Source organism: Ochrobactrum vermis (genome assembly GCF_002975205.1).
Lineage (GTDB): Bacteria > Pseudomonadota > Alphaproteobacteria > Rhizobiales > Rhizobiaceae > Brucella > Brucella vermis.
The window spans coordinates 1,201,030-1,254,346 of record NZ_PCOC01000001.1; the positions used below are offsets into that span (position 1 = coordinate 1,201,030).

The window sequence follows — 53,317 nt, forward strand, 5'->3', positions numbered from 1 at the left end:
GGATACCAAGCGCGCCATCGCGCGATGCGATAATCTCGCGAACGCGATCAGCTGCTTTATCGGTTAGCGTCATGACTGCGAAACGGCCCATTTTTCTCTTCCGGTATCGTGCTGGCATATGGACGGAGAATCGTCCATTCTTGTCGCAACAGGCTGAGTTTCCTCTGCGATTGCCACGTTTTCACTATAGTTAGTGTTGTAACATCATTACTGCAATACACCAAATTGGGAGCGCTCATGACGCGCTCCGCAAAAAGTTTGCTAGGAAGAGGAGAAGCGAATGTCGAATGACCGGATGAAACCTCTCATGCTGGCTGCTGTGATCGGCCTTCTGAGCACGGGGCTGGCGGGCCTTTCGGCCGGAGGTGCCTCGGCGCAAAATCCACAGAAGGCTGCGCCCGAAGAGACTCCCAGAAACGTTCAGGAGAAGCATGACAATGCTTCCGAGCCGGTGGAAGAAACCAAGCCTTCCGAGCAGACACAGGATGCAGCCGGAGGGGTGACGGTCCCGGACTATCGCGATGATCGTTCCACGCCGCAGGCGCTGATTGAATCTTATTACAATGCGATCAATCGCAAGGAATATACCCGGGCCTACGGCTATTATTCCGAAGAGGGGCGGGAGCCTGATTTCAAGACCTTCGTAAAGGGCTACGAGACCACCAAGAGCGTGAAGGTCGCGCTGCGGAAAACCGATCCCGATCCAGGCGCAGGCCAGATCTACTGGAGTCAGCCGCTGGCTATCGAAGCGGAGACGGCGGATGGAAAGAAGGAAGTCTTTACAGGCTGCTACACGATTCATCTCACAAATCCGGGTATGCAGGAAGAACCGCCGTTCAAGCCGATGCAGATCATGACAGGCTCGTTGACCAAGTCGCCGCTGGAACTGGAAAAGAGCGTGCCGGAGACGTGTGAAGCGCCCTAGACGGCGATTGACAAAATAGCTCTTGACCTTACCACGATGGGAAGCTCCATCTTAGTGTCATATCCAAAAGGAGTGACCAACTTGATGAAGTTTTCCGTTCCCAAGATGAAATGCGGTGGTTGTGCCGATAACGTTACCGTCGCGCTGCGTAAACTCGATGCAACTGCGCCAATCGATATCGATCTCGACAAGAAAGAGGTGGAGTTCGGCGGCACTGTTTCACAGGATGCTGTGCTTTCCGCATTGGCTGCAGCCGGATATCCGGCAACGAGTGCGCAATAATGTGATTTGAGAGGCGCTTGTATCAAAGTGCTGCAAAAGCTAGAGCGCATCCCGAAAGTGTGAAACGGTTTCGGGATGCGTTTTTTTGAATACGCATCAGGATGCCGGGAAGCCAAAGGCTTTCCGGTTTTTCTGTATCCCGATTCCGATAATCAATGGCGGGGTATCCGTGAGCATGAATGCCGCAAATGCTGTGTTTCATTGACTGGACCCGCGATTTTTGCCACATCAACGGCAAATCTCGTTTATGGTGCCTTGGCAGCGAGAAACGGATTTGAACCGCTCATTAGGAAGAGCGGATCAATCTTGGCTGACAGGCGCTGATGGCATGAAACATCGCATTCCGCGACAAGGAAGGGTTTAGGGCTATGGCAGCCGATTTCCAGGATCTTCGCACAAAGATGGTCGACAATCAGATCCGTACGACGGACGTAACCGATCTGGCGGTTATCGATGCTTTCCTGACTGTCCCGCGCGAGGCTTTCGTTCCCGCCGCCCGTCAGGTGCTTGCCTATATCGATGAAGATCAGCTTCTCGAAAGCGAAGGCAAGCAGCCTCGCTACCTCATGGAGCCTTCGCCCTTTGCCAAGCTCGTGCAGCTTGCGCGCGTCAAGAAGACCGATGTGGTTCTCGATATCGGCTGCGGCACCGGATATTCTGCAGCTATTCTCTCCAACCTTGCAGGTTCGGTCATCGGCCTCGAAAGTGATTCCGCATTGTCGGCCGCTGCGACTGCCCGTCTGGCAGAATTGGGCCATGACAATGTTGTGATCGTTTCAGGTGAGCTGCAGGCAGGCTATCCGTCGGAAGCTCCATATGACGTGATCGTAATTGAGGGTGCAGTCGATTTCATTCCTGATACGCTTCTCAGCCAGTTGAAGGATGGTGGACGCCTCGTCGCTGTTGAAGGCCGCGGGAATGCGGGAGTTGCGCGGATTTATGTTAAAGAAAATGGTGTTGCATCGGGACGCGGTGTGTTCAACACTGCGGTTCGTCCGCTGCCTGGATTCGAGCGCGTTCCACAGTTCGAGTTTTAATTTTAGCGGATGATACAATTCTGCAACGCTGCGGAATTTGTTTGTGCAAGCTCTGGCGGGGGCAATGGAAATAACCGAATTTAGAGGTTATTAGGTTTTGCCCGAACCGATCGGTTCGATAGTTGGATTCGTTTGTTCTTAAAATGAGGTACCCGGTGTTCAAAACGTGCAAAGGACTGGTAGCGGCCGCAGCATTGTTGTCTGGCACCATCTTAACGGGGCAGGCGGCGTTCTCGGAGACGTTAACCGGCGCTCTCGTGAAAGCCTACAAGAACAATGCTAACCTGAACTATTCCCGCGCAGGGGTCCGTGTCACGGACGAAGGTGTCGCAATCGCCAAGTCCGGTTATCGCCCGCAGATTACCGGTTCTTATAACGTAGGGCGTGGCAAGACACCTTCAAGTCAGGGATATCGTACGACAGGCACGTTCGGCATCGAGCTGAACCAGATGCTGTTCGATGGGTTTCAAACCAAGAACAATGTCGCTGCCGCAGAAACCCAGGTCTTCGCCCAGCGCGAAAATCTCCGCAATGAAGAGCAGAACAGACTCTATGAAGCGGTGACCGCTTACATGGATGTTTATCAGTCTCGCCAGATTGCGGTACTGCGTGAACGTAACCTTGCAGCCTTGAACGAACAGGTTCGCGCCGCTCGCGCTCGCCTTGATGTTGGTGAAGGTACGCGCACAGACGTTGCACAGGCCGATGCAAGCCGTTCGACAGCTGTCGCTGCGCTGAATTCAGCCCGTGCGGATGTCAAATCGGCTGAAGCGACCTATGTGCAGGTTGTCGGCGTTCAGCCGGACAAGCTTGCGACGGCTGCTGCTGCCAGGAATCTGCCAAGTTCGCCAAATCAGGCCTTCAACATTGCGACGACCGGGCATCCTGGCATTCTCGCAACGCAGTATGCCGTTAACGCCGCCGGATATAACGTGAAGGCCAGAGAGGGCGCTTTGCTTCCTTCTGTCGGCCTTACCGCAAGTGCCAGCCGTCTCGATACCTATGCCGGTGAAGGCGGTTCGCAGACTGATGGTAATTCAGCATCGATCGGCGTTGGTGTCAGCATTCCGATCTATACCGGTGGCCGCACTTCGGCTCAGGTCCGCCAGTCCAAGGAACAGCTCGGTCAGGCGCGCATTGAAGTTGATGTCGTTCGCGATCAGGTCCGTCAGGCTATCGGTTCGGCGTGGTCGCAGCTTGAAGCGGCTCGTGCATCGGTCAAGGCGAATCGTGACGGCATTGCCGCCGCGCAGCTTGCTCTCGATGGTGTCATCGAAGAGCGCAAGGTTGGTCAGCGTACGACGCTCGACGTTTTGAATGCGCAGAACGACCTGATTACCGCACAGATCGCTCTGGTCGAATCCGAGCGCAATGTGATTGTCGCCAGCTATGCGCTTCTGAACGCGACAGGCCGTATGACTGCCAGCCAGATGGGCTTGCAGGTTGCCGAGTACAAGCCGGAAGAACATTACAAGGCCGTCAAGGACAAGTGGTTCGGCCTGCGCACGCCAGACGGTCGTTGATCGTTGGCGCGCTGAACTGGAAGTTGAAAGGCACCTTCGGGTGCCTTTTATTTTGCTCTCGATTCGGCATTTCGCGGCACCTTCAATTCTTAATAAATCCATAAAGCTGTGAGTTTGAACCATCGTGTCTTGGCTGGGGATTCTCAAACAGGGGATCGTCCGCTACCCTTAATCCATTGATTCTCTGTCTTTTGCAGACAATGTCGCAATACAGGAAAGCGGATAGTAGCCATGGCACAGACATCCAGCGCAGCACGTGAACCGTCGATGGAAGAGATTCTCGCTTCCATCCGCAGGATCATTGAAGATAGCGATGTCACCCGCCAGCCCGCGTCCGGGGCCGCAGCAACTTCTCCGGTTCGTGGGGAGGTTGCAGAATTCCGTCGTCCGGTTCCGGAACAACCGGTTGTGCAGCCGGAAAAACCCGCAATGATGCGCAATGTGTTCCAGGATGAGCCGACATTGCGCGGTTCGATTGTCGAACCTTCGCAGGCAGCGCCAGAACTTGAAGGCGAAGCCGACGACGAGGACGAAATTGTTCTCGATGCTCAAAACGATGATCATTCCAAAACTGCGGCTACGACGTCGTTTGATCAACCCGCCGACGCCGATATATCTCTGGAAGAAGCCGATCTGTCGGTTGAAGAGGGAGTGGCCGAGACGGTTGATGCCCTGCTCGAATCTGAACTCGATGCGGAAATAGAGCAGGAGCCTGCCATTGCCGAGCAGGAAACTCCGGTTCAGCCCGAGGCTGCAGCGCCTGTCGTAGAGCCGCTGGCCAAGACGCAGCCTATTGCCCATATGATGTCGCAGATCGCGGAACGTCAGGTGGCTGCGGCATTTCAGGACTTAAATCATGCCGTTCGGGCGGAACCGCGTCGTTCGTTTGACGACATCGCAACGGAACTCTTGCGGCCGATGCTGCAAGACTGGCTCGACAATAATCTGCCGACGCTTGTAGAGCGGCTTGTTCGGGAAGAAATCGAACGCGTTGTGCGTGGCGACCGATAACCGGCAACGGGTGATTTTTTTGAAATGTTACCCGTCTGTTCAGCAGGCGGGTTTTCACTTTTAGAACGACCGACAGTGGCGCCGTCACTTTTAAAGTGATTTGTCACCTGTTAGTTGCTATTGAGCCTTCAATCCATTCATCGCGCATAAAGACCGGATAATTCCATGCTTGAGAAGACCTATGACGCCGCGGCGATAGAGCCGAAAATTGCTGAACGCTGGGAAGAAGCGGGTGCATTCAAGGCGGGTGCAGGCGCTAAGCCGGGAGCCGATCCGTTCGCAGTGGTTATTCCGCCGCCGAATGTTACCGGATCGCTGCATATGGGCCACGCGCTCAACAATACGATTCAGGACATAATGGTCCGCTTCGAGCGCATGCGCGGCAAGAATGTGCTGTGGCAGCCTGGCATGGATCATGCGGGCATCGCAACGCAGATGGTCGTCGAACGCCAGTTGATGGAACGGCAGGAGCCGAACCGTCATGCCATGGGCCGCGAGAAGTTCATCGAACGGATCTGGCAGTGGAAGGCTGAATCCGGTGGCATGATTTCCAACCAGTTGCGCCGTCTGGGTGCATCATGCGACTGGTCGCGCGAGCGATTCACCATGGATGAGGGGCTGTCGCGCGCGGTTCTGGAAGTGTTTGTCTCGCTCTACAAGCAGGGACTCATTTATCGCGACAAGCGTCTGGTCAACTGGGATCCGAAGCTGCTGACGGCGATATCGGACATCGAGGTCGAATCGCGTGAAACGAAAGGCCATCTCTGGCATTTCCGTTATCCGCTTGAGAATGTTCCTTTCGATCCAGAAAACCCGCATACCTACATTGTGGTCGCGACGACGCGTCCGGAAACCATGCTGGGCGATACCGGCGTTGCGGTCAATCCTAAGGATGAGCGTTACCATGCTCTGGTTGGCAACGATGTCGTGTTGCCGCTTGTCGGTCGCCACATTCCAATCGTTGCCGACGATTATGCTGATCCGGAAGCCGGTTCCGGCGCTGTCAAGATCACGCCTGCGCACGACTTCAACGATTTCGAGGTCGGAAAGCGGAATGAACTACGCGCTATCAACATTCTAACGACGAATGCCTCGATAACGATCAAAGACAACGTTGATTTCCTCGAAGGGCTGCAACTGACGCCGGAATTGAAGGCGCTTATTCACGAACTCGAAGGGCAAGACCGCTTCGCAGCGCGCAAGCGCATTGTCGAACTGATGGACGAACGCGGCTATCTGGAAAAGATCGAGGACCACGCACACGCGGTTCCCCATGGCGACCGTGGCGGCGTTCCGATCGAGCCTTACCTGACCGACCAGTGGTATGTGAACGCTGGCGAACTGGCCAAACCGGCAATGGCGGCAGTACGCGAAGGCAAGACAAAAATCGTCCCGGCGAACTGGGAAAAGACCTATTTTGACTGGATGGAAAACATTCAGCCATGGGCGGTTTCCCGCCAGCTCTGGTGGGGACACCAGATACCGGCATGGTACGGCCCGGACGGCCAGTATTTTGTCGAAAAAAGCGAAGAGGAAGCGAAAGCTGCTGCACGTGCTCACTATGGTGAGGATGTCGTGCTGGAGCGTGATACTGACGTTCTCGACACATGGTTTTCGTCGGCACTGTGGCCATTCTCGACTCTCGGCTGGCCGGATAAGACGCCGGAACTCGCCACCTACTATCCAACCAGTGTACTGGTTACGGGCTTCGATATCCTGTTCTTCTGGGTTGCCCGCATGATGATGATGGGCCTCCATTTCATGGAAGAGATCCCGTTCCATACGGTTTATCTCCATGCTCTGGTTCGCGACAAGCATGGCGCGAAAATGTCGAAGTCGAAAGGCAACGTCATTGATCCGCTGGAGCTGATGGATGAATACGGCGCTGACGCGCTGCGGTTCACCCTTGCTATCATGGCTGCTCAGGGTCGTGACGTGAAGCTCGATCCGGCTCGTATTGCTGGCTATCGAAATTTTGGCACCAAACTCTGGAACGCCACGCGTTTTGCTCAGATGAATGGTGTGAAACTCGATGCCGGATTCCAGCCGGAAAATGCCAAACTTGCCGTCAATCGCTGGATTCTGACCGAGCTGACCAAAGCAACGCGCGCCGTGACGGACGGTATCGACACATATCGCTTTAATGAAGCAGCCGGTGCGGCCTATCGTTTTGTATGGAACCAGTTCTGCGATTGGTATCTGGAGTTGCTGAAGCCGATCTTCATGGGTGACGATGAAGCTGCCAAGGCGGAAGCTCAGGCCACCGCAGCCTATTGTCTCGACCAGATCTACAAGCTGCTGCATCCGTTCATGCCTTTCATGACGGAAGAACTCTGGACCTTGACCGCAGGCGAGGGGCAGAAGCGCGACACGGTGCTGGCACTTGCTGCGTGGCCGGAATTGTCCTTTGAGGACGAGGAAGCGGCAGCGGACATCAACTGGCTTGTCGATCTCGTTACCGGCATTCGTTCGGTACGTGCAGAAATGAACGTTCCGGCAGGCGCAATTGCCCCGGTCGTGGTTCTGGACGCCAATGCGACAAGCGTCGAGCGGTTTGCCCGACATGACGCAGCGATCAAGCGCCTTGCCCGCGTGGAAAGCGTCTCGTTCGAAGCGCAGGCTCCCAAAGGCTCGGCGCAGATGCTGCTCGGCGAGGCGACAATCTGCATTCCGCTTGGCAATCTGATCGACCTCAAGGCCGAAGCTGCACGTCTCGCCAAGGAAGCTGGCAAGATTGCTGCTGAAATGGATCGCATCGAGAAGAAGCTCTCCAACGAGAAATTCGTTGCAAATGCGCGCGAAGACGTCGTTGAAGCAGAGCGTGAACGACTGATCGAGCTCAAAGAAGCGGCGCAGCGTGTGGCAACTGCTGAGTCACGCATACGTGATGCAGGCTGATTTGACCTAACGTCAGAAAGCGTCCTGCTTCCGAATCAAACACCCGGCCGTGTGCATTTCACGGCCGGGTGTTTTTTATCCGCAATGATAGAACTTCCGAGCGTTTCAATGGCTGGAGAGCATGATCGAACTCCGATTTCGATTGTTTTTCTGCAATGTTGCGCTTTCGCAACAAGGCGAAAAATGGGCCGAAAATAGGCCAATTTAGGCATATTTCGCCATGTGCTTGGTTGAATTCTTCTAATGAAATGGTGAGGTACTTAATGTTTTAGCCATTTTCGACGGATGCGTCGAAAATCCGACGATGCTAATCCAAGTTAGTGGGTCTTGCGGCCCGAATCCTTCCTGATTTACGTTTTCGTCAACGTTAATACTGATGCTCTGTGGGAGGACATTTATGAGTGTACAGCGCGTGAAAATGGCGGGAATGGTCGCGGCTCTCCTTGGGAGCGCGGTTGCTGCCAACGCCGGTGGCTTCGAGCGTAGCTCGCAGGATTTCGATATTCTCTTCGAAAAAGGCAATGCAGTTGATGCGACGGGCACCTATGTCGCTCCGCAGCGTAAGCTGAAGAACATCCATGGCTCACGGGTCGGTGCGGCCACTGGTGGCATCAATCCGATCACGCGCCAGCCCTATGAAACCAGCGTTGACGAAGCAAAGAGCTATTGGGTTCCTAAAGCTTCTGCAAAGTTCGACTTGACTGACGATCTTGCTTGCGCGGCGCAATATCGTCAGCCTTGGGGTATCGAAACCGACGTTGGCACCAACACCGTTCGTATGTTCACTGCTATCGAGCAGAAGATTTCTTCGAACGATTACGGCGTGAATTGTTCGTATCGTTTTGCAGCCGGTGAAAAAAGCTACTTTCGTATCCTCGGCGGTGTGAGCTATCAGGAGCTCAAAGGTGAGCAGACCAAGATGGTCCCTCCCGGCTCGGCATTCGGCGGCTCATTTCGCGTAGCGTCGCTGGATGTTGAAGACGAGGCTGTAGGTTGGCGCCTTGGTGCGGCCTATGAAATTCCTGAATATGCGATGCGTGCCACGCTCGTCTATCAGTCAAAAGTCAAATACGATCTCGAAGGTACGATTGATAATCTCGCACTCAATCCGCTCACGGGTCGCGGCATACCAATTAATGTCGAAAGTGACGTCGCGACACCTCAGTCGGTGGAATTCAAGTTTCAGACCGGTATTGCTCCTGACTGGCTCGCATTTGGTTCGGTGAAGTGGACGGATTGGTCCAGCATTGAATCGGTGGACTTCGTGTCCGCTGATAGCAAAGTCGCTCCGCAGGGGACAAAAATCACCAGCTTGAGCCTATACTATCAAGATGGCTGGACAGTGAGCGGCGGTGTTGGGCACAAGTTCAATGACCAGTGGTCGACTGCTGCAACTGTTACCTGGGATCGTGGCACCAGCACGGGCCTGACTTCCCAGACCGATATCTGGCTCTTTGGTCTAGGCACGAATTATAAGCCGAACGATCAATTCGAAGTTCGTCTGGCTGGCGCTGCTGGCTGGCTTTCTTCAGGTGAACTCGATGACACCGTCGTCGATGGTAAACCGAGCCTGACCGGCTCCAAGGGCGAATTCGGCAACGATTTCGTTGGTGCGCTTTCGCTGACGGCCAAAGTGAAGTTCTAAGCTTAGGATACTAATAAAAAAGCCCGGCATCGTTACCGGGCTTTTTTCATTTGGATGGTATTGATCACTTTTCAAGCCGCGCGAGCAGTGAAGACGTATCCCAGCGGTTGCCACCGATCTTCTGCACTTCCTTATAGAATTGATCCACAAGCGCCGTGACGGGCAGCAGCGCGCCATTACGGTCGGCTTCTTCAAGGCAGATGCCAAGATCCTTGCGCATCCAGTCAACGGCAAAGCCGAAATCATATTTGCCCTGGTTCATGGTTCCGGACCGGTTTTCCATCTGCCATGAACCAGCGGCCCCCTTCGAGATCACCGAGATCAGCTTTTCGATATCGAGGCCGGCTTTCTTGCCGAAATGGATGCCTTCAGCCAGCCCTTGAACAAGACCGGCAATACAGATCTGATTGACCATCTTCGCAAGCTGGCCGGAACCAACTGGCCCCATAAGACCAACCATGCGCGCATAAGAATCGATAACCGGTTGGGCGCGCTCGAAAACGGATTCAGATGCACCGACCATGACGGTGAGCACGCCGTTCTCGGCTCCTGCCTGTCCGCCGGAGACTGGTGCATCGATGAAATGAAAACCGAGCTTTTGCGCTTCTGCGTCGAGTTCACGGGCCACCTCGGCGGATGCCGTCGTATTGTCGATGAAAATTGCGTCCTTCTTCATGGTTGAGAAGGCTCCGTCATGGCCGATGGTCACGAAGCGAAGATCATCATCATTGCCGACACAGGCGAAAACAAAATCCGCATCGTGCACAGCTTCGGCGGGTGTCGCTGCGAAGCTGCCACCGAATTCCTTGGCCCACTTCTCGGCTTTAGCGGTTGTTCGGTTGTAAACCGTAACGTCGTGACCGCCTTTGTTCTTGAGGTGACCTGCCATGGGGTAACCCATGACGCCTAAGCCCAGAAATGCGACCTTAGCGGGTGTCGTCATTCGTTTGTTCCTCCGAATAGAGCGCATCCCGAAAAGTGTGAAACGGTTTTCGGAAAAGATGCGCGTTAAAGCAAATATCTAGAGCGCCGATCTGATTCAATCAGATCGAAACGCGCGCTAGCTGTAGTGAATCAGGTGAGGGGCGTCATAACGGCCGCTTTATAGGCCGTGCGCTGCTTGAGGCGGTCATACCAGTCTTCAAGATGGGGAAGAGAAGGGCGCTCGATCGGAAATTCAAACCATGCATAAGCGTAACAGCCAACGGGAATGTCGCCGATACCGAAATTGTCACCCGAGAACCAGGGGGTGTCCTTGAGACCTTCGTTGGCGATCTGCATCGACTGCGCAAGGCCATTCAGACCTCGCTCCAAAACGGCTGAATCCCGTTCTGCTTCCGGCAGTCGGATCAAGTGCTTCATGACGTCGCTAAAATTGACGTAGAAGGACGCAGAGGCCCAATCCATCCACTTTTCGGCCTGAGCGCGTTTGGCCGGGTCTTCAATCCACAGCGTGCCTTTACCGTAAGCTGCAGCGAGATAGCGCGTGATGGTGTTGGATTCCCAAAGCGCCGTGTCACCATCCTCCAGTAATGGAATCAACCCGTTCGGATTGCGGGCTAGGTAAACCGGATCTTTCAATCCGCCGAACTGGCCACCGACGTTTATCTGTTCGTATTCGAGATTAAGTTCATGCGCTATCCAGAGCGCCTTCTTCACATTCGTGGAATTGATACGACCCCAGATTTTCAGCATGACTCAACCTGTTAGATTACTGTTGGAAGAGCATTCTAAACAGATCGCCCCCGGAAACCGCAAGGGTTCCGGGGGCGATATTTTCGGCTTATGCTGGTTTACAGCTCCCTAGCGAACGAGATGCCGGGTAAGGCGTCGTTCGAGGAAATCCCAGATGTGTCTCAAACATTCGACCATCAGCAGATAGATAACCGCTGCCCAGAGATAAGTCTGGAAATCGAATGTCCGCGAATAGGCACGGCGCGTTTCACCCATGAGGTCAAGCACGGTGATGATTGCGACGATAGCCGACCCCTTGATCATCAGGATGATTTCATTGCCGTAAGGACGCAGGGCCACGATAAGCGCCTGCGGAAGAATAACCTTCCAGAATGTCACGCGCTTCGAAATGCCAAGCGCCGCGGCCCCTTCCCACTGGCCCAGTGCCACGCTCTGAATAGCGCCGCGCAGAATTTCAGCCTGATAAGCTGCCGTGTTGAGCGAGAAGGCCAAAATGGCACAATTCCATGCATCACGGAAAAACACCCAGAGCCCGATGCTTTCAAGGAAAGGACGGAATGTACCGAAACCGTAATAAATAAGGAATGTCTGCGCAAGCAGCGGTGTGCCACGGAAGAAATAGACGTAACCGAAGGCAAGTCCGCGCAGCCACCGGTTGTTGGACATGCGCGCGGCGGTAATCGGCAATGAGAGCAGGGCGCCTATGACGATCGATACGGCAACCAGTTTCAGCGTTATCAGAAGTCCGGACCAGTAGCGTGGACCATAGGTTTCGAACAGATCGATACGCCATGCATTGTAAAGGTAGATCGCAAGACCCGCGAAAAGAAGAAACCAGAGCGCGACGATGATATGACCGGCAATGCGCATGCCCGTCCATTGCTTCACCACCGGCGGCGGAGCCATTACGTCGCCTACAGGATTGGAAATAGTCTGGCTCATATCATGCACCTCGCGAACGATTGGAGCCCGCATCGGCCCAGCGGGCAATGCGGTTGATAAAGTAGGAGGAGATGATTGCGAGAACCAGATACAGCAGGCAGGCTATGCCGAAGAACAGAAACGGTTCTTTGGTCACGCGTGCCGCAATGGAGGTCTGCCGCAGGATATCGGACAAGGTGATGACCGAAACCAGCGATGTATCCTTGAGCAGCACCAGCCAAAGATTGGCAAGGCCGGGCAGCGCGATGCGGATGAGCTGCGGCAGGATCACCTTACGCATGGTCTGCCAATGCGACAGACCAACTGCATAACCACCTTCATATTGCCCGCGCGGGATAGCACGGAACGCCGAAAGGAAGACTTCGCTCGAATAGGACGAGAAGACGAAGCCCAGCGCTACCATACCCGCGCCGAACGCATTGATTTCGACATTGGCCTCGATACCGAACATGCTCAAAAGCCGCTGCAGCCCAAGCGAGGCGCCGAAATAAACAAGGAAGAGCGTGAGAAGCTCAGGCAGGCCGCGAAAGATCGTGGTGTAGATGTTTGAAGCCAGCCGTATCGATGGTTCGCTGGATTGTTTGCCAATGGCTACCAGAAACCCCAAAGCAAGACCGACTGGAAGTGTCGCCAGAGCCAGCGAAACAGTTACCAGAAGCCCCCACGCTATACTTGCACCCCAACCATCGGGGCCGAAACTCAACAAAGTGGCGTAATGTTCCATGCGCCTATTCTTTTTTTTCCTAAAAGCATTCGCCCATGTTCTTATCACCTGCAAGGTCTTGCGCGGCGATATCTGTGCTGTATGCCCGTACAAAATGTTTTGCGCCGATTTGCGGAAAGCAAACCGGCGCATATGTGTTAGTTTTGATTAATTTTCGGCGCCGTAGGCATCGAAATCAAAGTACTTGTCGTTGACTTCCTTGTACTTGCCGTTCGCACGGATTGCCTTGATGGCTGCGTTGAACTTTTCTACCAGTTCCGGGCGTCCCTTCTTGAAGGCAACGCCAGCGCCTGGGCCATGAATCTCGATAACCGGCGGGAAAGTGCCGACCATCTTGCAGCAGGCGCCATCTGGCGACTTCAGCCATTCGGCGAGCGTCACGCTGTCATCGTTGACGGCGTCGAGGCGACCATTGGCGAGATCGAGACGATATTCTTCGGCTGTCGGATAAGCCTTGATCGTGCTGTCAGTGAAGGTCTTTTCGGAATAATTCGAGTGTGTCGTGGAAACCTGAACGCCTATGGTCTTGCCAGCGAGATCTTCCTTGGTCACGCCCTTGATGTCGGTGTCCTTCGGAGCGGCGATACCGGGAGGCGTGTTGTAATATTTGTTGGAGAAGTCGACCTGCTTCTTGCGCTCATCCGTGATGGACATGGAGGCGATGAATGCATCGAACTTGCCTGCCTGAAGTGCCGGAATCGCGCCATCCCACTCCTGGGTGACAAATTCGCACTGTGCCTTCATTTCATCGCAGAGCGCCTTGGCGATATCAACGTCAAAGCCCGAGAGGGTGCCGTCCGGCTTGATGAAGTTGAAGGGAGGATAGGCGCCTTCGGTGCCGATCTTGAGCTTGAGTGGCTCTTCCGCATTTGCAACGCCAGCAGTCATGCTGCCAATTGTGATCGCCAATGCTGCAACCGAAGCCGCAGCAGCTATACGCTTCAATACGCGCATTTTTAGTCCTCTCGTTTGTTCTGGCTGGTTCCCTGATTATTTCTTCTGGTTCAGCCGCTTAAGGGGTAGTCACGACCGTGAAACTCTAAATTGCACGTTTGGTAGTGGATTCCCCCGCCGCTACCAATAGATGGTTGAGCCGATCATGCGCAATATTTTTTCGCACTTACGTTTCCGCCACCCGTTCCGGTGACGATATTCCCACCATTTCGCGATGATTGGCAAGATGGTCAACGCAATTAAATTGTGTGTCTTTAGCGAGAAATTCTCGGCGTTTTCTGCAATATTCCGTTTCAATATGGTGAAGTATATCGTTGAATTGCAAAAATTTAGAGGATTCCCTAGATAGCCATCTGGCGTTCGATGAAATCAGCTATCTTATCAATATCATTGATGCCGAACACAGGCACTTTTTCGTCGGGCTGCGGCTGATCGCTGGCTATGGCGACGATAGTGGGGTCATCGACAGAGAGAGCCGGTCCTTCATGCCCTCCTTCGCGACGCAACTCGATTTTCTTGTGCGTCTCGCGTTTGTATCCTTCGACCAGAACCAGATCACAAGGCGCCAGTTTGGCCGCTATTTCCCAAAGGGAAGGCTCATCTTCGCCCAAGCCTTCATGCATGATCGCATAGCGTTGTGATGAGACGATAGCGACTTCCGCTGCGCCCGCTTTTCGATGACGCCAGGAATCGGTGCCTTCATGATCGATATCGAAGTTATGATGAGCATGCTTGATCGTGGCGATACGGTATCCGCGTGCTGTGAGGCATGTGATCAGACGTTCGGTCATTGTCGTCTTGCCGGAGTTTTTCCATCCGGTAATGCCGAAAAGCTTCTGGTTCATTCCATTGCCTCAGCCAGTTTTCGGGCGGCGACCAGATCGTCGGGCCGATTGATGTTGAAGAATGGATCATATGTTTCCGGGCTATCGCCAGCGAAGGCAAGTGGAAAATCGAGTGTCTCGAACCCGATATGTTCCGCGAATGCGAAGACACTGGCCCTGTTCGTGTTTGCGAGCCAGACGGAGAGTTCACCCTTCAGCCCGGTTTCCCATAGTCCGAAAATTGGATGGACCCGGCCAAGAGAGCTGGCGAGAATGACGCGCGCCCTGGTTTCGTTCCGACGCGCGAGAAGGCGGTCGGCGATGTCGCGAGGCAGGAATGGCGTATCGGCCGCTGTCGTCAGCAGCAGTGAAGCTTCTCGCGCATGCGTCAGCGCGGTCAGAATGCCGACCAACGGGCCGCCGTGCTTCGCTGGAAGATCGGCTATCACTGGTATGCCAAGATCAGTCAGCCGGGAAACATCGCCATTCGCATTGATCACAAGGCTTTCGACCTGCGGTTTGATCCGCCTGACGACATGGGAAATGATCGTGCCGGTTTTTCCAAGCGGCTGAAGGAATTTATCGCCGACAACGCCGCCTTCCTGCATACGGCTGGAAAGTCCGCCAGCGATTATTGCCGCAGCAATCATGACGGCTCCACGCCGGTCGGAATTGTTGCAAGCGTGCTTTTGTTGCGCTCCCGCTTCTTCAATACGTTCTCGCGATAGACCATGTAGACGCCGCTCCCGACCACCAGAACTGATCCGGCAATCGTATACATGTCGGGCGCTTCGCCGAAAATCAAAGTGCTGAGGCCTATTGCCCAGAGCAGGCTGGAATAGCGGAACGGCGAAACAAACGATACTTCACCTTCGCGCATCGCCAGAATGATGAAGTGATACCCCACGAGAAGCAGAATGGCGGCAATCGCAATGGCACCGATTGCAACAGTGCCGATGGGCTGCCATCCGCCCATAGGAACTGTCAGTGCGCCACCAGTCAGTGTTATCGCGCCTGCTGTCAGTGTGGATAAATAAAGGGTCGGCACGTGCGCGGGCACGCGGCGGGTGGCGATATCCCGCGTGGCGGCAAAACACACACTGGCAAGAAGCACGGCGATGGCCGCAAAGCTCGCAGCTCCGTCCGTTCCGGGCCGGATGATGATAAGGACTCCGATGAAACCGACCAATATGCATGACCAGCGGCGCCAGCCCACTCTCTCCTTGAGGAAGAGTGCAGCTCCCAGGGTCACGACAAGCGGCGTTGCCTGAAAGACAGCCGAGCAGAACGCCTGGGAAAGATGGCCAAGGGAATAAATGTAAGTGACGGTGGCCACGACTTCACCTGCAATACGCAGCATCGTCATTCTTTCAAACGACAGGTTGCGCAGTGCACCATGTCGCCAGGCCAGAAAACCGATGAGCACCGTCGCGAATATACCCCGGATCAGCATATACTGTCCGCTGTTCATCTCGGTCAGGAGGTATTTTGTGATCGTATCGCCAATGGTGAAGGTGCCCATGGCGAGAAGCATGAAAATACTTGCACGAAAGTTTGCTGACTGCGGCACGATACAGAATCCAGTTTAGGATTCCATACCGTTTTAAAGTCAATCTCGCGACAATTATTTCAGGTCGTTGGCTTTTTTAAGTATAAGCCGATCAGCCGCCGGTAAGGCTCATATGACGCGCCACCGCAGGGCGATTGTGATCGCGGTCGATAATGAAGTCATGGCCTTTGGGCTTGCGCGCAATGGCTTCGTCGATAGCCTGGCTGAGCAGCAGGTCGCTTTCGCTTTCCCGCAAGGCTTTGCGCAGATCGGCATCGTCATTCTGACCGAGGCACATATAGAGCATACCGGTGCAGGTGAGCCGAACGCGATTGCAGCTTTCGCAGAAATTATGCGTCATCGGTGTGATGAAACCGAGTCGCCCACCTGTTTCGGCAATCGTCACATAGCGGGCAGGGCCGCCTGTGCGGTAAGGGATATCGGAAAGCGTGAATTGCTGCGACAGATCCTCGCGTACCTGCGAGAGCGGCAGGTACTGGTCGGTACGGTCGAATTCGATCTCGCCCATCGGCATTGTCTCGATGAGCGTCATGTCCATGCCGCGACCATGGGCCCAGCGTATCAGCTCGGGAATCTCGCGGTCATTGAAATCTTTCAACGCAACAGCATTGATCTTGACGTGGATACCGGCGCGCTGGGCAGCTTCTATGCCCTCGAGAACGCGAGGGAGATCGCCCCAACGGGTAATCTGGTGAAATTTTTCGGGATCGAGCGTATCCAGCGAGACATTGATGCGCCGCACACCGCATTCTGCCAGTTCGTCGGCAAAGCGCGAAAGCTGCGATCCGTTCGTGGTCAACGTCAACTCATCCAGCGCACCCGACTTCAGATGGCGTGACAGCTGCCGGATTAGATGCATGATATTCTTGCGCACCAGTGGTTCGCCGCCGGTGAGGCGTAATTTCCTGACGCCCTTGTCGATAAAGGCGGTGCAGAGCCGATCCAGCTCCTCAAGCGTCAGCAAATCCTTCTTAGGCAGGAACGTCATATGTTCCGCCATGCAATAGGTGCAGCGAAAATCGCAGCGGTCCGTCACTGAAACGCGAAGATAGGTAATGGCGCGCCCGAAAGGATCGATCATAGGTCCGTTCGGGGAAACAAGTGGCCGGGCTTGGTTTGTGTGCATCATTAAGCCGTTGTTTCCACATGAGGCGGAGGAATATCCGCGTCGTCCACCTAGAAATAGGATCTGCGGGCCTCGTTGTCCAGTTTCGCGCGCGTGAAGCTCTTTCAATAATGGCTGTGACTATTGCGATATTTTAGCGCGGGGCCTATCAGAAGTTGGCAAGAACCAAGCTGGAGAATGGTGATGAGTGACGTCTGGCCGACTGAATTGCGTGTTTCGCACGACCGCAAACTGCTGACTGTGGCGTTCGACGACGGCCAGAAATTCGAACTGACCGCAGAATTGCTCCGGGTCTTGTCGCCCTCGGCAGAAGTGCAGGGGCATTCGCCGGAACAACGTGTGACAGTCGGCGGTAAGCGCAATGTCGAAATCATGAAGGTCGAGCCGGTCGGCAATTACGCCGTCCGCATAACTTTCGATGATATGCACGACACTGGCCTGTTCTCGTGGACCTATCTGCATAAGCTCGGCACGGAAAAGGACACACTGTGGCAAACCTATCTCGATGAGCTTGCCCAGAAGGGCCTGAAGCGGGATCGCTGATCCGGATTCCAGCCTATTCGTTTTCCAGCATTTCAGATATGCGCCGCATCACATCGCCCATCGAATTGCATTGCGCGGTTGTCGATTGCGCCATGACGCGATCAATCAGTTCTGTATAGACCGTCAGCGCATGCCCCAGAAGCTTCTCGCCCTTGGTGGTTAGCGTCAATCGCATTACGCGCTTGTCTGCCGGATCGCCCTCACGCACCAGCAAACCGCGCTTTTCGAGCTTCGGCAGCAGCATGGTGATGTTCGAACGTCCGACGAGAATGCGGCGCGCAAGATCGTGCTGGGATTCGCCCGGATGGCGATAAATATTCATCAGCACATCGAGATCGGCGATCTTGAGATCGAAAGCCGATAACCCCTGGGCGAGGGCGCGTTCCACTGCCTTGCCGGCCCGCGCGACAGCGATCCAGTTCTTGAAACGCGGGTTGTCCCACGGCAGCTTTGAAGTCTTGTCTTGCATTTTGTTCATTCTTGTACAATTATTTGTTCATGATTGAACATAATTGAGGCCCCGTCATGACATCGTTTTCTTTGCAGGTTACGCGATTCGGCCTGGGTGTGCTTGGGCGCATTGATGCCGATAAGGCAGGCCGCGCCGCGTTCAAGATTTTCTGCCGAACGCCAAGCCGCAGGCCGAAGACCAAGGCTTATGCGGCACGGCTTCATCGGGCGAGCAAAGATCTGAATCAAGCAAAGCGGCTTGATCTGATTATCGATCGCGGGCTTGTTGCAACTTATCTGTTCGAGCCTGACACTTATGTGGGAAGAACATCGCTTGTCGTCCACGGCTGGGGATCACGCACGGCAGATATGATGACAATCATTCACGAACTTGTCGCGCGTGGTGAACGGGTTGTTTCCATCGATTTGCCGGGACATGGCGCATCTGCCGGCCGCACTCTCAACATGATACAGGCAATCGCTGCCGTCGATGTGGCGTGGCGGCAGTATGGTCCGTTCGATGCAATGATCGGCCATTCCTTCGGCGGCGCGGTCATCGTCAACGCGGCCGCTGGCTCTCTTGGCTGTTATCGGTCGCACCGGCCGGCAAAACTGGTGACGATTGCTTCGCCTCACTCCATGGCGGGCGTTTTTGACGGCTTCGGAAAAGTGCTTGGGCTCGGTCGTGACGTGCGCAATGCAATGAAGGAACAGGTGCGTTACATCGCGGCTCGCCCGATCACTGACTTCGACACGGACGTGCATTTGCGCCGTATGACGATCCCGACGCTTGTGGTTCATGCTCATGACGATAAGGAAGTTCCCGCAATATGTGCGGAAATGGCTGGCAAGGCAGGCGCTCACGTCAGGGTTCATTGGGCTGACGGCCTCGGACATCGCCGCATTATCGCAAGTGCCGACGTCGGATCGCTGGTGGCGGATTATCTTGATGACAGCCCGAGATTAAGACTGGTTGCCTGATTTCCCTTGCGGGGAAACCAGTTTCTCCCAGCCTGCCATCGCCCCTAGCGCCGTTGCGGTAAGGTCTTCTCGCGTTCCGCCGTCGCGCGCGAGAATGGACATGCCGTTCTGAACCGTCGCGTAAAAGGTGGCGACCGCCTCACAATTAACGGATGCGGGAATGTCGCCGTCTCGAACACCGCGTTCGAGCCGCTTTTTCAGGATTTCGATATTGGACTGGCGGCGATTGCGCAGCACCGCGCAGACGTTTTCGCTTGAATGCGTTCGATGCAGTGCATCCAGCGCGATCATGCAGCCGCGCGGCACGGATTCCTGGCAGTAGGCGTCTATCGTCGCAAACAGGAACTTTTCGAAAGCTGTGCGGGTATTCGGCGTTTCATCCAGTGTCGACCAGATTTCAACGCCGACTTCACCCGCATAAAGCGTGAGGGCCTCCAGATAGAGCCCTTCTTTGCTTGCGAATGCTGCATAGAGACTGGGAGCATTAACGCCCATGGCGGTCGTCAGATCGGCTAACGACGATCCATCGAACCCTTTTTCCCAGAATATGAACATTGCAGCGCGGAGGGCATTTTCGCGGTCAAAGCTGCGGGGACGTCCTTTTTCTGCCACGTCTGAACCTTTCTGTATCGATCATTAAATAAATCGCTTGACGGTTCTATGCAAGCCTGTCAGCAATTATGTATCAATCGATACAGAAAGGAAATGGCATGCCATCTGAATCTCTGAACGGAAAGGTTGCCTTTGTTACCGGCGGAAGTCGCGGCATTGGCGCAGCAATTGCGCACCGGCTCGCAAAAGATGGCGCAGCAGTTGTCGTCACCTATGTCAACGGTAAGGAAAAAGCCGACGCCGTGGTTTCCGAAATCGTGGCAAATGGCGGCAAGGCGGTGGCACTGAAGGCCGACAACCGGGATGCCGATCAGATCGCCGCTGCGATCGAGAAAACGGTCAAGGATTTCGGTCGTCTGGATATATTGGTCAACAGCGCTGGCATCTGGCATGCGGCCCCGCTGGAAGAGGTCACACTTGCCGATTTCGATGACGTGATGGCCGTGAATTTTCGCGCTGTCTTTGCTGCTGTTTCCGCAGCAGCTCCGCATCTCGGCGCGGGCGGGCGTGTTATCACCATCGGCTCTAATCTGGCAGAAAGCGTGCCGTGGCCAGGCATCAGCCTTTATGCGGCGAGCAAGGCGGCTCTGATCGGCTTGACGAAAGGTCTGGCGCGCGATCTCGGCCCGAAAGGCGTGACGGTCAACGTCGTTCAGCCAGGGTCTACCGATACGGATATGAATCCGGCGGCAGGAGAGCATGCTGAACAGCAACGTGAACTTATCGCAACCGGCAGCTTCGGTTCGCCTGACGATATTGCAAGTCTGGTGGCTTGGCTTGCCAGCGCGGAAGGGCGCTTCGTATCGGGAGCTTCGCTCACCATCGACGGCGGTACAAATGCCTGAAAAAAGAAGGGCGGCTTGCGCCGCCCTTCATTCCGTTAGCCCAGATTGAGCTCCTTGAAGAAATCGTTGCCCTTGCCGTCGATGACGATGAAGGCCGGGAAATCTTCCACTTCGATACGCCAGATCGCTTCCATGCCGAGTTCCGGATATTCGACGACCTCGACCTTCTTGATGCAATCCTGCGCCAGACGTGCAGCCGGTCCGCCGATGGAACCCAGATAAAACCCGCCGTGCTGGCCGCAGGCCTCGCGCACCTGACGCGAACGGTTGCCCTTGGCGAGCATGACCATCGAACCACCGAAGGACTGGAACTGGTCCACATAGGAATCCATGCGGCCCGCCGTGGTCGGTCCGAAGGAGCCGGAGGCATAACCTGCTGGCGTCTTGGCCGGTCCGGCATAATAGATCGGGTGATTCTTGAAATAATCCGGCATGGCTTCGCCGTTTTCAAGCCGTTCGCGAATCTTGGCATGTGCCAGATCGCGCGCCACGATGATCGGTCCGCTCAGCGACAGGCGCGTCTTGACCGGATGCTTCGACAATTCCTTGAGAATGTCCTGCATCGGCTGGTTGAGGTCGATCTTGACCACATACGACGACAGCTTTTCCTCGTCGATATCCGGCATGTATTTGGCCGGATTGGTTTCCAGCTTTTCAAGAAAGATACCGTCTTTGGTGATCTTGCCCTTGGCCTGACGATCCGCAGAGCAGGAAACGCCAATGCCGATAGGCAGCGAAGCGCCGTGGCGGGGCAGGCGAATGACGCGAACGTCATGGCAGAAATATTTGCCACCGAACTGCGCGCCGACACCCAGAGATTGCGTCAGCTTGTGAATTTCAGCTTCCATTTCGAGATTGCGGAAAGCGTGACCGGTTTCGGAGCCCTGGGTCGGCAGGCTGTCCAGATAACGCGTCGAGGCGAGCTTGACCGTCTTCAGGTTCATTTCAGCCGAAGTGCCGCCGATGACGATTGCCAGATGATATGGCGGGCAGGCGGCTGTGCCGAGGCTCAGGATCTTGTCCTTGAGGAAGTCGATCATGCGGTCGTGCGTCAGGAGCGACGGTGTTCCCTGATAAAGAAACGTCTTGTTCGCCGAACCGCCGCCCTTGGCAACGAAAAGGAATTTGTAGGCGTCTTCGCCTTCTTCGTAGATATCGATCTGGGCGGGCAGATTGTTCTTGGTGTTCTTTTCCTCGAACATCGAAAGAGGCGCAAGCTGCGAATAACGCAGGTTCTTCTTGTTGTAGGCGTCGAGAACACCAGCACCCAAAGCATCGGCATCGCCGCCTTCGGTCCAGACGCGACGACCCTTCTTGCCCATGATGATGGCCGTGCCGGTATCCTGACACATGGGCAGCACGCCGCCAGCAGCGATATTGGCGTTCTTCAGAAGATCGTAAGCAACGAAACGGTCATTGTCAGTCGCTTCCGGATCTTCGAGAATATGGGCAAGCTGCTGCAGGTGGCCGGGGCGCAGCAGATGATTGATGTCGGCAAAAGCCGTTTCCGAAAGCAGGCGAAGTCCTTCCGGGTCGACGGTCAGTACTTCCTGCCCCTTGAAACTATCGACAGAGACATGATCGGAAGTCAGCTTGCGGTATGGGGTGTCGTCTTCACCAAGAGGAAAAAGATCGGCGGCGCTTGCTTCTGCCATCGTGGTACCTCGCTTGCTTGCCAGTTGCGCCTGCCGGACAACGTCATCGTTGCCGGTCTGCGCGATAACAGGTTGATCGAAGCTCCGAGGAAGAGCATCGGAGCCATAGTCTGCGGGGCTTTTAGCGCGATGCGGAGGGGATGCCACTGCGTCACTTTGTTCATTTGGGTCTTCTGGCAGATCTCCCCGGAAGATGCCTCAAACAATTGTGATAAACGCAAAACAGAAAATTGCTTCAGAAAACATTAGCGTTAAAAGTTTCTAAACGAGATTCATAAATTCTGTGCGCGAGATTCGGACGGATTCGCTCTTTAGCGAACGCATTAACTTTGGCGGTTTGAAATGCAGTTTTCCAGACACTCGCAGATGGATGAGAAGAGCATCGCTGGGCGCGGACTGAATATCCGTCGCGCGGCTGCACTGGCTCTGGCAGCTTCGGTGTTTCTCCCGACGGCACAGGCACAGGCTGCAAACTCATTGTTGGAACTCTTCCAGCAGCGTCGACAGCAGCAGGCGCAGCCTGTCCAGCCACAGGTTGCTCCTCCTAGGGCCCCGGTTTCACCGAACACCGTTTCTGCTCCGCGTGCCGCCGTGCGCAGCCTTCCGCCAGCCCAGCGCGTGACCGTCAAGGGGCCGCAGATTTACGACTACAAGCCAGACACTCTGGTCAATATCGACTTCAGCGCGCTCGACATGCAGGTGACAGCGGCAACCGAGCCAACCACTGTCGATCCGCTGACATCCGGCATGTCACCGATCCGCCCGCAGGTTCGGGAAGAAACACCGGGCGAGCGCGCATTCGATGCCGCAACGGATTATCTGAAATCGGTCAACGTCAAAGCCGAGAAAGAAATCGCCGAGGCGATCGTGGATTATTATTCACATCAGCGCGCGTTTATCTGGTCGGCCGATGACAAGGTACTCGAGCGCGCCAAGAATGTCGCAGCCTTCTTCGCCCGCGCCGATGAAGACGGGCTCAACCCCGACGAATACGCAGTTACGATCCCGGCTGACAGTTTCGACACTGCGGCTGAATCCGAGCGCCAGCAGAAGCTTGCAGAATTTGAAATCCGCATGTCAGCTCGCGCCTTGCGTTATGCCATAGATGCAGGCGAGGGACGCATAATCGCCGACCGCCTCAGCGGTTTCCACGATTTGCCGCGCGATCGCGTTAATCCGAAGGCTGTTCTGGAACGGCTGGCCTCGGAAAACGATCCGGCTGCCTATCTGCATGGTTTCCAGCCGGACAACGAACAATATGCGGCATTGAAACGCGAACTGGCGAACACGGAGCCACCTTCTGCCGAACCGATCCGCATCTCGCTGAATGGCATCATCAAGCCGGGCGATACCAACGATCAGCTCAGCAAGGTCGTCGCTCTGATCGCAAGACACGCACCTGCCAGTTATCTGGCAGAGCACAAGCAAGTGCTGGATAGGCACGCGAGCGCTGATGTCTACGACCCGGAACTCGTTGCGGCAATCAAGGACTACCAGAAGCTTTCCGGTGGGGCACCTGACGGCGTCATCGGTCGCAATACGGTTTCCGCCCTTCAAGGCGAGCAAACTTCCATCAAGCGTGACCGCATCCTTTATTCCATGGAGCGCCTGCGCTGGCTGCCCCATGATTTCGGCACGCGTTACGTCATGGTCAACCAGCCGGCCTACCGTGCGGAATATTTTGAGGACGGAAAAGAAAAGCTGGCCATGAATGTGGTCATCGGTTCCTCGACCCATCAGACCTACTTCTTCTATAATAAGGTCCAGACGGTTGTTTTCAATCCGTCATGGGGGGTGCCGCGTTCGATCATCCTGAACGAAATGCTGCCCAAGGTCATGCGCGATACGAGCTATCTCGACCGCAATGGCTATGAGGTCTATGCGGGCGGCAAGAAAGTTGCGGCCAGTGCCGTCAACTGGAGTGCGGTTGCTGCGGGTAAAGCCCATGTAGGCATTCGCCAGAAACCGAGTCTCGACAACGCTCTCGGCGAGCTCAAAATTCTGTTTCCGAACGCGCATGATATTTACATGCACGATACGCCGGCCAAATCCTATTTCAGTCGCGATATGCGGGCCCTGAGTCACGGCTGCATTCGCCTGGAACGACCACGCGACATGGCAGCGGCTGTTATGGGAACATCGGCGACGGACCTCGAAAAATATTTCGGCAAGAACGAGCGAGGCATCAAGGTCAAGGACCCTGTGCCCGTCTACATTTCCTATTTCACCGCATGGCCGGGGGCAGACGGAAAAATCCACTATTACGGCGATGTCTATGACCGTGATTCCGGATTGCAGAAAGCTTTCGACAAGACCGCAGGTTCGCGTCTCGCCGCACTTTGAAATTGGTTTCGCACCGAAACTGGACGGCAATCATCAATGGGTGATTGCCGTTTTTGTTTGAACTGTGATTGGGTGCAAATGATCCGAAATCAATTTGGGAAACAGGCTTGCGAGACGCTTGACTCATGCCGCCGCAGGCCAGTATATCCGCACCACCTTGATTGAGCATGGCTCATCGGGCGTGTAGCTCAGCGGGAGAGCACTCCCTTCACACGGGAGGGGTCACAGGTTCAATCCCTGTCACGCCCACCATTTAACCAATTGATATTTAATCATAATCTGTTGTTTTTAAAATTGCTCGCTCGGCAAATACGGGAAAACGAAAGCAGAACATGGCCGAGCCAAGCGGGTAAAATCCGTGGAATTAGTTCTTCTTCCGTTCCAGCTTCTTTGACACCGGCAAGAGATTCGAGCGCTTCGCCTCATCAGTTGCCACCACGTGCGCATATCTGGCTGCAGATGCCATATCTGTCCAAGCGCCAGTTCCTACCAGTCCACGCACGTCCAATCCCCCGTATTTTCGCATCCACGTAGCCCATGTGTGTCTAAACACGTGGAACGTCACAAAGTCCACATCAGGACCGGCTTTCGTTTTCACGTCTTCCAGCCATGTGTAAAGTCGTCCTGACTTTCGGAACCGGAATAGCTTTCCTTCGCGGTCCAGACCCCGAGGATGATTCGCGATTGCTGCAACCACTGTCGGCGGCAGATGAACCGCTCTGGGCTTCCCGTTCTTTGTTGCTGGCAGGTATGCCATACCTTCGGTCAGATCCAGTCTGGCTATTTCCAGCGTTGTTAGCTCACTGAGCCGCATGCCGGTATAGAGCAGGGTATGCAGGAATATTCCGAACTCAGCATCTTTTTTGTATGCCGCGTCCAGAATCTTGAATGCCTGCTTGTCTGTCATCCAATCGGTCTTCATCTGGCCTCGGGAGCCCTTCGGACGCTTCCATTGCTGGTTAAGCCCTGCATGCTTCAGGATGGCTGAAATGACCGTGTAGACCTGCCTATTGCGCGTCGCTGCGCTCGCGTTCGGATAGAGAGCAATTGCCGTGGTATCGATCAACTGCTGGTCGATGTCGATCAAACGGTAATGGCCGATCCTTTCAACGATCGGCTCTATAAAGCGCTCATTGTGAGTGGCCGCGATATAATCCGTCACCGCGTCTAGGAATGTCGGCTCTCCGGGTTTCCTGAAAACTCCTGCTTCGATTTCTTCTTTCCAGAGTTTGAGGAGCTTTGCTGCCGTATTTTTGTCAGTCGTCTTTGTACTTCTGTCCATTGCGACCCCGAAGTGGGTGCCGCGAACGTAGTAGTACGGCGATTTGCCCGCACGGGGAGGGATGAGCTTGAGTGGCATTTCGTTTCTCGTCTTAATCCTTCAACAATTGCGTCCAGGTCCTTCTCAGTGAAGAATTTCTTGTGACCGACTGTGAAGTAGAATGCATGGCGCTTTATAATTTCTTGCAGCGTTCGCCTGCCAATCCTCAGACGGTCGGCAGCTTCGTTCATGGAAAAGATCGCTGACATCCTCACTCCCTTTCCCGCAGTGCGGCGCGGCCAGAATGATCGACCGTCAGCAGGTGTTTTCGGGCCTTGCCTTCCCACTCGTGCAGATCGCGCTCGTACTGATCGAGTACCCAGAGGTGCAGTGTTCCGCTTTTCGTTGCCATCGGAGCATGCTCATTATCAATGTTGTGCCTCTCGACATAATCATCAAAACGGCCTGACGCTTCCCATTCTTCGCGGCACTTCGAAGCTTTCAGAGCGTTTTCTCTCCTATCAATCGCATCCATCTGGCGGGCGCGAACGACAAGGTTCAAAGCTTCATTGAGCAATTCGGTGCATGTCTCGCAGGTCATCTACTCACCGCCTTTCAGGGCTTGGCGACCGGCAGACGTAAACTCGGCACTGTTTTTCAGAATATTGGCCTTGATGATTTCAAAGGCGACAATCGCCTCATCAACCGAGTATTTAGCTCGGAAGTTTTCTTGTCTTGCTGCCATTGCCAAAACCATCTGTTGACAGAACTCTTCGCGGTCCAGCTTCATTCGCTCTGCTCCCCTAGTGGGCTTCTGTCCAACATAGCGCGCCAAGCCTTTTCTGGATCGTCGGAATACCAAAGACCACGTTTCCGCATCCTCTCTGTCGGCTCCTGTAGAGCGGCGAGGAACGATTTACGCGCCGCTTCTGCATCGTCAAGGTACGGCACCTTATGCGACCATGGCAATTGCGACCACGGTGTGCGACCTGCACCATTACGGCTTTCGTAAATCGCCTTCGCAGCGTTCGTGACTTCCTTACTCGCCATGGCTGGCCTCCCTTAAAATAGCATCCCTTTCAATCTCAATCGTGTTGATGCAGTTCGCTATGCTGTCGGTGATGGCCTTTTCGATGTTGTGCTTCGCAAAGGCAGAGATGGTTGTCAGGGCTTCATTCACGCCCGTGCCGGTGTGAGCAAAGTTAGATGAAATCGAAACGGTAACAGTGAACAGACCGGAGCTAACAAGCTTCTCATGGTTAAGCTTTATCCACTTCAATGCCTTTTCATTGCTATCGATGCACTCTGTGGCCTTGTTGATGCGCTCAAGGTTCATTTGCTGCCCTCCTTTGCGCGCAAGGGGGGCGATGCATGGCTTAGCGTCCTTGAAAGCATCACGGATTTTCTGTTTGGTTGCCGCTATAGTCGCGTCAGGCCCGTCCAGCTTGGATAGTCTGTCAATGAGGGTCATGCTCCTTCTCCCGATGACCAAGCCCCAAGAACAATGCTGAAAATGCCTAGTGCGAAGAATACTCCCGCAATTTGCGGATTTGGCATTGAATGGTAACCGGACGAGAAAAATCCGCCTGCCATCAAAGTAAAAGCGTATGAGAATTTCATGGCTTGGCCTCCAAGGCGGCGCGGGCAATCTTTTCAGCGCTATCGTCGTATGTGTCGCCCGCGATCTTTTGCAACGCCTTTCTTGCCGCCGCGAGTTTGGTTTCGAGGGCTTCGGCGCGGGATTTAATTTTTGAGAAGTCTGAAATCATTCCGGCGAATAGCATTTTTATGTCTTCTGGAGAGTTAGGGGGGCAACCACCATCCCAGCCAGTATTCAAGCAGTCGGAGCACCCGTAAGGTTCGGGCGAACCTGTTAGGCAAGTTATGCAGACGCCAGACTTTTTAGAACTTTCTTCCAACTCCTTAACCCGCGCAGTCAGGGCCGCGTTGTCGGCTTCTAAATCTTCCTTTTTCAAGGTTAGGGTTACGATCTGATTTTGAAGCTGTTGTGCGACAGTGTCGGACGCAGCAAGCAACCGATCCTTCGCGACAATGATGGCCTCAGACTGCGAGCGGGTGACGAGTTCGCGAGTTTCTTTCGGCTCGTCTTCAAAGATCGGTCCGAACGCTTTCCATTTAGGATCGCCGCCCCATCGCCATTGACGGGCAACCGTCTCCAACCCTTCGACCGGCGCGGCGGGGCGGGTGTTCAAGGCGGAAGCGTCTCGTTCAAATGCACAGGCGTCGGGGAATAGCTTAATGCTCATCGCTGCCTCCTGTCGGGCGGGTGGCTTTGGCTATCGCCTTGGATATTTCCTTGAATAGTTTCTTTGTGATGGCGTCTCGCTGGCTATCCGTGACATACCCACGGATACGAAGCCTCAGCATAGCTTCACTGTCCTTCTGGAAGTGCTCTGCAACATGGTCTGGCAATTCAGGGAACTGTTCTTTGAATTTGGGCGCACCCCAACCTAATATGATTTGCTTTATCATTCCGACCCTCCCGGTGAGGCTGGGAGGGGGCGGAACAAGACGTATTCATGTTTATGAAGAACGGGCCAGTACCCAGCTTTCCCATACAGAACGAACATTTCATTTTGCCATAGGACTGTGGTTTCACCCCACGTATAGCCCTTGTCGTCATCGCAATTTGGGCCGCTTATTTCGCAAACTTCGCCTATTGCCGGGGAGTACGCGGGATTAACCCGGCGACCTTTCAATGCGTGGCTGATTTCAATTTCTCGCCACTCGCCCTTTCCGCCATCCGCAACCGTTTTACCGGCGTCGGCAATATGGTCCGCTACAGGCTGAGACGAGAGGGCGCGGATTGCGGCGGCGGCGTCTGAAAACAGTTCTTGCGCGGCTTCGACGTTGAAAAGCTCAATGTGGTCGTTTTCAGTTTCCAAGTCGCCTTCATATTCAAGGCCAGCGTCAAGGCGTTCTAGCAATTCTCGCAGGTCGCCTTCCTCCAACGCCTGCGCACGCGGGGATGGGTCCGTGACGGAAAGAGTTGTCGAAAGGCCGTTCTTCTCGCTTGTCGAGTTGAATTTTTCGACCACTGCGGGAGCCAAATCGATGCCTGCTGTGATTGCGCACAAAATAGCAGTATGAACTACATCTGCTAATTCATCAGCAAGCTGCTGTTTAGTTGCTCTGGAACCTCGCCAGCCTTGGCGTTCACGTTCCAGTTTTTTGATAACATTGCAGGCTTCCCCAACTTCCCCGGCCATTTCATTGCCTCGGAATGACAAATCTGGCTTCTGATCAGGACACCATTCTTCCTGACGTTCGACGTGAGCTTGTTGTAATTGCCCTAAAGTCACCCCTTGCAGGAAAGGCAGGGCGGCTGTGAGTATGCGGCGAGCCTTTTCTTTCTGCTTGTCGAAGGCGTTTCCATACGCAATAGGATCGGATTTACACATGGCGCTTACTGCCGCTTGTACTGCTTCATCTGGGATGGTCATGGGCGCACCTTCGCGTTTCGAATGATGACAAGAGCGGCGTCATCGTCGCCAGTGATGTTTGAGAGGGCTAGAGCAACACGACAGGGATCAATCCCGTACTTGGTCCAGAACTTCTGTTCGTTCATGGAATGCTGCTCTCGGTGCATTTCAGGTGAAAGAGGAACCACCCAACCGTCATCCGGCTTTTCAGCCTTCCCGGTGTCTCGCTTGCCATATTCGGGCGCTGCGTAACGGATGTGAGCGGCTTCCACGCCATACTGACCAGTCACCACGCACGGTAATGTTCTGATCCAGGCGAGGTGTTTCCCGTTCTCTTTCCTTGGTCGCTTCTGCCCCTTTGACGGGGCATTGCTGAATGCTTCGGGGTGTCGGCGGATAGCAAATGCTCCCATAATTACACCTCCGGCAGATCGTTGATCTGGTCAGCTTCAAGCTTCGCCATGTTGGCAATGCGCTGCTTGTCGAACTCTTCTTCGCCGTCTAACACGCCTTTCAGGAAGACAGACACGGTATCGACACGACCAAGTGTTGGCTGATCGACCCATTCCGGTGCGCCCTGTTTGATGCTTCGGTATTGGTTGCGCATGATTTCGATGTCGCCACCGATGAATACCGAGGCGATCAGCATGTTTACCGCTGTCACAACCCACGCATTCGCATCTTCATACTCGCCATCATTTCTAGGCTGGTCCTGTTCGCCCGCATCCGGCTCGCTGGCTGGCGTTTCGGGTTCGTCGGCAACAATCTCAGCCTCTTCAACTGTCGCGCTCTGTGGCTCTTCTCCGAATGGATCGGCAACGGTCTGAACCGGCGTGATGTTCTTGGCATTGTCTGCGCCTTGGAATGATTGCGCTTCGTCACGGTCATAAACACCAAGCAGAACTTCCGGCACATATCGGCGCGCCCACGAACGGGCTGCAAAATAGCCAAGCTGCTGTTGCGGGTCTGACTTCCAAAGCGGGCTGTTCTTGGTCGTGATCGAACCGACTGACGGGGAGGTGTATTCGTATGTCTCGCCATCCAGAATACCCGACACGGTGCACGTCAGGTCGTTGCCGGTGCCTTTGTATTCGTACTTCAGACGGCCCTTGATGCCTGAGCGGGTATTGACCACCGCAGCGATAAGTTGGGCTTCGTAAGCGATTGTTCCATTCACCGAATAGGACTTGGACGCGACCGCAAAAGGCGACATCTGCCACTCAAGGGCCTGCATAGCCACAGCCATACACGCACCGGCGTTACCGCGTAGATGCTTCGGAAGGGCTATATCGGCCTTGCTCATTACCTCGGCAAAGCGAACCACTTCGCCAAGGTTCTGTGGTGCGATGCTCGATCCGTTTGCGCCAGCTGTTACCGAAACGCTGTTTATCGAGTTCTCGCGGGTTGCTACCTGGTTCATTTCGATGCCTCTATGTTTTTGAGGATGCTTGCTGGCAGGGCTATGAAAAAGCGTCCCATGCCTGTTTCTCTCTTGATCTGACTGATGCTCCAATTCTGGAGCCACCCGGCGTTCTGTGGCTTGTGTCCGTTGAAAACGACATCGCCAGCGAGGATGAAATCGATCACAATTTGCGGGTCATCTATCCGCCCGCCTTTGATCCACTTTGCTGCCATCGCTCACGCTCCGATAAGCTTCTGCTGGTACCAAACCGGAAAATCCGTTTCCGTGGCTTCTTCAAGAGGTGTGGATGGAACCCATGCCGTGTCTGTCCCGAACTCGCCCATGAAGCGGCGGTAGTTCTCAATGGCTTGGGCTATGCGTTCTGATGCGCGATCAAACAGCGGGTTTCCCGGCGACAGCATGATACCGTGCGATATCGGAGCACCCTTTTTCTGCCAGAACACGAATACGAAGGCGAAAACCGGGTTGCTCGCTACCTTGGACAGCCAGTCTTCTTGACCGCTTGGCAGACCGAAAACCTTGTCGGATTTGAATAGCCCTTTCATCTGGCGGCGACCGTCTGTGTAATGGCCAGCTGATACGATATAGTCATAGCTCGCCATTGCATCGCGACAGGCTTGCTTGAACTCTTTGTCGCTCCGGTTCTCGATGGACTTGAGATCGACAATCGAATTGATCTGAAGGTAATCGAACCGTGCCTTGAAGCGGATGCCGTTCACGGTCCAGAAAACCGACACTTCCGGCTGACCACCTTCAAATGCTCGTGCCAGCGTCTTGTTAGCCTTGATGAAAGCCGATGCCGCAAGGATCTTCGAATAGTCACGGAACTTGATTGGCTCGCGTCCAGATGCCTTGATACCCGCTATCTCATCCTTACCGGCCTTGATGTTGCCTGGGTTCATGTATGGCGTGTGAAGTGCCTTGAACCTGTCAGCGCCTTCCAGAACGCATGTGTGCAACTGTCTGCCGAATATCTTGGCTGGCGTATCGTCGTTATCATCTTCCTTGGCAGGATTGAACGAGCTACCCCACCAGAAGTCAGGCGCGTTACCAATAAGCTTTTTCAGTCCGGTTGAACCGAGTGCTGTATCGGAGTGGTAAACCGCGTCAGACATTCCGAAATAAATGCCGTCTTCGTGATGCGTGAAGCCTGCCTTCTCTGCCGCATCGGTCACAATGTCTGCAGACAGATCGCCTATATGCTGGAAGGTGTCAGTCATGCTGCACCTCCAAGGGCTACCTCAAGCGCCTTTGCCTTGTCGTTTTGCCAGTCGTGTTCGACATAATCGCTGATAGCTTCAAGTATCTCGGCCTTGTCGCCAGCTTCCTTGATTTGTTCGAAGAGGTCTTGCAGGCGATAGAGCATAGATCTGGACGCATGCGCTTTGTCCGAAGCGAGCTTAAGGGCAGCGCTTCCAAGCTGATAATCTGAGATTTCAAGCGTCTTGTTGAACTGCTTAACCACCCAATCAACGGTTTGATTTTGATCGTTGGCGATCAGCTGAGCGGCTGCAATGGCGTCAGCTTCCGAAAGGTGAAGATCGTTTTCCTTGTAAACAGAGCCAGAGCCCACGCCTGTTTCGACACACATGTACCTAAAGCCATGGTCGTGTGCACCTTCAGCACTGTTGAACTGGACGCTACCGATAGTCAGCTTTGTGATGGATGGCTCAAACAGGGAGTAATCCAGCGACATTTCGTGGTTGCCACGATATGAACTGCCACACCGTGGGCAGGAAAACTCATAATCTGTGCCAGCTGGTGAGGTGGCTTTCCACTTCCGTGTGCCAAGGCAATCAGGGCAAGGGCGCTGCTTTTTATTGGCTACAGTCGAACCCCGGTAAACCTTATCGCCAATCGAATATTTGCTCTCGATTTTCACTTCAACTCTCCCGGAAACTCTTGTGCCAGTGCCTTTTCGACTGCGAGGACGAAGCTTGCGTCTATCTCGGTCTGTATCTGGCTGGCTGTTGTGATCTGGTCTGGGGTGAACCGTGGGCGCTTCTCATCGCCCTTGGCTGACTGGCGGCGCACATAGCCGTTTACTTGGAGGAGGGCGGTCATGAAGCTAACTTGTCGATTGCTTCACGGATGCGGGCTTTCTCAGCCTTTAGAAACTCAGCATGTTTCGTATTTATTGCCGTTTGAATTTCTCTGACGGCCGCATTCGTGGCCTTCTCGATCTCATCCTTGAACTTGCGTTCCATAAACTTGAAGGCAAGCAATTCCATACGAGTGTAGGTGGTTCCGCCCCATGCATCGCGTTTGGCTGGCTTGCCGTCTCTATCAACGGTTTCAGCTAGGTATTCGCGACCGGTAAGACCGATAAACTCACGCATGGTAACTGGCTTCTTGTCGCCAAAGGATGGAGTAAGGGGCTGGTCAATGATCTCGGTCGTTACAGCGTCAAGAGCTTTGTCCGCCTTGGCTGTGACGAGAGCTATAGCCTTTGCCTCTATCTCTTTGGCAAGACGAGCATCACCGAATTTACCAACGATTTGCATCGCTGCGGCTTCGATAATCAGGGTTTCCATGTCCCGCATCGTGTAATCGCGCATGGATACATGAAATTCGATGCCTTTGCCTTCTGCCTCTTTTGTCGCCACCATATCGGTGTCAACGTCCTGTGGCTCGGTGTGGCCGTCCCATTCTTGCTCGGCCAGATCGTGCGTGTTGATGATTTCGTTTGTCATATCACTCACACTTTCTCGGCTAGAGCGGCCCAATACAGGAACACGCCACAGAAGGTTGAAACGGCAACAAAGCCAGCGATGTCTTCGATAAGGTCACGCATGGGAGCCTCAGAATGGAATATCGTCAGCTTTGATCAGCTTGACGGTGTTGATCATGGGAATGTCAGCCTGAAACCCAGACACGGCTTTGACGACGAAGAAGACCGCTCCCGGTTCTTTCAAAGCCAGCCTTCCTGCTTCCTTCTCAGCTTCTTCTTTGCTGAAATGCTTGTAGGTTGGGGCTGAACCGCCATTGCGCCAGACAAGCCAGAACCTGCTAAATTCCAGAGCCATCACGCAACCTCGTCGCGTGAGCCGTACTTCGCCCATTCAGTTGCTTCCTGAAGCGATCCGTCTCGATCATCGTTTGTCTTTTCACGGAGCATCTTACGGTCGACACGGGTCATAGGAGGTTGATTGCCCCAGCCGCGTACCTCATCAATCAGGCCCATACGGGTGTCAGTGACGATCTCATCAAATTCCCGGAGATATTCCGCGAATTGAAAGAAGCTCTCGGACTGAGCCTTGTTGTCGAAACATGCGCCCGGCTGAATGCGGAGCTTCAGGGCTTCAAGCCGAGCCTGCATGTTGGTGATTAGTGCTTGGGTACCGGTCTGAGACATATTCGACCCCATCATTTGGCCAGATCAGCTTTCGCGTCTTGCGTGGCCGGTTGCGTTCGGTGATGGGTTCAATATATACGCAAAAAACGTATACGCAAGGGAAAAATACGAAGTTTGCGTAAAATAATTGACTATACGTACGTAACGAGCGTAAAAGAAAAGCCCCGGAGCGGTGATGCTGCCGGGGCCTGAAAGCGGTCTTCGTCACGGGAATGTGTAGCAAAATAAGGAACGTTACACAACCGAAATGATCGTTTCAGGGTGTCGAAACACTAAAATTCTTGGGTCTGCTCGGAGGTTCCCGCCAAGAATTTGCGTAAATCAGACACGAAAGAAACGGTCTTTGTTTGGATTTGACCCGTTTTCACCGATCACCCGGCGCATGAAATCCACAGCGGATCCTCGGCCCAGTCTGTCGAGGCGGTCTTAGCGGGTTAGACGCCGCTCGACTGGTTTGGATGCGACCTGAGAGAGTGAACTGCCGATATAGCCTTCATGCATGGAGACGGACTGGCCCACCGGAGAAACAGGGCAGGCAGGGATACTAAGACTTCATGGCATCCCGGTTCATCGCGATACGGTGAACTGCAAACGACGGAACCCTTCTCGTATGAAGGTGAACGTCTTGATAGCCAGAGGTGTGCCTAAAATCAGGCTTAGGCGAGGAAATGCTTGCCTTTTAGAGAAACCGGTTGGCCTTCCTCGGCAGCTCTGTGACAAGCGGCGAGGGCGGTTATCCATGCTGCAGCCTTTGGAGGAATTTCAGCTTCACTCGACAACCAAGCTTCCACGAGCGCGACATGACACTCCAGCTTGCGCGCCAGAATAGCCAGCGTCCAGCCGATATCATCAAGGCAGTGCTGCAACGCTTCGGACTTCATGGTCTGGTCTCGTGATCCAATCAGACGAACATCATCACGATAATGCCACCAAGAACGACAAGGACAAGTCCTCCAATCAGCATCGGGGTGAGCGTGCTGCCTTTGGAATCCCCGCCGCTTGACCGGTCACCGTCAATAATTACGGCGTTATTCCGGGGTTTCTTATCATCCGCCATGATGATCCTCCGTCGAGGAAATCATAGCTTACCATGTATCGCCGCTATTTGCGCTAGCGCAAAGAAGATGTAGCGGGGTGCGGCGGCTTGCCGACTTTGGTGCAGCCAGCTACAAGCGCAACATGATTTCATTTTCTTGGTGGGTTGCCGTTCTCGTCATCATGTCGATCTATTGGCCGATTACCGTAATGGTGGCGGCGGCAATAGTCATGACGGCATTTATGGGGACGAAAAGCGTTGGATGGCGGGCTGCCTGGACTATGTTGGCAATTCTGTTGGTGGTGCCGGCTATCTGGTTCTATTCGCTCGCATGAAAACCCCCGCCGAAGCGGGGAGTGGATGTTACTACTGTCTGTTGCGCTTGTGAGGCTCATCCCGCGACAAGAATGTTATGTAAAAATTGTCGTCGATCTTGGCACTTCTGAAATCATCGATAGTGCGCTTTTTCGGTGAAGTAGACGCACTCGTAACCACACCGCTTACAGATCGAATCTGCGAGCGTTTCACGTAGTTGCCGGGGGTGTTCTTCACTTTTCGCATTAATATGCCTTGAAGATTTTCCTCAGATCGCTGTCAGAGATTTGATCCCTACATGCTTCGCCGATACGACGTGGCTTACTTCCATTAACGCTTTTATAGCACGTCGTGGTTCCATCACCATGAAGAGAAAGTTCATATTGGGTTTCGTCTACGATTTTCGTCCAGGTCTTTCGATCTGGATGTACAGACAATCTCCAGTCGAGCGTTTCTCCGTCGATATCTGCCATTGCATTTGCCACGTCCAATGCTGACTGATATCGATTATCGGAACGAACCTCTAAACATTTCTTAATCACATTACGCAATTTAGATGGCACATTTGGGGCGAAGGATTTCCGGTCTGGGAATCTTCCATTCCGCACATCGAAGCGAAAACGATCTCTGTCGAAGGCGCCATGCTGGCCGTAATCACGTAACTGTTGATAGAAGTGCTCATTTCCATTGCACATGCGATATAAAGTCAAACCGACTTGGTAGATATCAAACGTTCGATCGAAGTGATCAGTTTCCATGCCCTCGGGAGTTATCATTGGCCCGTAGAGCCGATCTTGCGCAGCCTTACCTGCGTAATTCATCTGTTTCGCTTGCCCAAAGTCGGACACTAACGCTTCCCGCCTGGGCGACAACAGAATATTGTCCGGCTTCACGTCGAAATGGATCAGCCCTTTAGAATGAATGTTGTGTAAGCCTGCAAGAATCTGCGAACCGAGAGTTATAATTTCACGCACAGTCATGTGGCGACCGGTGATTAGATCCTTGATTGATCCATTTTGATAGTATGGCATCGCGACATATACGTGTTCATCATCAAAGCAAGCGTAGTGAATTTGAACCACGTTCGGATGAGCGCTGGAATAAAGCGCTTTTGATTCCGCGAAGAACTCTTCAGTGCAATTCAGCGTCTTCTTTTGAATTTGCTTTGTGACAATTTCAGCATCTAGCTGGTGGTCACGTGTGACGTATGTTCTCGAATTTCGACCGTCTTGCCCAATTTCGCGGATGATGTCGAATGCCAACTCGGCTTTCTGATATGGCTTAAGCATCCTCAGCTCCTATAGCACAAAGGATTGCTTCTCGCTCTTCCTTTCCCATCTTCTTCCAATTATCAACGCCGAGATCATCCTCGCCATCTATGAGTGGCTTGAACCTTTTTCGATCAATGCCTACGCGTTTTGATATCGATGAAATTTGTCCAACGTAGTAGGATTTTAGCTCGCTGCTGGCGAATGCCTCTTGAATGACGCCTTCGATTTGAATTCGTTCGATATTCGGATAGCTCGCTACCGATTCCGTCACTCTTACGCCTGCACGCTCTACCCGATATTCACGAAGGACATCGAGAAGATTTGAGCGAACGTATTTCAGAGCGGCGGGTGTTTCGAACGCAGCCGGAATTTTTATATCCTCAACGTTCAAGATGGATTTTGCTTCTGCGTCGTAGATAGCAAAAGTCACGCACTTAGGCGTCGCGCGAATGCCGATTGTAATCATTGCCTCAACCCATTTACCCCTAGTGGGCAAACGATACAGCGAGTCTCTGATCTGTCTATAAACTTCTTCGTTTTAACAGACACAACATCTAGCGGCGACAAAAAGTCATTAACGTTTCGTCAAGAATGTTCTTGTTCCGTTCTTTTTTGTGAGTCATCCTGTCGCACATAACAAGCGTACAGGGAGTAACGGGTATGAGCATGCAAACCAATTTTATCGTGCAGAGCTACAGCAAGGGGCCGAGGGGCAAACTGATTGCCGACACACCGTTCGTCGCGAAGGACGTAGCCCACGCAAGGCGCACCGCAGAACGCATGGCAGCAAGCAGCCCAATGGTGATCGCTTTCGCGAACACTAGTGACGCTGAGACCGGCGATTTCGAAGAGCCCAAGCTCATTTATGCTCACGGCGATCCGCTTCCACCTGAAGTCGAAGAGATGGAGCGTGTCTGATGTTGGACGGGGGGATTGTTGAAGAGGGCAAGCGCCTCGTTATTGAGTTATCCAGCGTATACGTGGCCTGCGACGACTGCGGGCACTCGCGTATCCTGTACCTATCCAATCTGCGAAAAGCTGCGGAGCTAGGAGTACAGAACTACAGGGAACTGTGCCGCAAGATCAGGTGCGGGGAGTGTCCGAAGGCGCCGCCGAATGCACGTAACCTCACCATTCGGCCATGCTGGCGTTGTGATGAGATTGAAGTCGATCAGACGTGCGCTTGAAATACGATCTTGTGAACTGAGAAGACCTTATCGGCGTCGAACTCCAGCTCTTTGTCTTCGCCTTCGTCAGGATTGTACTGATAGAGGCGAAGCACTCGCGACGATCGGGATTCGAACCGTTTGATATAACTGTCGACGGGCTGGTCTTCTCCCTCTTCGATGATCTGGGCGATAACATCGTCTCCAGCCCGCACGGGCAGATGAGGGTTAACCCAGACCGTCTCGCCCGCGAAATAGCGCGGTTCCATCGATGTGCCGTAGACCATGACGGCATAAGCTCCTTCGACGCCTTCCAGCATAGGAGGGCAGAATACGCGGCCAATCTCCGTTCCATTAAGAATGAACCTGCCGTTTGGGCCGCCTGCAGTTTGTCCGAGCAAAGGTACCGTGTGATCCTGCGGGAACTCCTGGTATCGCGGTGGAAAGCTTGCGTTCGGCTTAGGGCGAGGGCGCTCTACTGTTTCAAGAGTTAGACTGCCACCCATACCAATAGTGCCGGATCCGCCGATCGGAACGCCAGTCAGAGCCCAAATTTCCTCTTTCGTGATTGGTGGCGTACCGAGGCCAACTAACGCCGCCTCCAGCTTCACGGCAATCTTGTTCGGAAGAACCGGGTCTTTGAAGTGTTCGTCACTCAAATATCTTTGAATGCTCGATGCGCCTTTGAAGCCCATACGATGCGCGAGTGAACCCTGAACAAGGCCAGCCCTGCTCATAAGCTCCCGAATTTGCTGCGGAATCGTTTTTTCCATCATTCGCGCACTTTACGCTTATTGCGTTTACGTTTTCCACGTTGACATTGTTACGCATCATGCGTATAAATGCGTATTACCAACAACGCGGAAAGACCAATGACCATCACTCCAGCCGAATATGTGATCACTAAGCTTGGAGGTCTCACTAAGACCGCCAGAGCTTGCGGAAAGCCTGTTTCGACGGTTCAGGGATGGAAAGAACGTGGCACCATTCCACAGACCCACTGGTCTTCCCTCAAGCAAGCAGCCGAAGTTGATGGCGTATCTCTCGAATACGCAGATTTCGTAGATCACCATCCTTCGACAGAAACAGCGACAGGCAGCCCGTCAGAACGTCATGCGTGTTCCGGCTGAACTTCACTCATCGATTTAACTGATTACCTGCCGGGCCCCCAAGCCCCCTGCCTGTTACCCGGCAGGTAACGCCCGACGCGACGGGCACTCCTCCGAAGTCGCGTCGGGCAAACATTCCTCGCGAAAGCGTCTCGATGAAACTGTGGCTGCCATGGAATGCGAAACCACAGTGGAGAGCGTGAGTAGGCTCGCTCACCGGCGAAGGTGAGCTGCAACGTCTGAGTGAATGGGCGTGACAGTCGGGAGAGACCGGCACCGAATTTCAAACTGAAGGAACTCGACCGTGAACAGCAATTGGATCATCGCATGGCTTTACGTCGCGGGTTTCATTTCCTGCGCGGTTCTGGAGTTCGCTCCACCCAGCCGATCACCAAAATGGATCAAGTGGGTTCTCGTTATAGGTTGGCCGCTTTGCGTGATGATTGCGGCTGCGGCTGGCCTTTGCCGGGGTGTCTTTCGAGGTTTCCGGCCATGACCATAAGACAAGTTGGACGCCCGTATCAGTTTTCCAGGCCTTACGAGCTGTCCGTTTCATCTTCATCTCAGTTTCCTCTTTGTAACCGGTTGCGGCTTTACCGCCGCTCCAACCGACAATCTCAACGTACTGAAGGGGTTGTCGGAAATGTCCGAAAAGTTGTCGGAGAAATCAGAAATGTCTGAGTTGGTTTTTGCGTCCAAAGTTTTGAAAAGCCACATCGCGCCGCCTTCACTGGCGAGCGGCATTGGCGCGCGCATTCTCGCAGCTTCTCGGGCTCTCAAATGGTCTTTCAATCGAACCAAGGACGTTTGGTACGCGGATGAGCGCGTTTCGATCAAGCCTCGGGAACTACGCAAACTAGAGGAGGTGTCCGGTGTCAAATACGGACAGCAAGAACTCAGTGAAGTCGACAAGCTCATCAGCCGAGCACAGGAAATCTTGGGTGACGAAGATCAGGATCTCGCTCGCTCGTTCCTTGCTGCGTTCCGCGCGTTCCTTGGCGCTGTGGATCGCCCCAGAGCTTAAGGAAGATCAGCGATGACGGGCCCGGTCGATCAACGAAAAACACCGCCCGTCATTCTGAAATGGTTGCCACTGGTGAAGCGAATGCGACTGGCAACCACGATCAAACGGATCGCCAAATCAATCGCAAATCGGGTTTGTCCAGAAATGGCTGAGTACCCGTCGATTGAACAAGAATTCAACATTCCACCATCGGGAGCCCGGAAATGAACGCAGGACATAATTCCAAACTCACCCAAGGCGAGTACGACGCGCTCCTGATGGATTGCGCACGGAAGGAAAGCGCCCATCTGGCACGTATCGCCGGGTTGCAAGCCGATCGCAAAGCGGACCGTAAGATATTCCAGAGCTACGGTTTCACTCTCAATGAAGTCGACACGCTTGTGAAGGCGATGAACGCCGAAGACAAGGACAAGGTCGGAGAAAAGCACCGTCGGCAGGCTAATGCTCTCTCACTTCTCGGTATCATCAAGAAGCAGGGCGATCTGTTCGGGGACGACCGCGACTATCTCGACAAGGTGTTTGATGACGGCAAGGTCGCCGGTCTCAAGGCTCTGGATCGTGTCAGCGAGTTCATGGCTGGTACTGACGAGGATCAGGCGTGGCTGCGCGGATACGATGCCGGGCAGGAAGAACAGCGCAAGAACCTGCTCTCCGCGATGGAAAAGATCAACGCAGAAGCCGATCGCGACCACGGCGACAATCCTGAATTTCCAGATCAGGAGGCGGCATAATGGCCAAGCAACTCCCGATCATCGCCCGGACAAACAAGTCCGGGCTCGACCTCCTGACCGTTCACAAGTCCCAGACTTTGGTTCTGCCAGATGGCGACAGTGCACCGGACTGCGATGTAGCTCTGACACTTCATAGCGAGGCGCAGGAGATTATCGACAGCCTTGTTGGGGCCGTGGAGCACTGCAAGCAGTTGATTATTCGATACGAGATCAACGCCGTCGACCATATGGAAATCGAAGACAAGGCTTTGAAGATAATTCAGAGCGCTCTCGCCAAAGCTCGCGGGGAGGAAGTCTGATGGAACCGAACCGTACCGCCTACGACTACAAGACAAACCGGCCGTACTTCCAGGCGAAGGCGCTTGAACTTCAAAAGCAAGGGCTAGGCGTAGTTCAGATATCCCGAGAACTCGGAGTTTCACGTGAGGCAGCCCGCCATCTGATCGATGAAGAGGGATATCAAAAGAAACTGGAACGAAATCGTATCTATGAGCGGGAAAAGCGCGTTCGGATGAAGGCGGAAAACCTTTTGATACCGAAGGTGATTGCCAGAATACCGAACGAAGTGGTTGCAGCACGGCTTGCGGAGATCCCCGACGATCGAAGAAGCAAGACCGGTCGAATTTTCGGCGATCCCACATTCGAGCGCTCAGCATTGTTCGAAAAGCTGAAAGAGCAGCACACCATACCGATACGGAGGGTGGCATGAACACCTTTCTATGCTGGTTCATGATCTACGCCGTGCTGGCCTTGGTCGGCTTCTTCATCGGTGTTTATCCGGTCATTGTTTGGTGGGTTGGGTGAGATATGACAGTTGTAGCATCGAACTACGCTCGCAAAGAGAATGACCTTTACCAGACTGAGCCATGGGCGACAGAAGCATTGATTCGACATTTCCCTGTCCAAGGCTTGAATGTCTTAGAACCTGCTGCCGGCAACCACCTGATAGCGGATGTTCTCAAGGAATACGGCGCCACTGTCCTCACTAGCGACATCGTGACGTATGATCGAGAACACGACTATCTGTTCGATTTCCTGTCGGACAGTGAGGCTTACGAAGTCCATAACGCCATCATCACCAATCCTCCGTACGGCAAGAGCAATCGAGACGCTGTGAAGTTTGCACGGCTGGCACTGGAGCGCTGCAACGGTCTCGTTGCTCTGCTTCTCACCGCCAAGTTCGATTTCGGCAAAACCCGTGCTGACCTGTTCCGCGATAATCCTCGCTTCTGGACCAAGATCGCTCTGGTCGACCGTATCCAATGGTTCCCCGGCGATACGTTAGGGACTGAGGATCATGCCTGGTACGTCTGGGGCCCGAAAGGTGGCGTCTACTCGCCGCGAATCCTCTGGGAAGGTCGAGACCTGATTTCAGGAGAGGCGGCATGACCCTTCACAAGCTCACAATCGATATTTCGACCAAGGCTGGCTGGTGCCTTCTCCTTGATGATAGTGCCAAGCCAAAGGACGAACAGCGTCCAGTCGGTCAGCGTCTATTCTACGGCACATGGGATTTGACCCGCGACCGTGACGGCAACAAATGCACCCGCCGCGGTCAGTACTACCTCAATCTCTGGGACAGCATCAGCCAGATGCGCCGTCACCACGGGATCGAGGAAGAAGGCGTTGAGATCGTAATCGAAGCTGAAGCCTACTCAGCTGCCCGTACAGAAGCATCGGCACAGTTGGCCGGCGGATGGCTCGCAACACTCGAAATCATGTGTGAGCGGCGCGCTCTGCTGTATCCACGGACGGTTACGACGTCGTCATGGCGTAGTGCCTTTATCGGTGTGATCATGGCGCCGAAGGAAGTCAAAGACACCAAGGAGCAGCCGAACGCACGCCGCACCTGGATCAAGGAAAAGGTTTTGGACGAGTGCGCACGTCGTGGGCTCAAGCCTCAGAATGATAACGAGGCTGACGCGATTGGAATCATGTTCTGGCTCGTCTCCGGCGGCAAAGTCCACCAGGAAGCCAAACGGGCAGCCAAGAAAGCCAAGTCTCTCGAAAAGCGCCGTCAGCAGAAGATGAATTTCAAGGTGGCGGCATGAGATATGGTTGTGTTTGCTCCGGCATAAGTGCCGCTACTCGGGCGTGGCATCCCCTCGGTTGGGAAGCGCAGTTCTTCAGCGAGATTGAATCTTTCCCTTCGGCAGTCCTCGCTCATCACTATGGATCGAACATGCCAGGTGAACCACTGGCAAAGAACGGGATACCGAACTATGGCGATTTCACAAAGATCGGCGCAGATGCAGGCCCAATCGACCTTCTTGTGGGAGGAACACCCTGCCAGTCTTTCTCAGTCGCAGGAAAGCGTCTCGGACTGGATGACCCGCGCGGTAACCTCGCCCTCGAGTATCTCAGCTTGGCTAGGCGCCTGCGCGCCCGCTGGATCGTCTGGGAGAACGTCCCCGGTGTCGTTTCCTCTGTCACGGATGAAGAGGAAGGTGAAGGCGGTATTCAGTCAGGAATTGAAGGACGCAAAGCCGGAGACGAATGGATTGAAGAAAGTGATTTTGCGACCTTTCTCTCATTCGTTCGGGAATGCGGGTATGGGTTCGCCTACCGAGTTCTTGACGCTCAATATGTCAGAGTGGACGGCTTTGGACGGGCTGTCCCTCAACGACGAAGGCGTGTGTTCGTTGTCGGATATCTTGGAGACTGGCGACGTGCCGCAGCAGTATTACTTGAGCCCCAAGGCATGCGCGGGGATTCTGCGCCGCGCCGGGAACCGGGGAAAAGAGTTGCCCCCACAATTGCAAGCCGCCCTACAGGCGGTGGCGGACTTGGTACCGACTTCGATCTCGACGGCGGGTTGATTTCATCGACCGGAGACGTCGCACATTGCTTAAATGCGGGCGGCATGGGCCGACAGGATTATGAAACCGAGACGATGGTCGCCCATCCATTGTCGGCGAAAGGTAACGACAGCCACGATGAAAGCAAAGAGACGTATATTGCTTTCGACTGTAAGGCTTCCGGACAAGCTGGCTTTGGAGTCGGCGAAATAGCTCCAACGTTAAGAGCAATGGGCCATTTGCAAAGCAATCAGAATGCAGGTGGGCAGATTGCTGTATGCCATCCTACCCACGAAGTCGTCGGAACCCTGTGCGCCGAAGATAGCCCTCACGGTGCAAGAGGCCTTTCTGGCCTTCAGACAATGTTGTCGGGCTACATTCAGCCAGTGAAAGCAGTGGCGTTCGCCCAAAACACCCGTGATGAAGTTCGTCTGTTCGGCGGTGATGGTCAGATTGTTGGAGCCTTGGCCGCTGAGCCGGGCATGAAACAGCATTCGTATGTTGCGAAAGATTGGGCCGTCCGTCGCCTAACCCCGACCGAATGCGAACGCCTTCAAGGCTTCCCAGACAATTTCACAAACGTCCCATGGGGGAAGAAAGACACGTCACCTGATGGGCCTCGATACAAGGCGCTCGGCAACAGCATGGCTGTCAACGTCATGCGCTGGGTCGGCCGGCGGATTGAAGCTGTTGAAGCACTTTCATCAAAGGATAATGCTGCATGAACGCGCTTCGCAAATTCGAACAGGAGCCGGTCTACACGCCGATTTGTAACGTTGAAGGCGAGGGCGCGATCATTGGCTCTATCCTGCTGAACAATGATGCATATCAGTTGGTAGCCGGGCTTCTCCTGCGGGAACATTTCTATGACCCGGTTCTGGGCGAGATATTCGAAGTCATCGGTGATGTGATTAAGCAGGGCAAGGTTGCTCAGCCGATCTCCATCAAGCCGTATTTGCCGTGGGACAAGAATATCGACAGTGAGACTACGGTAGGCCGTTTGGTCGCTCGATGCGTTGCTGAAGTCGCTATGCCAGCGGTGATGCTGCCTCAGATGGCCCAGCAGCTGATCGACCTATACAAGCGCCGCCAGATGGTCGCGATTGCTCAAGACGTGATCCGGGCAGCCCATTCAATGACTGTGGACAGCAACCCGGCTGAAATCGGTGAACAGGCTATCGCAGACCTAAGCCAGACATTGTCCGATGGTGATGACATCTATGGTGCTGTGTCGCTCGGCACCGCACTCGATGAGGCCTTGGACGACACAAACCGGGCATACAGCGGCAAGAAGGGAACAGGAGTCAATTACCGCTTTCGTCCAGTGGAAGAGCTCATTGGCCCGATGTGTGGCGGGCAGCTCATAATCTTAGGCGGAGCAACTAAACAGGGAAAGAGTGCGTTGGCCGGTCAATTGGCGATGGGCGCTGCCACGGAAGGCTTCCCGGTCTGGTTCTACTCGGGCGAAATGTCAGCGAAAGAGCTGGCGATGCGTGAGAACAGTCGTGAAACGATGATTCCTGTCAATCGGCAGAAGCGCGGGAAGGTAACGGAAAGCGATTTCGAACGTCTGATGAACTTCCGGAACGCAAACCGGGACAAGCAGATATTCATTCAACAGAAGAGACTGACACTCGATCAGATCGAAGAACGGATTCGGTACTTTGTTTCGAAGAAGGGCAAAGGTCTCGCCGTCATCGACCATATGGGTCTGATCGATCGGAACAAGGGCGAAACCAAGCTGGCAGACTGGGAATTTGGCCAGATCGTCACCGCAAGGCTCAAGCAAATCGCGAGAGAGGTCGATATCCCGATCATCGGATGTGCTCAGCTGAAGAAGAACGTCTTCGCCGATTACAAGCCGACCGTGAATGAGAAGTTCTTTCACCAGCTGCTGGCGAAGAAGCCGCGGTACTCGGATCTGATCGGCGCGATCGAACGAGATGCTGACCACGTATTGATCCCGTTCCGTCCGGTGGTTTTCCTCAAGGAATACGAACCGTCCAAGTTCTCCGATCTGTACGAGGTCTGGAAGAACTTGGTCGACCAGAACGAAGACAAGGCGAAGGTCTTTCTTGCTCTGTCACGTGAGAGCCAGTGGCCACGGGATGTGGAATGCGGCTGGCACGGGCCAACGACAACGTTTGTCGATCTGGGCGGCATGAACGAGCCGGAGCTGATCCGACAGGAAATCATCGAAAACCCACTGGGCTTAAACCTATGAATGAATCGACCGCATACGCTGAAGGAACGCCCAAAGGCTTTATCGGAAAGTTCCGTCTGGTCTGGCGCACCCAACATTTCACCGTGGCCAATGAAGACGGCCAGCCAAGGTATTTCCCAACCGCCGAAAAGGCAGAATGCGAGGCGTGGAGAGCGAAACACAAGATCGAACAGAGTGTGATGGTCCGGGACGGGGAAAAGCTGTCAGCGGCTCGCTCTGAGGCAGAGAAAGTTTTCGGCGCCATCTACCGGAAAGGCCGCAAGATAGAAGTCGAGCGGAAGAGGAATGCGGCATGAGATCAGCTATGCAATCGCGAAAACTGATGGATGGCGACAAGAAACGCAGCGCGCGCATCTTCCGGGCAGCATCCATCATCAATAACGTCGATAAGCTTTTCCAGAGGCCGAAGCATTTCCTCGTCCAATGTGCCTGGCCAGCGATCAAGAATAAAAGCCGCCGCATCTTGGGCGCTTCGGATCGTTGCCAGCTTTCCATCGTCGCCCATTACCAATATCGGCTTGTCCCAATAACGGTTCATGGTGCCTCTCTTTCAATAGAGAAACGGCCGCAGCAGGCAATCGTTCCGATCACAGGAGCTTGGCTATGACCCGGATGTGGTTCTGTTACGAGTTGGAAAACATGTCTTGGTCTCCTGTTGTGTATCGGACAAACGGCGGTGCGCCTGAGCTCAAGTCCGTTACGCAGCGCAGCAAGATCGTAGAAGTGCCGGCGGACTGTGTCGGGTCAGACCGGGAGCCAATGTTCGGAGCCTTGAAACAGCGGTTCCAGTTGGAGGTCTCGGATGGCTAGGCGGTCATGCGACATCTACAAGGTAGCCCGTCAGTGCGGCGTCACCCTGCGGGCTAGCTGTGACCATTCACCAACGAGCCGGAAGCCGAGAGAATGCTTCTGCAAGCACACCTTGCGGGAAATAGGAAGAGAGCACGGCGAGGATCATCTTCGCCTTGTTCTGCAATTGATGGTCGGGACAGTGGCCAACTCGCGGGAACTGTTCGCAGACATGATCAAGGCCGTGTCGGCGGTGCTGGTCAGAAACCCGGAATTGGTCAGGCGCAGGACGTTATTGGATGACTTCGACGCCATCGACCTCGGCAGCCTGCGCGGAAAGGCAAAGGCCATGAACTGCGGCTTACCTACAAGCCATGTTCTGCGCGTTCTGATTACAGTAAAGTTCTATCAGCCGATACAGGGCGATCTGCTCGATTGGATAGGGGAGGCAGCATGAAAGAATATATGGTCACAAAGATCGGTAAATCGGATGTCGCTCAGGATATTGTGAGATTGCACAAAAATGAACGCAAGGGTTTGTCGCGACACTCAGTAGTACTGCTGACCCATAGTTCGATGAAAAAAAAATACGTTGTCGCGCTCGGGCACGATGGAGATTCCGACGAGATCAAAATGGACTTCGATTTGCGGGAATATTTCGATGTTGACGCAAACAAGAAGGCTGAATTTTCCTTAACAGATGGTGGTCGATGGGGCAGGCTTGCGTTCCTTTGGAATGCCACGTCTCCTTCGATCTACGTTCCATACAGAATTGCGCTGATTTCATTCATTATGGGCGCTGTTGGGCTACTTCTCGGAGGTATTTCTCTATGCAGATGACCTACCAGCCTTGGACGCACAAAGACGTCGAAGCCCGAGTTCTCGAAGCCGCTGAAACATTGATGTTGATGCCTGGTGTGAAGATGCCAGCAGCGGTTCAAGCTATCTGGAGCGAATATAAGGACGACTATGGCAAGGAGAAAACACACTACCGCCGTCGACCCGAAGGCGCTGCAATTGACAGGATGCACGAGTGCTGGAGCTGGATTAACGCCATTGAAAGCGAGGAAGATCGCAAGCTCCTCTATGGCTGGACCTACGTGAAAACTCGTAGAGGCATGAAACTAAGCCGGTTCGCATCAGAAAACTTGATGAACGACAGAAAACTCAAAAGAAAGATTGATGAGCTGTGTCAACAAATTGCAGACGAAAGGAACCGATTGTATCAGGTTCGGTTGACAGTCGAGCTAGACAGCGTGTCCGAAAACGACGATAACTCACATCAACAAACGGTATCGTCCGAGAGTTGCGTTCGTGGGGCAAATCACTTCATGACGCAGGACGCCAAGCCCAAGAACATCCCTTCTCTTCATGAGAAAATGAAACCCGCTGCATAGCGGATGGGCACCAATATGCGGGTGCAAGTAGCAGGCGACCGAATGTCCAACCGGTTGCCGGGAGGTGCAAATTCTCCCACAGCGCCAAATCGAGGCAACGCCTCAACGCCAAGCACCGGGAGCGATATACCCGGAGAGCCGTGGAAGTCGGTTTGCACACCAATCAGAACGGCGGCGCTGAAAGCGTACGGGAACCGCAGAAGAACTGCATAGCAGCGAAGTTCTTTGAGCCGCAGCCTAACGATATAACCGAAATGGGTATCGCGCCGTTCTGTTCAAATCTGGAACTTGCGATTAATCGCATATTCAACCCCGCCATCGTGCGGGGTTTTTCTTTATCCAACATCGGAGAACGATATGCGCTTTGGCTTCAGTGTCATGGCAGCAGCACTGCTGTCGTCTGTTCGTGGGTTCCTTGGCGGAGCAATTGCTTCACCATTCCCAGAGATTGCCGCGCCAGCACCGCACCGGCATCGCTCGGCAAGCAAGCGTATTCGCCTCGGTGGCCGTACATACAAGCCCAATGGTGCCCGTGAAGTGGATCGCCGCCAGCGGCAGATTGCCGAGGGAAGACTGACGGCTAGTAACGGCGTGGTGTGATGGCGTTCCTTGAATTCGCCTTTCAATCATTCTGGCACTTCATCGGCGTGGTCATCCTGCTGCAGTTGGTTGTGCTTGGGATTGCTGCTGCAAGAGGGAAATCATGAAGAGACGCGCATTCCTCAAGTTCCTCGGCCTCGCTCCTGTAGCTGTTGCCGTTCCTGCAATGGCGCTGCCAAGGGCGGAGAAGCCGATGGCTACCGGCGGATTTGTGAAAGGGAAGGTGGATTATCGCGTGGGCGAGACGCCGGGCGAGAGCATTCTCATCGATGTCGACATGTCCAAGCCTAGCCAACTCGTGATCGACGTTGATGCTCTTACCCGAGACTTGGAAGAGAATAGCAAATGGCTAGGTGATGAAGCCCGCCGCATTATCAGTGAGCTTGATCGTCTAGGACGAGCCTAATGCCCAAGCCCATCCAGTTCATGCAGTGGGTCTTGGCACGTGCTGCCCATAATTTGATTTGCAGCTAGGGCAAACGTAGGTGACGCGACCCACGCCTTTACTCCGGTCCTGGACTACCGCAAGGAATTTTCCTGACTTCTCACAAACAGGGCAAATAGGGGTTCCAGTTGGTTTACCGTCTTGATCTGCAAAATAACGGAACTGCCCTTTATCAATGAGTTTGTCGTTTTTGAACGACAATAGATCCTTGAGGTGTCTTATCTCATCGTCTCGTTCCTTGATGTCGTCGCCGATCGACAAAATGTTTTGCTTCGCATCGGCAAGAGCCTCTGCCAAGTCAGCAATTTTCAGCTTTAATTCTGCTTTGTCGTATTCCTTATCAATTGAACGCAATTCTTTTGCGAGGCCAATTGCTGCGGTCACTGCACTGAGAGCAGCCGTAATATCTACCATTTTATCCTCCGTCCAAACCCGAACAGGATTGAACCGTGAGTCTCACGCCGAAACAAGAGCGGTGAAGGCGGATATTAATTCCAGAAGAGGAAACGATCCTGCCAGACAACCCGGCACTGGGTTTCAATCTCGGCTGTAGATCGGTGAGGGAATACATCGTGCAGGCGTTCGGCAATCGGACCCAGTGAAAGGGTCTTGGGCGTAATCAATTCGGCCCGGTCGGCTTGGGCGCTAATAGCATTCAATAACAGAGCGTCGTCTGATCTTTTCATAGAAAATCCTTATGGTGATGGGCATATGCCAGTATTGAAAAATGCAAAGCATGAAATGTTCGCAAAGGGATTGGCTGAAGGTCTGACAGCGGACGAAGCATATCAGCGAGCCGGTTTTAAGCCTAATCGTGGCAATGCAATACGCCTGAAAGCAAATGAAAACATTTTGAAGCGAATTGATGAGATCCGCTCCAGAGTGGCAGAAAAGGCCGAATGGACTGCCGCTGACAGGCTTCGCGACCTGAAAAGCATCTTTGACCGCACATCCGATAAAGACGAGCGTGTGGCCATCTCTGCCATTTCCGAGGCGAACAAAATGCAGGGCAGTTATGCCCCCGCGAAGCATGAACATAAGGGCCGGTTCACGGTCGTCAATGTCACTCCCGAACAATTAGGTAGGTTGAACTCGGATGAACTTGCCGTTCTCGAAGCAGCCTATCCAGTTCTCGAGAAGCTCGGGGTTGTCTCTGCAGGCAATTCGGGCGGAGAAGCAGGCGAGGGAAGCGAACAAGAGGATTGAGGAAGAAGCGGAAAGCGCCGGCGTTTCTCTATCTTCATTCATCCGCGGCGGCTGGCATGTACTGGAACCGGGCAGGGCATATCTGCATGGATGGCACATCGATGCGATATCCGATCATCTCGGAGCGGTAACGAACGATCAACTAACCCGGCTGATCATCAATGTTCCGCCAGGTACGATGAAGTCGCTTACTGTCGGAGTGTTCTGGCCTGCATGGGAATGGGGACCAGTCGGTAAACCATTCATCCGGTCTATCGCAACCTCGTATAAGGAAAGCCTGGCCAAGCGCGATAATATCAAGGCTCGCCGCCTGGTTCAGTCTGACTGGTATCGCCAGAGATGGGGCAGCCAGTTCCAGATGATGCCTGACCAGAACTCGACATTGAAGTTCGAGAATGACAAGTCCGGCTTTCGTGCTGCTATGTCGTTCGAATCCCTCACCGGTGAGCGTGGCGACCGTGTGATTATCGATGATCCGCTGTCAGTGGGTAAGGCGAAGTCCGATGCTGACCGTCTAACGGCACAGGAAACATTTCTGGAAGCTGTTCCGAACCGTCTGAGTGACCCGATCAAGTCGGCCATCATCCTTGTGATGCAGCGTCTACATGAAGGCGACACAACGGGCGTGGCGCTGGCGAAGAACCTCGGTTACGAGCATCTAATGCTCCCGATGGAGTTTGAGCCTGAACGCCGTTGCTACACGATAGTGAAGCCGACAGGGTTCGATAGCCCGCCGGTTAAGGCCCGATACGACGCTGGAAAGCAGATTTGGTATCGTGAAGGTCAGGAAGTCCCGGAAGCCCGGCGCGAGTATGTCGAGAAGTCCGAGCTCAAGACTGTCTATACCCACGACCGACGCGAGAAGGATGGCGAATTGCTCTTTCCAGAGCGATTCCCGCGTGAAGTGGTCGAGCGTGATAAGGTATCTCTCGGGTCAACTGGCCATGCTGGACAGAACCAGCAGAGACCGGCGCCACGGGAAGGCGGGATGTTCAAACGGTCCTACTTCTCGATTGTTGGAGCGATACCGGCAGGAACCGTGTTTGTACGCGGCTGGGATTTGGCCGCAACAGAGGATGGCGACGGCGCGAGAACAGCCGGTGTGAAGTTCGGACGTATGCCCGACGGCAAGTTCATTATCGCTCACTGTGTGGCAGAGCGGGCCAGCCCTGCAGGTGTTCGCACTCTGATCAAGAACACGGCTGAGCAGGACGGCAAGGATTGCTCAATCTCCATGCCGAAGGATCCGGGTCAAGCCGGTAAGGACCAGGCACAACAGCTTGTTGCGATGCTGGCCGGCTACAAGGCCAAGGCAACGCCGGAAAGCGGCGACAAGGTTACACGTGCCGAGCCTCTATCGGCTCAGTGTGAGGCTGGAAACGTAGTCATGCTGAAAGGAGCGTGGAATGACCCGTTCCTGGACGAGGTCGAGGTTTTCCCAAACGGGAAGCTGAAAGACATCGTGGACGCATCGTCCCGCGCATTTAACGAACTGGCGACAAACCAGACACGAACCGCACTCTTCGGAACATCAGGACGAGTAAATGGCTGATACAGATTATCTCGCTACATCAGCCGATTATAAGGCTATGATGGGTTACTGGACGAAGGTTGCGGCGATCCGTGGCGGTGTGGATTCCATGCGGGCTGCGGGCAAGCCGTATCTGCCACAGTTCCCGAACGAGAACGATCCGAACTATTCCTACCGTCTGGCGAACTCGAAGTTCACCGACATCTATTCGGACATCGTTGAGAACCTGGCATCCAAGCCATTCTCGAAAGAAGTCACGCTCGCCAACGATACCGTGCCGGACGCGATCAAGGCAGTTACCGAAGATATCGACGGCGGCGGCAATCATTTGCATGTGTTCGCCGACAATGTGTTCTTCAACGGTATTCACAACGCCATTGACTGGATACTGGTCGACTATCCGACTGTACCGGAGGGCGCCACGCTTGCCGATGAGAAACGGATGGGTGCGCGACCTTATTGGGTGAATATCCCAGCCACAGACATGCTCTGGGTCGAAAGCAAGGTCATCAACGGCAAGGAACAGTTCACCTACGCCAAGATTTACGAGCCCGTCACCCAGCGAGACAGCACCGGAACCGAACAGTGCATTGATCGTGTGCGAATCCTAATCCGGGATGAGCTTGAAGGTGGTCAATATGGACCGGCCCGATATGAAATCTGGGAGAAGGGTACAAAAAACAATGCCGGCTGGACGCTGATCGATCAAGGTTCGATCTCGATTGGTGTGATCGCCCTTGTTCCATTCTTCACCGGCCGGCGCGAAGGATCGACATGGCGCATTCGCCCGCCGATGCGAAACGTCGCTGAACTGCAGGTCGAGCATTACCAGCAGGAGACCAACCTCAAGTCCGCCAAGGAGCTCACAGCCTTTCCGATGCTCGCGGGCAATGGCGTAACGCCGCCTGTGGATGAGACGGGCGAGCCGATCATGGCGCCGATCGGCCCATCGGTCGTTCTGTATGCGCCTCCCACGCCGGATGGCACCAAGAGTGGGCAGTGGCAGTTCATCGAGCCGTCAGCGTCCTCTCTCAAGTTTCTCTCCGAGGAAGTGGACAAGACCGAGGCGCAGATGCGTGAGCTTGGCCGCCAGCCGCTTTCAGCTGGTACGAGCGGGATAACTCAGGTTGCAGCCGCCTTCGCCTCGCAGAAGTCAGCCAGCGCCGTGCAGGCATGGGCGTTCATGCTCAAGGATTGTCTGGAACGGGCGTATGTCTTCACATCGATGTGGCTGAAGGTGAAGCTTGAACCGACAGTCTACGTGAACACTGACTTCGCCATCGAACTCGGCGAGGAAAAAGCACCTGACACGCTTCTGACCATGAATGAGCGTGGTAAGCTCAGCACTCAGACGCTCTGGCAGGAAATGAAACGTAGAAGCATCCTTTCGCCTGAGTTTGATGCGGATGATGAGGAAAAGCGGCTTATGGAAGAACTCCCCGGTGACGATACCGAGGATGATCTGACTGCTGCTGTCACTCCACCGGTGAAAGCACCGGCGGAATAGCTCAACCAACAATCTGACTTCACACGGCTCGGCGGGATCATCCTTCCGGGCCTTTTCAATGCGCGGGAAGCGCAACAACTATCCGGGATGGATAAACATGG

70 protein-coding genes, 1 tRNA gene and 1 pseudogene (2 of these 72 running past the window's edge) are annotated in these 53,317 nt (G+C 54.1%); 34 read left to right on the forward strand and 38 right to left on the reverse strand.

The annotated features are described in order from the left end of the window. Positions 1-91 carry the 5' end (the start) of a Fe-S cluster assembly scaffold SufA gene (sufA, locus tag CQZ93_RS05825; protein ID WP_105541748.1) on the reverse strand. 290 nt of this gene lie to the left of the window's left edge, so the window shows 91 of its 381 coding nt (coding positions 1-91); it begins with the start codon at positions 89-91; the stop codon falls past the left edge of the window. Between the two features lie 189 nt (positions 92-280). Between sufA and CQZ93_RS05830 the strand changes: the two genes are divergently transcribed. From CQZ93_RS05830 to CQZ93_RS05860, 7 genes are all read left to right on the forward strand, one after another. After that, a complete protein-coding gene (locus CQZ93_RS05830; protein ID WP_105541749.1) occupies positions 281-925 on the forward strand; it encodes a hypothetical protein in 645 nt (214 codons plus the stop codon). Positions 926-1,006: 81 nt separating this feature from the next. Continuing rightward, entirely contained in the window at positions 1,007-1,207 is a 201-nt protein-coding gene (locus tag CQZ93_RS05835; protein WP_105541750.1) for a heavy-metal-associated domain-containing protein, read from the forward strand. 368 nt (positions 1,208-1,575) lie between these two features. Next, complete coding sequence (locus CQZ93_RS05840; protein ID WP_105541751.1) at positions 1,576-2,244, forward strand: protein-L-isoaspartate O-methyltransferase family protein; 669 nt, start codon at positions 1,576-1,578, stop codon at positions 2,242-2,244. A gap of 143 nt (positions 2,245-2,387) precedes the next feature. Beyond that, a complete protein-coding gene (locus CQZ93_RS05845; protein ID WP_105541752.1) occupies positions 2,388-3,767 on the forward strand; it encodes a TolC family outer membrane protein in 1,380 nt (459 codons plus the stop codon). 231 nt (positions 3,768-3,998) lie between these two features. Then, positions 3,999-4,778, forward strand: coding sequence for a PopZ family protein (locus CQZ93_RS05850; protein ID WP_105541753.1), 780 nt, complete (start codon positions 3,999-4,001; stop codon positions 4,776-4,778). Between the two features lie 165 nt (positions 4,779-4,943). After that, positions 4,944-7,676: a valine--tRNA ligase gene (locus tag CQZ93_RS05855; RefSeq protein ID WP_105541754.1), complete on the forward strand. Its 2,733-nt coding sequence runs from the start codon at positions 4,944-4,946 to the stop codon at positions 7,674-7,676. Positions 7,677-8,103: 427 nt separating this feature from the next. Next, entirely contained in the window at positions 8,104-9,321 is a 1,218-nt protein-coding gene (locus tag CQZ93_RS05860; RefSeq protein WP_286153446.1) for an OmpP1/FadL family transporter, read from the forward strand. A gap of 64 nt (positions 9,322-9,385) precedes the next feature. Here the strand turns inward: CQZ93_RS05860 and CQZ93_RS05865 are convergent, their stop codons facing one another. The 9 genes from CQZ93_RS05865 to moaA all read right to left on the reverse strand — a co-directional run bounded on the left by CQZ93_RS05865 (position 9,386) and on the right by moaA (position 17,111). After that, positions 9,386-10,264 (reverse strand): NAD(P)-dependent oxidoreductase, encoded by an 879-nt coding sequence (locus tag CQZ93_RS05865; RefSeq protein WP_105541755.1) that lies wholly within the window; start codon positions 10,262-10,264, stop codon positions 9,386-9,388. Positions 10,265-10,395: 131 nt separating this feature from the next. Further along, positions 10,396-11,016 (reverse strand): glutathione S-transferase family protein, encoded by a 621-nt coding sequence (locus CQZ93_RS05870; RefSeq protein WP_105541756.1) that lies wholly within the window; start codon positions 11,014-11,016, stop codon positions 10,396-10,398. Between the two features lie 108 nt (positions 11,017-11,124). Further along, positions 11,125-11,958 (reverse strand): ABC transporter permease, encoded by an 834-nt coding sequence (locus CQZ93_RS05875; RefSeq protein WP_105541757.1) that lies wholly within the window; start codon positions 11,956-11,958, stop codon positions 11,125-11,127. Position 11,959: 1 nt separating this feature from the next. Next, on the reverse strand, positions 11,960-12,682 hold the full coding sequence (locus CQZ93_RS05880) for an ABC transporter permease (protein WP_105541758.1): 723 nt from the start codon (positions 12,680-12,682) through the stop codon (positions 11,960-11,962). A gap of 147 nt (positions 12,683-12,829) precedes the next feature. Beyond that, positions 12,830-13,636: an ABC transporter substrate-binding protein gene (locus tag CQZ93_RS05885; protein WP_105541759.1), complete on the reverse strand. Its 807-nt coding sequence runs from the start codon at positions 13,634-13,636 to the stop codon at positions 12,830-12,832. Between the two features lie 341 nt (positions 13,637-13,977). Beyond that, the gene (mobB, locus tag CQZ93_RS05890) at positions 13,978-14,481 is read right to left on the reverse strand and encodes a molybdopterin-guanine dinucleotide biosynthesis protein B (protein ID WP_105541760.1); all 504 of its coding nucleotides are present in this window, start codon (positions 14,479-14,481) and stop codon (positions 13,978-13,980) included. Further along, positions 14,478-15,110, reverse strand: a complete 633-nt coding sequence (gene mobA / locus CQZ93_RS05895) for a molybdenum cofactor guanylyltransferase (protein WP_105541761.1) — start codon at positions 15,108-15,110, stop codon at positions 14,478-14,480. The genes mobB and mobA overlap by 4 nt, the downstream gene beginning before the upstream one ends. Then, on the reverse strand, positions 15,107-15,994 hold the full coding sequence (locus tag CQZ93_RS05900; RefSeq protein ID WP_105541762.1) for a DMT family transporter: 888 nt from the start codon (positions 15,992-15,994) through the stop codon (positions 15,107-15,109). The genes mobA and CQZ93_RS05900 overlap by 4 nt, the downstream gene beginning before the upstream one ends. A gap of 127 nt (positions 15,995-16,121) precedes the next feature. Continuing rightward, positions 16,122-17,111 carry a GTP 3',8-cyclase MoaA gene (gene moaA / locus CQZ93_RS05905; protein ID WP_286152246.1) on the reverse strand — a complete coding sequence of 330 codons (990 nt, stop codon included), beginning with the start codon at positions 17,109-17,111 and terminating at the stop codon, positions 16,122-16,124. Positions 17,112-17,339: 228 nt separating this feature from the next. Between moaA and CQZ93_RS05910 the strand changes: the two genes are divergently transcribed. Continuing rightward, positions 17,340-17,699, forward strand: a complete 360-nt coding sequence (locus CQZ93_RS05910) for a gamma-butyrobetaine hydroxylase family protein (protein ID WP_105541763.1) — start codon at positions 17,340-17,342, stop codon at positions 17,697-17,699. Between the two features lie 13 nt (positions 17,700-17,712). Here the strand turns inward: CQZ93_RS05910 and CQZ93_RS05915 are convergent, their stop codons facing one another. Beyond that, on the reverse strand, positions 17,713-18,177 hold the full coding sequence (locus CQZ93_RS05915; RefSeq protein WP_105541764.1) for a MarR family winged helix-turn-helix transcriptional regulator: 465 nt from the start codon (positions 18,175-18,177) through the stop codon (positions 17,713-17,715). Positions 18,178-18,224: 47 nt separating this feature from the next. Between CQZ93_RS05915 and CQZ93_RS05920 the strand changes: the two genes are divergently transcribed. Beyond that, entirely contained in the window at positions 18,225-19,130 is a 906-nt protein-coding gene (locus CQZ93_RS05920) for an alpha/beta fold hydrolase (RefSeq protein WP_105541765.1), read from the forward strand. On the opposite strand, the gene CQZ93_RS05925 is transcribed toward CQZ93_RS05920, so the two are convergent. Beyond that, positions 19,113-19,742 carry a TetR/AcrR family transcriptional regulator gene (locus tag CQZ93_RS05925; RefSeq protein ID WP_105541766.1) on the reverse strand — a complete coding sequence of 210 codons (630 nt, stop codon included), beginning with the start codon at positions 19,740-19,742 and terminating at the stop codon, positions 19,113-19,115. The genes CQZ93_RS05920 and CQZ93_RS05925 overlap by 18 nt on opposite strands. Positions 19,743-19,840: 98 nt before the next feature. Here CQZ93_RS05925 and CQZ93_RS05930 point away from each other — a divergent pair, with 98 nt between their 5' ends. Further along, the gene (locus tag CQZ93_RS05930) at positions 19,841-20,587 is read left to right on the forward strand and encodes a 3-oxoacyl-ACP reductase family protein (protein ID WP_105541767.1); all 747 of its coding nucleotides are present in this window, start codon (positions 19,841-19,843) and stop codon (positions 20,585-20,587) included. 35 nt (positions 20,588-20,622) lie between these two features. Here the strand turns inward: CQZ93_RS05930 and CQZ93_RS05935 are convergent, their stop codons facing one another. After that, positions 20,623-22,242, reverse strand: a complete 1,620-nt coding sequence (locus CQZ93_RS05935) for a fumarate hydratase (protein ID WP_105543195.1) — start codon at positions 22,240-22,242, stop codon at positions 20,623-20,625. 366 nt (positions 22,243-22,608) lie between these two features. Between CQZ93_RS05935 and CQZ93_RS05940 the strand changes: the two genes are divergently transcribed. Together CQZ93_RS05940 and CQZ93_RS05945 are read left to right on the forward strand one after the other, a co-directional pair. Continuing rightward, positions 22,609-24,585, forward strand: a complete 1,977-nt coding sequence (locus CQZ93_RS05940; RefSeq protein WP_422616091.1) for a L,D-transpeptidase family protein — start codon at positions 22,609-22,611, stop codon at positions 24,583-24,585. Positions 24,586-24,762: 177 nt separating this feature from the next. After that, positions 24,763-24,837: transfer RNA gene (locus CQZ93_RS05945), tRNA-Val, on the forward strand. A gap of 112 nt (positions 24,838-24,949) precedes the next feature. On the opposite strand, the gene CQZ93_RS05950 is transcribed toward CQZ93_RS05945, so the two are convergent. The 20 genes and pseudogenes from CQZ93_RS05950 to CQZ93_RS26570 form a co-directional block, all read right to left on the reverse strand. Continuing rightward, positions 24,950-25,945 carry a tyrosine-type recombinase/integrase gene (locus CQZ93_RS05950; protein WP_105541769.1) on the reverse strand — a complete coding sequence of 332 codons (996 nt, stop codon included), beginning with the start codon at positions 25,943-25,945 and terminating at the stop codon, positions 24,950-24,952. Positions 25,946-25,974: 29 nt separating this feature from the next. Beyond that, a pseudogene (locus CQZ93_RS27225) lies at positions 25,975-26,115 on the reverse strand (helix-turn-helix domain-containing protein); the annotation flags it as partial. A 2-nt stretch (positions 26,116-26,117) separates the two neighbouring features. Further along, positions 26,118-26,447 carry a hypothetical protein gene (locus tag CQZ93_RS05955; RefSeq protein WP_105541770.1) on the reverse strand — a complete coding sequence of 110 codons (330 nt, stop codon included), beginning with the start codon at positions 26,445-26,447 and terminating at the stop codon, positions 26,118-26,120. Further along, entirely contained in the window at positions 26,448-26,636 is a 189-nt protein-coding gene (locus tag CQZ93_RS05960; RefSeq protein ID WP_105541771.1) for a hypothetical protein, read from the reverse strand. It lies immediately after the preceding gene. Then, positions 26,633-26,896, reverse strand: a complete 264-nt coding sequence (locus CQZ93_RS05965; protein WP_105541772.1) for an HMG-box domain-containing protein — start codon at positions 26,894-26,896, stop codon at positions 26,633-26,635. Before CQZ93_RS05965 ends, CQZ93_RS05960 begins: the two co-directional genes overlap by 4 nt. Beyond that, complete coding sequence (locus CQZ93_RS05970) at positions 26,886-27,317, reverse strand: hypothetical protein (RefSeq protein ID WP_105541773.1); 432 nt, start codon at positions 27,315-27,317, stop codon at positions 26,886-26,888. Before CQZ93_RS05970 ends, CQZ93_RS05965 begins: the two co-directional genes overlap by 11 nt. Positions 27,318-27,462: 145 nt before the next feature. Beyond that, positions 27,463-28,113, reverse strand: a complete 651-nt coding sequence (locus tag CQZ93_RS05975) for a hypothetical protein (protein WP_105541774.1) — start codon at positions 28,111-28,113, stop codon at positions 27,463-27,465. Further along, entirely contained in the window at positions 28,103-28,339 is a 237-nt protein-coding gene (locus CQZ93_RS05980) for a hypothetical protein (protein ID WP_105541775.1), read from the reverse strand. Before CQZ93_RS05980 ends, CQZ93_RS05975 begins: the two co-directional genes overlap by 11 nt. Then, entirely contained in the window at positions 28,336-29,310 is a 975-nt protein-coding gene (locus tag CQZ93_RS05985) for a MazG-like family protein (RefSeq protein ID WP_105541776.1), read from the reverse strand. The genes CQZ93_RS05980 and CQZ93_RS05985 overlap by 4 nt, the downstream gene beginning before the upstream one ends. Further along, on the reverse strand, positions 29,307-29,702 hold the full coding sequence (locus CQZ93_RS05990) for a DUF968 domain-containing protein (protein WP_105541777.1): 396 nt from the start codon (positions 29,700-29,702) through the stop codon (positions 29,307-29,309). The genes CQZ93_RS05985 and CQZ93_RS05990 overlap by 4 nt, the downstream gene beginning before the upstream one ends. A 2-nt stretch (positions 29,703-29,704) precedes the next feature. After that, positions 29,705-30,709, reverse strand: a complete 1,005-nt coding sequence (locus CQZ93_RS05995) for a recombinase RecT (protein WP_105541778.1) — start codon at positions 30,707-30,709, stop codon at positions 29,705-29,707. Beyond that, positions 30,706-30,924 carry a hypothetical protein gene (locus tag CQZ93_RS06000; protein ID WP_105541779.1) on the reverse strand — a complete coding sequence of 73 codons (219 nt, stop codon included), beginning with the start codon at positions 30,922-30,924 and terminating at the stop codon, positions 30,706-30,708. Before CQZ93_RS06000 ends, CQZ93_RS05995 begins: the two co-directional genes overlap by 4 nt. 3 nt (positions 30,925-30,927) lie before the next feature. Then, positions 30,928-31,932 (reverse strand): PD-(D/E)XK nuclease-like domain-containing protein, encoded by a 1,005-nt coding sequence (locus tag CQZ93_RS06005; RefSeq protein WP_105541780.1) that lies wholly within the window; start codon positions 31,930-31,932, stop codon positions 30,928-30,930. Next, positions 31,929-32,594, reverse strand: a complete 666-nt coding sequence (locus CQZ93_RS06010) for a hypothetical protein (protein ID WP_146114427.1) — start codon at positions 32,592-32,594, stop codon at positions 31,929-31,931. The genes CQZ93_RS06005 and CQZ93_RS06010 overlap by 4 nt, the downstream gene beginning before the upstream one ends. After that, complete coding sequence (locus CQZ93_RS06015; protein ID WP_105541782.1) at positions 32,591-32,776, reverse strand: hypothetical protein; 186 nt, start codon at positions 32,774-32,776, stop codon at positions 32,591-32,593. Before CQZ93_RS06015 ends, CQZ93_RS06010 begins: the two co-directional genes overlap by 4 nt. Continuing rightward, the gene (locus tag CQZ93_RS06020) at positions 32,773-33,405 is read right to left on the reverse strand and encodes a hypothetical protein (protein ID WP_105541783.1); all 633 of its coding nucleotides are present in this window, start codon (positions 33,403-33,405) and stop codon (positions 32,773-32,775) included. Before CQZ93_RS06020 ends, CQZ93_RS06015 begins: the two co-directional genes overlap by 4 nt. 108 nt (positions 33,406-33,513) lie before the next feature. Then, positions 33,514-33,738 carry a hypothetical protein gene (locus CQZ93_RS06025; RefSeq protein ID WP_105541784.1) on the reverse strand — a complete coding sequence of 75 codons (225 nt, stop codon included), beginning with the start codon at positions 33,736-33,738 and terminating at the stop codon, positions 33,514-33,516. Beyond that, on the reverse strand, positions 33,738-34,067 hold the full coding sequence (locus tag CQZ93_RS06030) for a hypothetical protein (protein WP_146114428.1): 330 nt from the start codon (positions 34,065-34,067) through the stop codon (positions 33,738-33,740). Before CQZ93_RS06030 ends, CQZ93_RS06025 begins: the two co-directional genes overlap by 1 nt. 656 nt (positions 34,068-34,723) lie before the next feature. Continuing rightward, a complete protein-coding gene (locus CQZ93_RS06035) occupies positions 34,724-34,948 on the reverse strand; it encodes a hypothetical protein (RefSeq protein WP_105541786.1) in 225 nt (74 codons plus the stop codon). Positions 34,949-34,968: 20 nt separating this feature from the next. Then, entirely contained in the window at positions 34,969-35,124 is a 156-nt protein-coding gene (locus CQZ93_RS26570) for a hypothetical protein (protein WP_181153314.1), read from the reverse strand. A gap of 77 nt (positions 35,125-35,201) precedes the next feature. On the opposite strand from CQZ93_RS26570, the gene CQZ93_RS06040 reads away from it, so the two are divergent. Next, a complete protein-coding gene (locus CQZ93_RS06040) occupies positions 35,202-35,438 on the forward strand; it encodes a hypothetical protein (RefSeq protein WP_105541787.1) in 237 nt (78 codons plus the stop codon). 225 nt (positions 35,439-35,663) lie between these two features. Here the strand turns inward: CQZ93_RS06040 and CQZ93_RS06050 are convergent, their stop codons facing one another. Both CQZ93_RS06050 and CQZ93_RS06055 read right to left on the reverse strand, forming a co-directional pair. Further along, entirely contained in the window at positions 35,664-36,707 is a 1,044-nt protein-coding gene (locus CQZ93_RS06050) for a serine/threonine-protein kinase (RefSeq protein WP_105541789.1), read from the reverse strand. Beyond that, positions 36,700-37,155 carry a hypothetical protein gene (locus tag CQZ93_RS06055; protein WP_105541790.1) on the reverse strand — a complete coding sequence of 152 codons (456 nt, stop codon included), beginning with the start codon at positions 37,153-37,155 and terminating at the stop codon, positions 36,700-36,702. The genes CQZ93_RS06050 and CQZ93_RS06055 overlap by 8 nt, the downstream gene beginning before the upstream one ends. A gap of 194 nt (positions 37,156-37,349) precedes the next feature. Here CQZ93_RS06055 and CQZ93_RS06060 point away from each other — a divergent pair, with 194 nt between their 5' ends. Further along, positions 37,350-37,607 (forward strand): hypothetical protein, encoded by a 258-nt coding sequence (locus CQZ93_RS06060; RefSeq protein ID WP_105541791.1) that lies wholly within the window; start codon positions 37,350-37,352, stop codon positions 37,605-37,607. Positions 37,608-37,860: 253 nt separating this feature from the next. On the opposite strand, the gene CQZ93_RS26840 is transcribed toward CQZ93_RS06060, so the two are convergent. Further along, positions 37,861-38,631, reverse strand: coding sequence for a S24 family peptidase (locus tag CQZ93_RS26840; protein ID WP_286152261.1), 771 nt, complete (start codon positions 38,629-38,631; stop codon positions 37,861-37,863). 96 nt (positions 38,632-38,727) lie between these two features. On the opposite strand from CQZ93_RS26840, the gene CQZ93_RS06075 reads away from it, so the two are divergent. From CQZ93_RS06075 to CQZ93_RS06125, 11 genes are all read left to right on the forward strand, one after another. Continuing rightward, a complete protein-coding gene (locus CQZ93_RS06075; protein ID WP_286152263.1) occupies positions 38,728-38,985 on the forward strand; it encodes a carph-isopro domain-containing protein in 258 nt (85 codons plus the stop codon). A gap of 652 nt (positions 38,986-39,637) precedes the next feature. Further along, positions 39,638-39,988, forward strand: a complete 351-nt coding sequence (locus tag CQZ93_RS06080; protein WP_105541793.1) for a hypothetical protein — start codon at positions 39,638-39,640, stop codon at positions 39,986-39,988. A 12-nt stretch (positions 39,989-40,000) separates the two neighbouring features. Next, on the forward strand, positions 40,001-40,195 hold the full coding sequence (locus CQZ93_RS06085) for a hypothetical protein (protein ID WP_105541794.1): 195 nt from the start codon (positions 40,001-40,003) through the stop codon (positions 40,193-40,195). Beyond that, positions 40,192-40,719 carry a hypothetical protein gene (locus tag CQZ93_RS06090; protein WP_105541795.1) on the forward strand — a complete coding sequence of 176 codons (528 nt, stop codon included), beginning with the start codon at positions 40,192-40,194 and terminating at the stop codon, positions 40,717-40,719. The genes CQZ93_RS06085 and CQZ93_RS06090 overlap by 4 nt, the downstream gene beginning before the upstream one ends. Beyond that, positions 40,719-41,018 carry a hypothetical protein gene (locus CQZ93_RS06095; protein ID WP_105541796.1) on the forward strand — a complete coding sequence of 100 codons (300 nt, stop codon included), beginning with the start codon at positions 40,719-40,721 and terminating at the stop codon, positions 41,016-41,018. Before CQZ93_RS06090 ends, CQZ93_RS06095 begins: the two co-directional genes overlap by 1 nt. Then, complete coding sequence (locus CQZ93_RS06100; protein WP_105541797.1) at positions 41,018-41,428, forward strand: type I phosphoribosyltransferase; 411 nt, start codon at positions 41,018-41,020, stop codon at positions 41,426-41,428. The genes CQZ93_RS06095 and CQZ93_RS06100 overlap by 1 nt, the downstream gene beginning before the upstream one ends. 287 nt (positions 41,429-41,715) lie before the next feature. After that, entirely contained in the window at positions 41,716-42,108 is a 393-nt protein-coding gene (locus CQZ93_RS06105) for a hypothetical protein (protein WP_210201087.1), read from the forward strand. Continuing rightward, a complete protein-coding gene (locus CQZ93_RS06110; protein WP_105541799.1) occupies positions 42,105-42,770 on the forward strand; it encodes a hypothetical protein in 666 nt (221 codons plus the stop codon). Before CQZ93_RS06105 ends, CQZ93_RS06110 begins: the two co-directional genes overlap by 4 nt. Then, positions 42,767-44,242: a DNA cytosine methyltransferase gene (locus CQZ93_RS06115; protein WP_105541800.1), complete on the forward strand. Its 1,476-nt coding sequence runs from the start codon at positions 42,767-42,769 to the stop codon at positions 44,240-44,242. Before CQZ93_RS06110 ends, CQZ93_RS06115 begins: the two co-directional genes overlap by 4 nt. Beyond that, on the forward strand, positions 44,239-45,741 hold the full coding sequence (locus tag CQZ93_RS06120) for a replicative DNA helicase (protein ID WP_105541801.1): 1,503 nt from the start codon (positions 44,239-44,241) through the stop codon (positions 45,739-45,741). Before CQZ93_RS06115 ends, CQZ93_RS06120 begins: the two co-directional genes overlap by 4 nt. Then, a complete protein-coding gene (locus CQZ93_RS06125) occupies positions 45,738-46,037 on the forward strand; it encodes a hypothetical protein (protein WP_105541802.1) in 300 nt (99 codons plus the stop codon). The genes CQZ93_RS06120 and CQZ93_RS06125 overlap by 4 nt, the downstream gene beginning before the upstream one ends. A 2-nt stretch (positions 46,038-46,039) precedes the next feature. Here the strand turns inward: CQZ93_RS06125 and CQZ93_RS06130 are convergent, their stop codons facing one another. After that, on the reverse strand, positions 46,040-46,279 hold the full coding sequence (locus tag CQZ93_RS06130; RefSeq protein ID WP_105541803.1) for a DUF982 domain-containing protein: 240 nt from the start codon (positions 46,277-46,279) through the stop codon (positions 46,040-46,042). A gap of 264 nt (positions 46,280-46,543) precedes the next feature. Here CQZ93_RS06130 and CQZ93_RS06140 point away from each other — a divergent pair, with 264 nt between their 5' ends. The 5 genes from CQZ93_RS06140 (at position 46,544) to CQZ93_RS06160 (ending at position 48,933) form a co-directional block, all read left to right on the forward strand. Further along, positions 46,544-46,987, forward strand: a complete 444-nt coding sequence (locus tag CQZ93_RS06140) for a hypothetical protein (protein WP_105541805.1) — start codon at positions 46,544-46,546, stop codon at positions 46,985-46,987. Beyond that, positions 46,984-47,370 carry a hypothetical protein gene (locus CQZ93_RS06145; RefSeq protein ID WP_105541806.1) on the forward strand — a complete coding sequence of 129 codons (387 nt, stop codon included), beginning with the start codon at positions 46,984-46,986 and terminating at the stop codon, positions 47,368-47,370. The genes CQZ93_RS06140 and CQZ93_RS06145 overlap by 4 nt, the downstream gene beginning before the upstream one ends. Then, positions 47,361-47,927 carry a DUF6362 family protein gene (locus CQZ93_RS06150; protein ID WP_105541807.1) on the forward strand — a complete coding sequence of 189 codons (567 nt, stop codon included), beginning with the start codon at positions 47,361-47,363 and terminating at the stop codon, positions 47,925-47,927. The genes CQZ93_RS06145 and CQZ93_RS06150 overlap by 10 nt, the downstream gene beginning before the upstream one ends. Before the next feature lie 357 nt (positions 47,928-48,284). Next, positions 48,285-48,527 carry a hypothetical protein gene (locus tag CQZ93_RS06155; RefSeq protein WP_105541808.1) on the forward strand — a complete coding sequence of 81 codons (243 nt, stop codon included), beginning with the start codon at positions 48,285-48,287 and terminating at the stop codon, positions 48,525-48,527. 103 nt (positions 48,528-48,630) lie between these two features. After that, positions 48,631-48,933, forward strand: a complete 303-nt coding sequence (locus CQZ93_RS06160; protein WP_105541809.1) for a hypothetical protein — start codon at positions 48,631-48,633, stop codon at positions 48,931-48,933. A gap of 18 nt (positions 48,934-48,951) precedes the next feature. On the opposite strand, the gene CQZ93_RS06165 is transcribed toward CQZ93_RS06160, so the two are convergent. Then, positions 48,952-49,386, reverse strand: a complete 435-nt coding sequence (locus CQZ93_RS06165) for a hypothetical protein (RefSeq protein WP_105541810.1) — start codon at positions 49,384-49,386, stop codon at positions 48,952-48,954. A gap of 195 nt (positions 49,387-49,581) precedes the next feature. Between CQZ93_RS06165 and CQZ93_RS06170 the strand changes: the two genes are divergently transcribed. From CQZ93_RS06170 to CQZ93_RS06185, 4 genes are all read left to right on the forward strand, one after another. After that, positions 49,582-50,178, forward strand: coding sequence for a terminase small subunit (locus CQZ93_RS06170; RefSeq protein ID WP_105541811.1), 597 nt, complete (start codon positions 49,582-49,584; stop codon positions 50,176-50,178). After that, on the forward strand, positions 50,120-51,730 hold the full coding sequence (terL, locus tag CQZ93_RS06175) for a phage terminase large subunit (protein ID WP_286152274.1): 1,611 nt from the start codon (positions 50,120-50,122) through the stop codon (positions 51,728-51,730). The genes CQZ93_RS06170 and terL overlap by 59 nt, the downstream gene beginning before the upstream one ends. Then, a complete protein-coding gene (locus CQZ93_RS06180) occupies positions 51,723-53,216 on the forward strand; it encodes a DUF4055 domain-containing protein (protein WP_286152276.1) in 1,494 nt (497 codons plus the stop codon). Before terL ends, CQZ93_RS06180 begins: the two co-directional genes overlap by 8 nt. Positions 53,217-53,313: 97 nt before the next feature. Further along, positions 53,314-53,317 carry the 5' end (the start) of a hypothetical protein gene (locus tag CQZ93_RS06185; RefSeq protein ID WP_146114429.1) on the forward strand. 683 nt of this gene lie beyond the right edge of the window, so only the first 4 of its 687 coding nucleotides appear in the window; the start codon lies at positions 53,314-53,316; the stop codon falls past the right edge of the window.

Bases quoted from the DNA above. Each gene is read 5' to 3' on its own strand.
- CQZ93_RS05980 (WP_105541775.1), bottom strand. From the start codon at position 28,339: ATGATAAAGCAAATCATATTAGGTTGGGGTGCGCCCAAATTCAAAGAA.
- CQZ93_RS05990 (WP_105541777.1), bottom strand. From the start codon at position 29,702: ATGGGAGCATTTGCTATCCGCCGACACCCCGAAGCATTCAGCAATGCC.
- CQZ93_RS06130 (WP_105541803.1), bottom strand. From the start codon at position 46,279: ATGAACCGTTATTGGGACAAGCCGATATTGGTAATGGGCGACGATGGA.
- CQZ93_RS05970 (WP_105541773.1), bottom strand. From the start codon at position 27,317: ATGACCCTCATTGACAGACTATCCAAGCTGGACGGGCCTGACGCGACT.
- CQZ93_RS05960 (WP_105541771.1), bottom strand. From the start codon at position 26,636: ATGAAGCTGGACCGCGAAGAGTTCTGTCAACAGATGGTTTTGGCAATG.
- CQZ93_RS05920 (WP_105541765.1), top strand. From the start codon at position 18,225: ATGACATCGTTTTCTTTGCAGGTTACGCGATTCGGCCTGGGTGTGCTT.
- CQZ93_RS05965 (WP_105541772.1), bottom strand. From the start codon at position 26,896: ATGGCGAGTAAGGAAGTCACGAACGCTGCGAAGGCGATTTACGAAAGC.
- CQZ93_RS26840 (WP_286152261.1), bottom strand. From the start codon at position 38,631: ATGATGGAAAAAACGATTCCGCAGCAAATTCGGGAGCTTATGAGCAGG.
- CQZ93_RS06055 (WP_105541790.1), bottom strand. From the start codon at position 37,155: ATGATTACAATCGGCATTCGCGCGACGCCTAAGTGCGTGACTTTTGCT.
- CQZ93_RS05860 (WP_286153446.1), top strand. From the start codon at position 8,104: ATGGTCGCGGCTCTCCTTGGGAGCGCGGTTGCTGCCAACGCCGGTGGC.
- CQZ93_RS06000 (WP_105541779.1), bottom strand. From the start codon at position 30,924: ATGGCAGCAAAGTGGATCAAAGGCGGGCGGATAGATGACCCGCAAATT.
- CQZ93_RS05875 (WP_105541757.1), bottom strand. From the start codon at position 11,958: ATGAGCCAGACTATTTCCAATCCTGTAGGCGACGTAATGGCTCCGCCG.
- CQZ93_RS05910 (WP_105541763.1), top strand. From the start codon at position 17,340: ATGAGTGACGTCTGGCCGACTGAATTGCGTGTTTCGCACGACCGCAAA.
- CQZ93_RS05855 (WP_105541754.1), top strand. From the start codon at position 4,944: ATGCTTGAGAAGACCTATGACGCCGCGGCGATAGAGCCGAAAATTGCT.
- CQZ93_RS06085 (WP_105541794.1), top strand. From the start codon at position 40,001: ATGACGGGCCCGGTCGATCAACGAAAAACACCGCCCGTCATTCTGAAA.
- CQZ93_RS26570 (WP_181153314.1), bottom strand. From the start codon at position 35,124: ATGGCGGATGATAAGAAACCCCGGAATAACGCCGTAATTATTGACGGT.
- CQZ93_RS06100 (WP_105541797.1), top strand. From the start codon at position 41,018: ATGGAACCGAACCGTACCGCCTACGACTACAAGACAAACCGGCCGTAC.
- CQZ93_RS06165 (WP_105541810.1), bottom strand. From the start codon at position 49,386: ATGGTAGATATTACGGCTGCTCTCAGTGCAGTGACCGCAGCAATTGGC.
- CQZ93_RS05935 (WP_105543195.1), bottom strand. From the start codon at position 22,242: ATGGCAGAAGCAAGCGCCGCCGATCTTTTTCCTCTTGGTGAAGACGAC.
- CQZ93_RS05830 (WP_105541749.1), top strand. From the start codon at position 281: ATGTCGAATGACCGGATGAAACCTCTCATGCTGGCTGCTGTGATCGGC.
- CQZ93_RS06050 (WP_105541789.1), bottom strand. From the start codon at position 36,707: ATGCTTAAGCCATATCAGAAAGCCGAGTTGGCATTCGACATCATCCGC.
- CQZ93_RS06025 (WP_105541784.1), bottom strand. From the start codon at position 33,738: ATGGCTCTGGAATTTAGCAGGTTCTGGCTTGTCTGGCGCAATGGCGGT.
- CQZ93_RS06035 (WP_105541786.1), bottom strand. From the start codon at position 34,948: ATGAAGTCCGAAGCGTTGCAGCACTGCCTTGATGATATCGGCTGGACG.
- CQZ93_RS06015 (WP_105541782.1), bottom strand. From the start codon at position 32,776: ATGACCGCCCTCCTCCAAGTAAACGGCTATGTGCGCCGCCAGTCAGCC.
- CQZ93_RS06030 (WP_146114428.1), bottom strand. From the start codon at position 34,067: ATGTCTCAGACCGGTACCCAAGCACTAATCACCAACATGCAGGCTCGG.
- CQZ93_RS06155 (WP_105541808.1), top strand. From the start codon at position 48,285: ATGCGCTTTGGCTTCAGTGTCATGGCAGCAGCACTGCTGTCGTCTGTT.
- CQZ93_RS05975 (WP_105541774.1), bottom strand. From the start codon at position 28,113: ATGAGCATTAAGCTATTCCCCGACGCCTGTGCATTTGAACGAGACGCT.
- CQZ93_RS06140 (WP_105541805.1), top strand. From the start codon at position 46,544: ATGGCTAGGCGGTCATGCGACATCTACAAGGTAGCCCGTCAGTGCGGC.
- CQZ93_RS06020 (WP_105541783.1), bottom strand. From the start codon at position 33,405: ATGACAAACGAAATCATCAACACGCACGATCTGGCCGAGCAAGAATGG.
- CQZ93_RS06115 (WP_105541800.1), top strand. From the start codon at position 42,767: ATGAGATATGGTTGTGTTTGCTCCGGCATAAGTGCCGCTACTCGGGCG.
- CQZ93_RS05950 (WP_105541769.1), bottom strand. From the start codon at position 25,945: ATGCCACTCAAGCTCATCCCTCCCCGTGCGGGCAAATCGCCGTACTAC.
- CQZ93_RS05930 (WP_105541767.1), top strand. From the start codon at position 19,841: ATGCCATCTGAATCTCTGAACGGAAAGGTTGCCTTTGTTACCGGCGGA.
- CQZ93_RS05840 (WP_105541751.1), top strand. From the start codon at position 1,576: ATGGCAGCCGATTTCCAGGATCTTCGCACAAAGATGGTCGACAATCAG.
- CQZ93_RS05850 (WP_105541753.1), top strand. From the start codon at position 3,999: ATGGCACAGACATCCAGCGCAGCACGTGAACCGTCGATGGAAGAGATT.
- CQZ93_RS06005 (WP_105541780.1), bottom strand. From the start codon at position 31,932: ATGACTGACACCTTCCAGCATATAGGCGATCTGTCTGCAGACATTGTG.
- CQZ93_RS05900 (WP_105541762.1), bottom strand. From the start codon at position 15,994: ATGCTTCTCGCCATGGGCACCTTCACCATTGGCGATACGATCACAAAA.
- CQZ93_RS06095 (WP_105541796.1), top strand. From the start codon at position 40,719: ATGGCCAAGCAACTCCCGATCATCGCCCGGACAAACAAGTCCGGGCTC.
- CQZ93_RS05870 (WP_105541756.1), bottom strand. From the start codon at position 11,016: ATGCTGAAAATCTGGGGTCGTATCAATTCCACGAATGTGAAGAAGGCG.
- CQZ93_RS05915 (WP_105541764.1), bottom strand. From the start codon at position 18,177: ATGAACAAAATGCAAGACAAGACTTCAAAGCTGCCGTGGGACAACCCG.
- CQZ93_RS06060 (WP_105541791.1), top strand. From the start codon at position 37,350: ATGAGCATGCAAACCAATTTTATCGTGCAGAGCTACAGCAAGGGGCCG.
- CQZ93_RS05880 (WP_105541758.1), bottom strand. From the start codon at position 12,682: ATGGAACATTACGCCACTTTGTTGAGTTTCGGCCCCGATGGTTGGGGT.
- CQZ93_RS06120 (WP_105541801.1), top strand. From the start codon at position 44,239: ATGAACGCGCTTCGCAAATTCGAACAGGAGCCGGTCTACACGCCGATT.
- CQZ93_RS05865 (WP_105541755.1), bottom strand. From the start codon at position 10,264: ATGACGACACCCGCTAAGGTCGCATTTCTGGGCTTAGGCGTCATGGGT.
- moaA (WP_286152246.1), bottom strand. From the start codon at position 17,111: ATGATCGATCCTTTCGGGCGCGCCATTACCTATCTTCGCGTTTCAGTG.
- CQZ93_RS05845 (WP_105541752.1), top strand. From the start codon at position 2,388: ATGAGGTACCCGGTGTTCAAAACGTGCAAAGGACTGGTAGCGGCCGCA.
- CQZ93_RS05940 (WP_422616091.1), top strand. From the start codon at position 22,609: ATGGATGAGAAGAGCATCGCTGGGCGCGGACTGAATATCCGTCGCGCG.
- mobB (WP_105541760.1), bottom strand. From the start codon at position 14,481: ATGAACCAGAAGCTTTTCGGCATTACCGGATGGAAAAACTCCGGCAAG.
- CQZ93_RS06150 (WP_105541807.1), top strand. From the start codon at position 47,361: ATGCAGATGACCTACCAGCCTTGGACGCACAAAGACGTCGAAGCCCGA.
- CQZ93_RS05995 (WP_105541778.1), bottom strand. From the start codon at position 30,709: ATGAACCAGGTAGCAACCCGCGAGAACTCGATAAACAGCGTTTCGGTA.
- CQZ93_RS06160 (WP_105541809.1), top strand. From the start codon at position 48,631: ATGAAGAGACGCGCATTCCTCAAGTTCCTCGGCCTCGCTCCTGTAGCT.
- CQZ93_RS06090 (WP_105541795.1), top strand. From the start codon at position 40,192: ATGAACGCAGGACATAATTCCAAACTCACCCAAGGCGAGTACGACGCG.
- CQZ93_RS06145 (WP_105541806.1), top strand. From the start codon at position 46,984: ATGAAAGAATATATGGTCACAAAGATCGGTAAATCGGATGTCGCTCAG.
- CQZ93_RS06180 (WP_286152276.1), top strand. From the start codon at position 51,723: ATGGCTGATACAGATTATCTCGCTACATCAGCCGATTATAAGGCTATG.
- mobA (WP_105541761.1), bottom strand. From the start codon at position 15,110: ATGATTGCTGCGGCAATAATCGCTGGCGGACTTTCCAGCCGTATGCAG.
- CQZ93_RS05885 (WP_105541759.1), bottom strand. From the start codon at position 13,636: ATGCGCGTATTGAAGCGTATAGCTGCTGCGGCTTCGGTTGCAGCATTG.
- CQZ93_RS06110 (WP_105541799.1), top strand. From the start codon at position 42,105: ATGACCCTTCACAAGCTCACAATCGATATTTCGACCAAGGCTGGCTGG.
- CQZ93_RS06080 (WP_105541793.1), top strand. From the start codon at position 39,638: ATGTCTGAGTTGGTTTTTGCGTCCAAAGTTTTGAAAAGCCACATCGCG.
- CQZ93_RS06075 (WP_286152263.1), top strand. From the start codon at position 38,728: ATGACCATCACTCCAGCCGAATATGTGATCACTAAGCTTGGAGGTCTC.
- CQZ93_RS05985 (WP_105541776.1), bottom strand. From the start codon at position 29,310: ATGACCATCCCAGATGAAGCAGTACAAGCGGCAGTAAGCGCCATGTGT.
- CQZ93_RS05955 (WP_105541770.1), bottom strand. From the start codon at position 26,447: ATGACCTGCGAGACATGCACCGAATTGCTCAATGAAGCTTTGAACCTT.
- CQZ93_RS06125 (WP_105541802.1), top strand. From the start codon at position 45,738: ATGAATGAATCGACCGCATACGCTGAAGGAACGCCCAAAGGCTTTATC.